The following is a 56,849-nucleotide window of genomic DNA, read 5'->3' as shown; positions in this document are numbered from 1 at the left end:
CGAGAGGAACTCGCCGAGGCGAAGGCCACCAGCAACGACGCGGTGCTCGCCCGCCTCACCGGGGCGAACGGTGTCCCGCTCACCGACGTCACTCGGTGAGCCACGATCGACGTCGATGGCGACCGTTCATCATGAGGAACCGCCGGAGTCCCCGAGCGGCCCTCCGAGAAGTGGATCCGGCCTGCCCCAGCGCAAGACGGTGACCTCGGTGCTCGGGTCGCCGGCCCGCGACAGGCCCTCGGCCGCCTGGCCGCGGACGTCGCCCGTGGCCGGCGCGCAGCGTAACGCGATCTCGTGCGTGGTGTGCCATTCGTCGTAGAGGCCGCGGGTCTCGAACAGGTGCATGGCGGTGGAGGCCAGCTCCCGGCACAGCGGGCCGACGCCCAGGGCGGCGCTCTGTCGTACGGCGGCGACGATGCCGGCGCGCTCGGCGTCCACCCAGTCGAGCGGGTCGCGGTGGACATGGCGGTCGACGGCCTTCGCCTCCGGTGACCCGAGCGGGCCGCGGCCGTGCGGCAGCCGATGGTCGCCGCCACACAGCCGGAGGTGCGCTTGCCGGGTCAGGGCGAGCCAGGCACTCAGCGCGCGGCGCAGGGCGGCGTCGCGCTCGTTTTCGCGCTCGTCGGCTTCGGCGCACTCGCGGGCGTAGACGCGAGTCAGGTCGTGGAAGCGGAACCGGGTCCGGCCGGAGAGGTCGCGCCGGGCGTCGAGCAGGCGTACGTCCACGAGCTCCTCGAGGAGGTCCTCGGCCTCGGCGTCGGGCAGGTCGAGCAGGGCGGCGGCCACCCAGGCCGCGAAGTCCGGCGCCTCCAGCGTGCCGAGCAGGCGGAACAGCCGCCGCGCCGGGGCGGTCAGCCTGTGGTAGCCGGCCGCCAGGCTGGCGCGTACCGTCTGGGAGCCGTGCGAGAGCTGGCTCAGCCGGTCGCGGGTGTCGCTCAGCCGCGTGACGAGCTGGGCCAGGGCCCAGTGCGGGCGGGCGGCGAGCCTGATGCCGGCGATGCGCACCGCCAGGGGCAGCCCGCCACACCATTGGACGAGCAGGTCGGCGTCCGCGGGCGCCCCGGCTGCGCGCTCGGCGCCGATCAGGCCGCGCAGCAGTTCGAGCGAGTCGCCGGGCGGCATCACCGGCAGGTCGATCAGCCGTGCCGCGGGCAGGGCGGTCAGCCGGCGCCGGGCGGTGACCAGCACCGCGCATTCTGGCGTACCCGGCAGCAGCGGCTGGATCTGGCTCTCGTCGGCGGCGTCGTCGAGCACGACCAGGTAGCGGCCTTTGGCGAGGATGCTGCGGTACAGCTCGGCCCGCTGGTCCAGGCCCGCGGGGATGGCGGTGCCGTCCACTCCGAGCGCGCGCAGGAACCGGCCCAGCGCCTCCTCCGGATCGACGGGACGGGCGTCGCCGCCGCGCAGGTTGACGTAGAGCTGCCCGTCGGGGAACTCCGGGCGGACCTGATGCGCGGCATGCACGGCGAGGGTGGACTTGCCGATGCCGCCCTGACCCGAAACCACGCACAGCGGCAGGCCCGTTTGATCGCCGCCGGGGCACAGTGCGTCGACCGCCGCCGCCAGCTCGCCCTGCCGGCCGACGAAATCGGCGATGTCCGCCGGCAATTGGCAGACACCTCCTTCGAGCGGCGCGCGGTCAGGCTCGCCGCCCACGACCGCGACCCGCAGCCGCCGCGGATCCCGGCCCGGCTCGACGCCCGGCTCCTCCACCAGCACGCCCCGCGCCTGCTGCTCTTCCTGCGCCAGGGCGAGCATCAGCAGGTCCCCGGCCCGCTCCTCCCACGGCTGGTCGCCGATGACCTCTCGGGCATGACCGAGACCAGGCTTCGTCTCGGCGCGGTCGAGCCGGTCCTGTGTGCCGCGGCCCGGTGTCCCCTCCAAGGGCGCGGCGGCGGACTCCGGCCCGCCCTTCTCGGCCGTGAACCGGGCGAGCCGCGTTTCCTGGTCGATCGTGAGCGGATCGACTTCTTCGGCGTCGCCCGAAGAGTTGAGCTCCGGGGGAGCCTGGCCCATCGGCGATGCGCGCCTGGCCGTAGGTTCGGTGCCTGCCAGGACCGCGACGTGGAGCTGCTGGAGTTCTTCACCCGGCTCCACACCGAGCTCGTCGACGAGCACCGATCGGGCGCGCCGAAAGGATTCAAGGGCTTTGTCGCGTTGCCCCGCTCGTGCGTACCCCAGCATGAGCAGCCACCAGGCGTGCTCGTTCATCGGCTGCTCGGCGACGAATGGACGCAGGTCCTCGATCACTTCCTTGGGCCGGCCGAGGGCGAGTTTCGTCTCGGCCCAGTCGAGTCTCGCGATGGCAAGTCGCTCCTCCAGTCCGGTGATCTGAGCGGCCAGGAAACCGGCGAGCCAGGTATCTTCCGCGGGCCTCCCACGCCACAATGCGAGAGCTCTGTGAAACTGCCGGTCCGCGGCGTGCAACTCTTCCTGCGCGGCATGGCTGCGGGCCGCGCCTATCGCCTCCTCGAACTGCAGGAAATCCACTTCCGCGACGTCCGCCTCGAGAAGATATCCATGCTCCTTGGTGAGCAGTCTCGAGCCGAATGGCGCCACTCTTCGTAACTGAGCGATGTAGGTGTGCAAGTTATGGACGGCCGAGGCGGGAGGGGTGTCCCACAACGCCTTCACCAGCCGTTCCTTGGACACCCGGGTGTTGGCGTTGATGACCAGAGCGGCGAGCACCGCCCGCTGCTTGCCGTTGAGATGGACCAGCCGCCCGTCGGCCCCGCACACCTGTACGGGCCCCAGAACCTTGATCGTCATGTCCACCTAGGTGATTCCTCTCCAGCGGCAGGTTTTCGCGAAGAGCGGGTGGATGAATTTCTGTTCGGTGTCAAGAAAGCGTGTTTTGCGCAGGCAACTCGGCGCTCCCGGACGACTTGTCGGCGGGTGGGCCGGGAAACCCCGGCCCACCCCAGATGGGAATGGCGGCTTGGTCAGATTCCGTCGATCAGCCGGATGGCGATGTCCGGGCTGAACGTTCCGGCGGGCACGTTCGGCGCGATGCCGCAGTTGCCGTCCGAGTCGCCGGGAACCTTGACCCAGAGCAGCATCTCGGCGCCGCCGCCGACCTGTGCGGTGGTGCCGAGCTTGCGGCCCGAGGGGTTGCACCATTCGCCGTTGGAGCCGTTGCCGTTGCGGCTGGTGTCGATCACGAATTTGGCGGTGCCGCCGAGCGCGGAGTTGATCGCGTTGGCGTAGGTGGTCGACTGGCTGGTGGTGTAGTAGTTGGAGACGTTGACCGAGAAGCCGCGGACGTTGGCGACGCCCACGCTCTGCAGCCGGGAGGCCATGGTCGCCGGTGCCGTCCAGCCGGCGTTGCCGGCGTCGAGGTAGGCCCAGGTGTTGGCGGCCTTGTCGCGGAACTGCTCGGTGGCGTAGGTCAGCATGCGGATGCGTTCCTGCCGGGCCGTCTCGCTCATGCAGTCGAAGTCGCCCAGCGAGTCGGGCTCGATGACGACGACCGCGGGGCGGTTGCCGATGCCGGAGGCGAACGCGGAGATCCACGTCTTGTACGCGGCTTCGGTGCCGGCGCCGCCGCCGGAGTGGCCGCCGCACGCGTCGCGGCCGGGGATGTTGTACGCGACCAGGACCGGCAGTTTGTCGGCGCTGTCGGCCGCGCCCACGAAGCCGGAGACGGCGGCGGCGATGTCACCGCTCCAGTTACCGAACCACCGGGCCATCGGCTTGGAGCCGATCGAGGACTGGATCCGGGCCGCCCGGGAGTCTCCGGAGTTGTTCCTCACCCAGACCGCGGGGTTGGAGTTGGGGTCGACGTAGAAGCCGCTCGTCATGCTGATCGGACCGGACCCCGACGTCGTCTCGGTGAGGGAGACGTTGTCGAGGTAGACGGTGTGGGCGGCGTTCTTGCCGAGTTGGAACGACACCTGTCCGGCCGCCGTGCTCAGGCTGGAGGTGAAGGGGAAGCTGAAGCGCTTGCTCGTCGTGGTGAGCGCGATCGGCTGCGTCAGGGTGTTGGTGTACGGGCTGTCGGCCAGTTGCACGGTGGTGACCGCGCCGACCGAGGCGGAGGCGGTGGCGTCGAAGGACAGCGTGTAGGACTTGCCGCTGGTCAGGGCGATGTTGTTCTGGGCCACCATGGCGTCCCACGGGTTGGCCGTGCCACCGGTCACGTTGACGCGCAGCCGCCCCGTGTCCACCGCCATGGAGGTGTTGGCGGAGTTCCACCACGGCGTGGTGCCGGAGCTGAAGGTGCCGTTGACCACCAGCTCGGTCGCGGCTGTGGCGGGCGTCGCGACGGCCACCGACAGGGCGGTCACCGTTGCGGCCGTGATGGCCGCCAACCGGGTTAATACTCGCATGTACTGCTTTCCTTTCTGGGATCCCCTGTCACAGGGAGTCGGCGAAGGCGGCGATCCAGGCGAGGGATGAGTTCCAGTTGATCGCCACCTCGTTGGTGGACCAGGAGCCGATGTCGTCGATGTAGCACTTGGCCGGTGCGCAGCCGGCGAGGTTGCGCTGGGCGACCGGGTCCTGGAGACCGGAATTGGGGCCTCCGGCCAGGGAGCCGGGGGCGGGGTTGGGCAGGCTCGGGTCGATCTGGTGGGCCCAGAATCGGTGGTGCTGGTTGTGGCTGGCCCGCTCGCCGTACCCGGTGACGTAGGACTGGTTGAGCGCGTTGCGCCCGAGCAGGTAGTCCATCGACTCCAGGACCGCTTGGCGGTAGCGGCGGTCGTGGGTGAGGTCGTAGGCCGTCGCCATGATCACTGCGCTGTTGGTCGTGGCGCTGGTCGAGCCCCAGACGTACTTACCGTCGGCCGGGAGGTAGGGGTTGGCGTACCCCTGGGCGTTCATGTCGCGCACGTAGCCGTCGGCCACGGACAGCACCCGCTTGCGCGCGGCGGCGAACATGGCGGAGGGGAAGCGGCCGGGCAGCCGGGCGACGGTCAGGTCGGCCAGCGCGCCGGTCGACTGCCAGAAGAAGCCGTCCGCGGTCAGTTTCGTGGTGACGAAGGGCAGGTAGGAGCGCTTGCCGGTGGTCGCGTACAGCTCGGCGGCGGCCCAGGAGAACTCGTCGGAGACCTCGGTGTCGTCGTAGGCGCCCCCGCCCTCGCCTCCCGGTGGCGCGTAGAGGTCGGGATGCTCGCGGGCCGCACGCCAGGCGGTCTCGGCGGCCTCAAGGCAACGCCGGGCGAACGCGCGGTCCCACGCCTTCCAGATCCGGGCGCACTGGGCGCCGGCGGCGGCGAGGTTGAGCGTCGCGGCGGTGGAGGGCGGGTGGAGGTAGCGCGGCTGTGCGTCCAGATGCGGGATCGTCGGGTGCCCGGTCCACGCGGCGTCGTGCACCTTGTGGTGGACCAGGCCGCTGCCGGGCACCTGCATGCGGAGCAGGAACTCCATCTCCCAGCGGGCCTCGTCGAGCACATCCGGGACGCCGTTGCCGGACTCGGGGATGCGCAGCAGGCCGTCGCGCACCCCCTCCCGGTCGCCCTGCCCGCGCGAGCGCTCGTAGAGATCCATGAGCTGCCAGGCGGCCAGAGCGCCGTTCACGACGTATTTGCCGTGGTCGCCCGCGTCGTACCAGCCTCCGCGCACGTCCAGCGCGTGGTCGCAGGCGCCGGGCAGGCACGGGACGCGGGTGTCCCCCTGGTTCGGCGCGACGCCGAGGTGCCCGGCCGGCCTGGCGTAGGCGTCGCCGACGTACTCGGCCTCGATCGGGATGCCGCTGCGGTTGTGGTAGAAGTACGCCAGCGCGTCCCTGCGCAGCCCGTCGTACACGTCGTCGCCGATCTCGAACGGCAGGCTGACCTGGTCACCGACCGCGAGCGTGTAGCCGGTGCCCGCCTTGCGGACCGACGAGAAGTCGGCCACGTGCACCTGGTCGCCGGACATCGCGTCGGCGCCGTGCACCCGGGTGCGGCCCTGGGCCACGGCGGCGCCGCTCGGGTCGAGCAGGCGCCAGTCCAGCGGCTCCGTCCCGGGGTTGACGATCGTGGCGCGCTTGGGGCCCGAGATCGCGTAGCCGTGCTGGTTGACCCGCACCGGCGAGCCCAGGTCCCGGACGCCACCGGGCGGGAGCACCCCGCCGACCAGGGAGATCTCGTCCAGGCAGAGCGTGTACGGCTCCGTCGCGCCGCCCATCTGGAAGGTCACCTGTCCGTGCGTGTCCGAGACGTTCGACGTCGCGGTGTACTCGAACGTCCGCGGCGTGGCCGTCAGCTCGGGCCGCCGGTCCAGAGGGGTGGTGTACGGCGGGCCGGCGAGCTGGACGGTGGTGCGGATGGTGACGTCCCGGCTGGCGGAGGCGGTGAAGCGGAGCGTGTACGGCTGGCCGTCCTCCAACGGGACGTCGTTCTGGCCGATCATCGAGTCCCACGGGTTCGTCGTGCCGGCGGGGACGTCGGCGCACAGCCGGCCCGATTCGATGCGTGACGGGGTGTTCTGGCCGCTCCACCAAGGGTCTTTGCCGGCGTCGAAGCCGCCGTTGAGTAACCGTTCGTAGGAGTCGGCGTGCGCGGGGGTCGCGAGGCCGGCGAGGAGGAGGACACAGGCTGCGGACAGCCTGAGTATGGCGGACATACCGGGACCTTTCAGGTCGCTGGACAGTTCGTCCCCGGCACACCGCGGCGTCAGTGCCGGATCTTCCGCCACGGCGTCACAAGCTGTCAACCGTTTCGCGGAGATTGATCCTTGTTCTCTCCGCCCTCTTCTCAGCCGTGCGACAATCCCCTAACATCGGCTGGGAGCGCTCCCAATAATGCACGGATTTCGCACAGGAACACCGGCACAATCCGCGGCGTCAACGCAGGTAGTCGAGTGTATCAAGCGGATCAGTCCCCACTGGAACCGCTCCCGGAAGCAGGGAGATATGACATGACGACAAGGCTGGCCCGGCCGCTGCTCGCCGCCACCCTCACCGGCCTGCTCGCGGCGTGCGGCACCGGCGCACAGACGCCGGACACCGCGACCCAGGGAAAGATCACCCTGGTGGTCAAGACCTTCAGCGAGTTCGGCTACGAGGAGCTCTACAAGCAGTACGAGGCCGCTCATCCCGGGATAACGATCAAGCAGGAGAACATCGCCCAGCTGGGCGACTACCTGCCCAAACTGCAGCAGTGGATGGCCTCGGGCAGCGGAGCCGGAGACGTGGTCGCGCTGGAGGAGGGCATCCTCATCCAGTTCATGGCCAAGCCCGAGCAGTTCGTGAACCTTCTCGACCACGGAGCCGGGTCACTGAAGGCCGACTTCCTGGAATGGAAGTGGAAGCAGGCGCTCACGAACGACGGCTCCAAACTCGTCGGGCTCGGCACCGACGTCGGCGCGCAGGGCATGTGCTACCGGACGGACCTGTTCACCAAGGCCGGGCTGCCCACCGACCGCGAGAAGGTCGGCGAGCTCTGGCCGACCTGGGACGCCTACCTCGCCACCGGGCAGAAATTCGCTCAGGCCAAGACGGGAGCGCACTTCTTCGACTCGGCCGGCGGCATCTATCAGAACATCCTGATGCAGCAGGGCGACCACACCTACTACGACACCTCCAACAACCTGGTGATCGACACCAATCCCGGGGTGAAGGCGGCCTGGGACCAGACGGTCAAGATGGTCCAGGGCGGGCTGTCGGCGAATCTCGCGCAGTGGAGCCCGCAGTGGAACGCCGGGTTCAAGAAGGGCACGTTCGCCACCATCCCGTGCCCGTCCTGGATGCTCGGCGTCATCAAGGAGCAGGCGGGGCCGGAGAACACCGGCAAGTGGGACGTGGCGCGCGTGCCCGGCGACGGAGCCGTTCGCGGCGGCTCGTTCCTGGCGGTGCCGACGCAGAGCAAGCACCAGAAGGAAGCGGCCGAGCTGGTGAAATTCCTCACCAGCCCGAAGGGCCAGATCGCGGCGTTCAAGGCCAAGAGCAACTTCCCCTCGTCCCCGCAGGCCATCGACGACCCGGCGGTGCAGGGCTTCGTCAACGACTACTTCAACAACGCCCCCGTCGGGAAGATCTTCGGAGCGAGCGCGAAGGCGCTCAAGCCCGTCTACCTGGGGCCGAACAACAACCCGGTCGGTGACCGCGTCGGCAACGCGCTGATGGCCGTCGAGCAGGGCAAGCTCCAGCCGGCCGAGGCGTGGACCAAGGCCGTCGAGGACGCCAAGCGTGCTGCGAAGTAGCAAGGTGCCATCCGCCGCGCACGCGAGGTCGCGGGCGGGGCTGCTGTCCCGCCTCGACCTGGTGGGCTCGCCCTACCTCTTCGTGGCGCCGTTCTTCGTGATCTTCGGGGTCTTCGGGCTCTTCCCGCTGCTGTACACCGCGTGGGTCTCGCTGCACGACTGGGACCTGGCGGGGGACGCGGGGTTCGTCGGGCTGGCGAACTACGCGGATCTGTTCGCCGACCCCGACTTCTGGAACGCGGTCGTCAACACGCTCGGCATGTTCGTGCTGGCCACGGTCCCGCAGCTGCTCCTGGCGCTGGTCGTGGCGAGCCTGCTCAACCAGCGGCTGCGCGCGCTGACGTTCTTCCGGATGGGGGTGCTCGCGCCGATCGTCACCTCGGTGGCGGCGGTGGGCATCGTCTTCAGCCAGATCTTCGACCGCGACGCCGGCATGGCCAACGGCCTGCTCGCCCTGCTGGGCGTGGACCCGGTGGACTGGCGGGCGGACAAGTGGTCGTCCTGGCTGGCGATCTCGGTCATGGTCGACTGGCGATGGACCGGCTACAACGCGCTGATCTTCCTGGCCGCGATGCAGTCGGTGCCGCGCGACGTGTACGAGGCGGCGGCCATCGACGGCGCCTCCAAAGTCAGGCAGTTCTGGGGCATCACGGTGCCGCTGATCCGGCCGGCGATCCTGTTCACCGTGATCATCTCGACCATCGGCGGCATGCAGCTGTTCACCGAGCCGCTCATCTTCGGCCAGGGCGGCTACGCCATCTCCGGGGGCAGCCTGCGGCAGTTCCAGACCGTGGCCATGTACATGTTCGAGAAGGCCTTCAAGGACTTCGACTACGGCTACGGCTCGGCGGTCGCCTGGATGATCTTCCTGCTCATCGTCGTCTTCGCCCTGGTCAACTTCCTGGTCACGCGGAGAGCGAGATAGCCGTGCGAAACTCCGGACCCCTGGTCTACCTGACCCTGCTGGCGGCGATCGCGCTGTCGGTCTTCCCGCTCTACTGGCTGTTCGTCGTGGCCACCAGGGCCAACGACGTCGTCGGCGACTGGCCGCCGCCGCTCACCCCGGGCGGCAACCTGGGCGAGAACGTCACGCGGCTCTTCGCGGCCGAGGACGCCAATTTCCTGCTGGGGATGGTCAACTCCGCGATCGCCTCCGGCACCGTGACCGTGTCGGTGGTGTTCTTCTGCTCGCTGGCCGGCTTCGCGTTCGCCAAGCTGCGCTTCCGCGGCAGGAACGCGCTGCTGCTCGTCATCCTGGCCACGATGATGATCCCGGTCCAGATGGGCATCATCCCGCTCTACATGATCATGGTGGAGCTCGGCTGGCAGAACCGGCTGCAGGCGGTCATCGTGCCGTTCCTGGTCTCGGCGTTCGGCGTCTTCCTGATGCGGCAGTACGCCGAGCGGGCCGTCCCCGACGAGTTGGTCGAGGCGGCGCGGGTGGACGGCTGCTCGACCTTCGGCATCTTCTGGAAGGTCGTGCTGCCGGCCCTGCGGCCGGGCGCCTCCGTGCTGGGGTTGTTCACCTTCATGGGCACCTGGAACGACTTCCTGTGGCCGCTGGCCGTTCTGGAGGCCGACAACCCGACCGTCCAGTTCTCGCTCAGTCAGCTGTCCAGCACCTATTACACCGACTACACGCTCATGTTCTCCGGAACGCTGATCGCCACGCTGCCGCTGCTGGCCGTGTTCCTCGTATTCGGCCGCCAGATCATCGGCGGCATCATGGAAGGAGCCGTCAAGGCGTGAACACGTTCGATCCTGGCTTTCTCTGGGGGGCCGCCACCGCGAGCTACCAGATCGAGGGGGCGGTCGCCGAGGACGGACGCGAGCCCTCGATCTGGGATGTCTTCTCCGCGCAGCCCGGCAACGTGCGCGAGGGCCACACCGGCGACGTCGCCTGCGACCACTACCACCGCTACCCCGACGACGTCGCCCTCATGGCCGAGCTCGGCCTGCGCGCCTACCGCTTCTCCGTGGCCTGGCCGCGGGTGCAGCCGCTCGGATCCGGGGCCGTCAACCAGCGCGGCCTGGACTTCTACCGGCGTCTCGTGGACGAGCTGCTGGGGCGCGGGATCGAGCCGTGGCCGACGCTGTACCACTGGGACCTGCCCCAGCCGCTGGAGGACGCCGGCGGCTGGCCCGCGCGGGAGACGGCCCTGCGCTTCGCCGACTACGCCGCCGCCGTACACGACGCGCTGGCCGACAGGGTGACGCACTGGACCACGCTCAACGAGCCCTGGTGCTCGGCCTACCTCGGGTACGCCACCGGAGAGCACGCGCCCGGCCGGCGCGAGCCTGCCGCCGCCATCCGTGCCGTGCACCACCTGCTGCTCGGTCACGGCCTGGCCGCGAGCGCCATGAGCGGCTCGCGGGTCGGCATCACGCTGAACCCCACCCAGGCCCGCCCCGAGACCGGTTCGGCCGAAGACCTGGAGGCCGCGCGCCGCATCGACGGCGTGGCCAACCGGATCTTCCTGGACCCGCTGTACCGGGCCGCGTACCCGGCGGACGTCATCGCCGACCTCGCCGCCGTGACCGACTTCGAGCACGTCCATGATGGCGACCTCAAGACGATCGCCGCGCCGCTGGACTTCCTCGGCGTCAACTACTACACCCCGGCCATCGTCTCGGGCATCGTCTCTGGCGACGGTCTCGCTCTCCCGCAGGACAAGCCGACCCCGTACGTCGGATCGGAGACGGTGCGGTTCGTGGACGGCGGCCGGCCGCGGACCGCCATCGGATGGGAGATCGACGAGAGGGGGCTGTCCGACCTGCTCCTGCGGCTCGCCCGCGACTACCCCGTGACCGCCCTCTACGTCACCGAGAACGGGGCGGCCTACGACGAGGAGGCGCACGACGCCGACCGGATCGCCTACCTCGACGGCCACCTGCGCGCCTGCCATCACGCCGTCACGCAGGGAGTGCCGCTGCGCGGCTATTTCGCCTGGACCCTGCTGGACAACTTCGAGTGGGCACACGGGTACTGCCAGCGCTTCGGCCTGGTCCACGTCGACTTCGCCACGCAGCGCCGTACCCCCAAGGACAGCGCGCGCTGGTACGCCGAGGTGATCAGGCGCGGTGGGCTGTGAGGCCCACGATCGAGCAGGTGGCCGCACACGCGGGGGTCGGCCGGAGCACGGTCTCCCGCGTGGTCAACGGCTCCTCCAAGGTGGGCCCGAAGACCAGGCTCGCCGTGCAGAAGGCCATCGAGGAGTTGCGCTACACCCCCAACCGGGCCGCGCGTTCGCTGGTCACCCGGCGCACCGACACGGTCGCGCTGGTCATCTCCGAGTCTCCCGAGCGGGTGTTCAGCGACCCGTTCTTCGCGGGAGCGGTACGCGGCATCGCGGCGCAGCTCACGACGTCCGGCAAGCAGTTGCTGATCACCATGGCCCGGTCGGGCAGCGAGCGGCCGGCCTTGGAGGCCTATCTCGGGGGCGGCCACGTGGACGGGGTCCTGCTGCTCTCGCTGCATCACGAGGATCCACTGCCAGCCCGCCTGGGGGAGCTCGGCGTCCCGGCGGTGGTGGGTGGCAGGCCGCTCGATCCCGCTCTCGCCGCCCATGTCGTGGACGTGGACAACCAGGCCGGAGCGTACCTGGCGGTACGGCACCTGATCGAGCGGGGGCGGCACCGGATCGCGACCATCACGGGGCCCATGGACATGCTCGTCAGCGTCCACCGGCTGGGAGGCTATCGCGACGGCCTGATCGCCTCCGGGCTCGAGGAGAATCCCGATCTCGTGGCGGGCGGGGACTTCAGCGAGCAGAGCGGCGCCGAAGCCACGCGGGAGCTGTTGGCCCGCAGGCCCGACCTTGACGCGGTGTTCGCCGCCTCCGACCTGATGGCCCTGGGCTCGCTGCGGGTGCTGCGCGAGGCAGGCCGCGCCGATGTGGCCGTCGTGGGCTTCGACGACTCGCCGTTCGCCGAGCAGGCCGGGCTCACCTCGGTCCATCAACCGGTCGAGGACATGGGGCGGGAGATGGTCCGCCTGCTGCTCATGCTCATCGACGGCGGGACGCCGAGCCGATCCGTCCTCGTCCTCACCCCACACCTCGCGATAAGGGAGACTTCATGAAATTTCGCCATCTGGGGCGCAGCGGGCTCATGGTCAGCGAGATCGCCTACGGCAACTGGCTGACCGAGGACACCGTCGAACCCTGCGTGCACGCCGCCCTCGACGCCGGGATCACCACGTTCGACACCGCCGACGCCTATGCCGAGACCCGCGCCGAGGAGGCGCTCGGCCAGGCGCTGCGGGGCGTCCGCCGCGATTCGGTGGAGATCCTCACCAAGATCTACTGGCCCACCGGCACCGGCCCCAACGACCGCGGCCTGTCCCGCAAGCACATCATGCGCTCGATCGACGGCTCCCTGCGCCGCCTCGGCACCGACTACGTGGATCTCTACCAGGCGCACCGCTACGACTACGCCACCCCTCTGGAAGAGACCCTGCGGGCCTTCGACGACCTGGTGCGAAGCGGCAAGGTCCTGTACGTCGGCGTCTCCGACTGGACGGCGGAGCAGATCGCCGACGCGCTGCGGATCGCCGACGACCTGGGCCTGGACCGGATCGTGTCCAACCAGCCGCAGTACAACCTGCTCCGCAGGGTCATCGAACCGGAGATCCTCCCGCTGTGCGCCAAGGAGGGTGTCGGCCAGCTCGTCTACCAGCCGATGGCCCAGGGTGTGCTGGCCGGGCGCTACTCCCCCGGCCAGGCGCCGCCCGCCGAGGCGCGCAGGGAGTTCGTGGGCCGCCTGCTCACCGACGACGTCCTGACGCGGGTGGAGCGGCTCCGCCCGATCGCGGCGGACCTCGGGCTGACCATGGCGCAACTGGCGATCGCCTGGGTGCTGCGCGGCCCCGGGGTCTCGGCCGCGATCGTCGGCGGCTCACGGCCCGAGCAGGTGCGCGACAGTGCGGCGGCATCCGGGGTGCCCCTCGCGGACGATGTGCTCGATACGATCGACCAGATCCTGGACGACGTGGTGGAACGTGTGGCCGACGGGCCGTTCAGCCCGCTCACCAGGCCCTGATCGAAATTGGGAGCGCTCACAGACTGGAAGCCTGGTACGCTCCCCATGACCAGCATGTACATACTTGGGAGCGCTCCTAAAAATGACGGATCGGCAGCCGACGCTGGACGAGGTGGCCAGGCGGGCGGGAGTGTCCAGGGGCACGGTGTCCCGGGTGATCAACAACGCCCCGCATGTCAGCCGGGCCGCTCGGCAGGCCGTGGAACGAGCCATCAAGGATCTGGGCTACGTGCCCAACGTCGCCGCCCGCTCGCTGGCCACCCAGCGCAGTGGCGCGGTCGTGCTGGCGGTCTCCAGCGACGACCAGGCCCTGTTCACCAACCCCTTCTTCGCCGAGGTCATCGTCGGGGTGAACGCCGTCATGGAGGAAACCGACCTTGAGCTGCTGCTGATCCTGGCCGCCTCCGAGCGCGGCCGCAACCGGCTGGCCCGTGTCCTGCAGTCACGCAGGGCCGACGGTGTCATGCTGCTGGCCCTGCGGGAGAACGACCCCCTGGCGAAGGTGGCCGCCGAGGGCGGCGTCCCCGTGGTCTACGGCGGACGCTCCCTCGGCGGGTCCAACGACTGGTACGTGGACGCCGACAACCGCGACGGCGCTCGCCAGGCGGCCGAATACCTGATCTCCACCGGCCGCACCCGGATCGCGACCATCACCGGGTCGCTCGACATGCACGTCGGCGTCTCCCGCTACCTGGGCTTCCGCGACGCGCTGGCGCTGGCCGGACTCGGAGACGAGCGGGTCGCGCACGGCGACTTCACCGAGGCGAGCGGAGCCGCTGCCATGGCTCACCTCCTGAAAGAGCACCCGGATCTCGACGCCGTGCTGATCGCCTCCGACGAGATGGCCGCGGGCGCGCTCGGCGTGCTGAAGGAGCACGGCCGGGCCGTGCCCGATGAGATCGCGGTCGTGGGGTTCGACGACGTGGTGACCGCCCGGCACACCCATCCCGCCCTGACCACGGTGCGCCAGCCCATCAAGGCCCTCGGCCGCGAGATGACCCGCATGCTGCTCGCCCTGATCCGCGGCGAGGAGCCCACCCCACTCATCCTCCCCACCGAACTGGTCATCCGCGAATCCGCCTGAGCTGCCTGCTCACCGTGAATGCGCCGGGGTGCGCCGTCGGTAGACGACGTAGGGGCGCCACAGGTAGGCGATGGGCGCCGACCAGACGTGGACGAGTCTGGTGAACGGCCAGATCGCGGCGAGCAGCCAGGCGCACAGCGCGTGAAGTCGGAAGATCAGTGGTACGTCGGCCATCAGACCGGGGTCGGGGTGGAGGGTCAGGATTCCGCGGAACCAGACGGCGATGGTGGCGCGGTAGTCGTAGCCGCCGCCGAGCAGGTTCTTGCCCACGGTGGCGCTCATGCCGAGCAGGATGACCACCGTGAGGACCGCGAACAGGACCTTGTCGGCCCGGGTGGTGGTACGGCGTACCCGCGGGCTGGTGAGCCGGCGGGCCAGCAGCAGCAACGGCGAGGAGCTCCGAGCTCGGTCGTTCACGGCAGAGAGACTGACTCGACAACCTCGGACAGCGGGCGGCGGACCGCGACTTTGGCGTCGAACGTGATGCTGAGGCGCATGATCATCTGCGGGTACTCTCCGAAGCAGAGCTCTTGGCGCAGCAACTCCCGCAGCTGCTGCATCTCCAGCGCCTGGGTGTGGAAGGCAGCGCTCACCCCGGATGCGCCGGCGTGCAGCAGGACCCCTTGGAGGGCCTGTCCCGCGGCGATCCATTCCCGGCGGCCGTCGCCGGGGGTGGTGAGCAGAGCCACGACTCCGGTAGAGGTCGACGCGGCTTGGCCGGCCGTCGTGCCCCAGTCATGCCGCCAGGCGTAGTCGCGTTGCGCGAAGGGCGGATGGGTGTTCGCGGGCTCGGCGGGGTAGGCGCCGGCGGGCACGCCGTCGGTGCGGGCGCTGCTCGATCTCGGCGTTCAGTGCCGCGGTGTGCTCGTCAGGAGTACTGCTCCCGCCCAGCCGCACCGTGGCCAGCAGCGCGAGCCGACCCGGGTCGGGCAGCACCCGCACCACGGGCTCGTACCCGTGGCAGCGCAGCGCCGTGGTGAGGTTGAACAGCGCAGCCCCACAACTGATCAGCTGCTGCCTGCCTTCGGGGTCGCTGAAGCGTAGTTTCCTGTTGGCGTCGGCGCGTACGCTGATCTCCTCGCCGGAGACGGCGAACGTCCACGGCTGGGTGTTGTGCACGGACGGGGCCCAGGCGGCGGCCTTCAGCGCCGCGTGGATGGCGAGGGCGAAGGTCCCACGTCCGGCGGACCAACGGACGCGTCGGACGGTCCGGTCAGGCGGCGGCGGAAGACCCAGTAGGTCCAGGCCTGGTAGGCCAGCACCACAGGGGTGAAGATGACAGCGACCCAGGTCATCACCGTCAGCGTGTACGGCGTGGAGGCGGCGTTGGTCACGGTGAGGCTGTTGGCCGGGTCCAGGGCCGGCAGCACGTTCGGCCACAGACCGGTGAACAGCGCGGCCACGACCGCGACCACGGCGAGCGCGCTGGCGGTGAAGGCCCACCCGTCGCGGCCGCGCAACGTCGCGGCCAGGGCGCCGATCAGGCCGAGCGCGACCAGCGTGACAGCGGTCCACCAGACCGGCCTGCCGCCACCGCCCGCGGCCAGCAGGAACGCCATCACCACCAGAATCGTCACCGGGCTCAGGCTCTTGGCCGTACGCGTCGCGCCTCGGCGCAGCTCGCCCGTGGTGCGCAGAGCCAGGAAGATCGCGCCGTGCAGGGTGAAGAGCAACAGTGTGGCCAGCCCTCCGAACAGCGCGAAAGGGTTGAGCAGGGTGAGCAGGGTGCCGGTGTACTCGTGGTCGGCGTCCAGGGGAACGCCGCGCACGATGTTGGCGAAGGCAACGCCCCACAGGAAGGCCGGGCCGAGCGAGCCCCAGAAGAAGGTCCGGTCCCAGCCGCGCGTGCTGTCGGATTTGCTGCGGTACTCCAGTGCCACCCCGCGCGCGATCAGGGCCAGCAGGATGAGGAACAGCGGCAGGTAGAAGCCGCTGAACAGGGTTGCGTACCACTCGGGGAACGCGGCGAACGTGGCCCCGCCCGCCACCAGCAGCCACACCTCGTTGCCGTCCCACACCGGGCCGATCGTCTTGACGATGATGCGCCGCTCCGCCTCGTCTCGGCCCAGGACCGGCAGCAGGATGCCGACCCCGAAGTCGAAGCCCTCCAGCACGAAGTAACCGGTCCACAGCACCGCGATCAGTACGAACCAGACAGTGGTCAGTTCCATGGCGCAATCCCTCAGTAGCTCAGGGCGGGCAGGGCGGCTTCGGACTCGGCCTGCTCGTGCGGCCCGATCCGGATGAACTTCAGCAGAAGCCGCACCTCGATGATGGCCAGCACGGCATAGACGAGGGTGAAGCCGGCCAGCGTGATGGCGACCGAGACGACGTCGGCACCCGGAGAGACCGCCGCGGCGGTCCGCATCAGACCGAAGACGGTCCACGGTTGGCGGCCCATCTCAGTGAAGATCCAGCCCATGGAGTTGGCCAGGAACGGCAGGCCGATCCCGGCGATGGCCAGGCGGTAGGCCCAGCGGCCCGCAGGCAGCCGGCCGCGCCGGGTCAGCCAGAGTCCGGCCAGCGCGAGCAGGGCCGCCAGCGCGCCGAAGCCGATCATCAGCCGGAACGACCAGTACGTCAGCCCGACGACCGGCCGGTAGTCGCCCGGGCCATAGACCGCCTGGTAGCGGGCCTGGATGTCGTTGATGCCCTCGACCTTGCCGTGCAGGGTGTTGGTGGACAGCAGGCTCAGTCCGTACGGGATCTGCAGGTTGATGTGGTTGCGACCGTGCCCGACATCACCTACGGCGAACAGCGAGAAGCCCGCCGAGCTCTCGTCCTCCCACAGGGCCTCGGCGGCGGCCATCTTCATCGGCTGCTGCTCGGTCATGATCTGCGCCTGCCAGTGACCGGAGAACGACACCCCGATTGCGGAGACGAGGCTGACCACCAGGGCCAGCCGGGCGGAGGTGCGGAAGAGATCGATGTCCCTCTTGCGGAGCAGAAACCAGGCGCTGATGCCGAGCACGAACGCGGCGGCCGTCAGGAACGCGCCGAAGATGACGTGGGGAAAGGTGACGAGCGTGGTGGAGTTGGTGAGCACGGCCCAGATGTCGGTCAGCTCGGCCCGGCCGTTGTTGATTCGGTAGCCGACCGGGTGCTGCATCCACGAGTTCGCCGCGAGGATGAAATAGGCTGAAATATTAGTCCCGATCGCCGCGAGCCAGATCGTGACCAGATGAAGCTTCGGCGATAGTCTGTCCCAGCCGAAGATCCACAGTCCGAGGAACGTGGACTCCAGGAAGAACGCCATCAGCCCTTCCATGGCCAGCGGCGCGCCGAACACGTCGCCGACGAAGCGTGAGTAGTCACTCCAGTTCATCCCGAACTGGAACTCCTGCACGATCCCCGTCACCACGCCCATGGCGAAGTTGATGAGGAACAGCCGCCCCCAGAACCGGGTCAGCCGCAGATACTCCGGCTTCTTCGTCCGATACCAGGCCGTCTGCAACCCGGCCACGATGATCGACAGCCCGATCGTGAGCGGCACGAACAGGAAGTGGTACACGGTCGTGATACCGAACTGCCAGCGGGAGAGATCGAGCACATCCATGCGGCCAGATTGGAGGACGGCCGTTCCGCCGCGTAGGGCCGAGCGGCTCTGCCCGGGAGGGACCTTGGTCCCACCGCACGTCCTGCACCGGTTCGCGGGCTCCCGTCCTGACGGTCCGGGCCGAAGGGGCTCCTCACGATCGGAGCCGGTCGTCCCGTTCCCAGACGAGGCTCTCGCGAACGCCGACGACACCGCCGAGCCCTTTGGCCATGTGCACGGCCGCCGCCGCCTCGGTGCGCGTCGAGGTACAGCCGGACAGCGTCACGATGCCGTCCTGCACCTGCACCACGATCCCGGTGTGGTCGTTCCACCGAGCCTGCTCGGGGATGGCCTCCTCGACCCAGCTCTTGAGCTCCGCGTCGTCCCGTACGTATGCCTTGAGCAGGTCTCGCCTGCTCACGACGCCCATCAGCCGCCCCTCCGCGTCCACCACGACCAAGCGCTTGACGTCGTGCTCTTCCATGAGCTGGGCGGCGGTCACGGTGGACACGTCCGGCGCGACCGTCATCGCCGGCGCCGACATCAGCTCGGCCGCCGTGGCGGCGTCGGCCTTCTCCTGACCGTGCTCACCGCGCCCGGCCAGCCTGCGGCGCAACCGGGCACGCAGCCGGGGCCGATAGTCCTCCCCGAAGTACTGCTCCCGGAACTCCTCCTTACGCAGCAGATCCGCCTCCGACACCACGCCGGCGACCCGCCCGTCGTCCTCCAGCACGGGTACGGCACTGACCCCACGCCGCACGAGCAGCTCGGCGACGTCCTTGAACGGCGTGTCGGGTTTCACCGAGGCCACATGCGTGGTCATCACGTCTCTCACGCTGATCCGCACCATCGGATGCTTCCCTTCCTCTGAACGTCCATGGCACCATCGCGCCGAAGGCGACCTGTAGGGCCGGAAGTCCCCCATGCCAACGCTTTGGTCAGGGCGCCTTTCCGCGGCAGGACCCCGCTGATCGGCCGTCTGTCCCAGGAGATTCGCCGCCCGGGACCACATCACGACCGAGCAGTCCCCTGCAGGGCTTCCGCGAGGGCCGAACAGCCTCGGAAGACAGGTCCAAAGTCCCTCCCGGGAGGTGACCTGCGGCCGTGACAGCAGGTCCGGCTTCGGATCTACTGTTCGGTCATGTCCGATGAGCGCCACCTGATCGGCCGCCTGCCTGGCAGGTGGTCGGTGGCGTCCATGACGGGCCTGCACCCTGACGGGCGGCGAGTCACACTTGTGAAAGCCCATCCCCAGACCCGCCGCCCGTTCGCCCCGCAGGCACAGGTCGCCGGCTTCGCGACTCCCATGACCGGCTTCCACGTCCGACGCGTCTTCGACGAGCGCCGTCCCGTGGACTGATCCGCTCATAACGGCCCTCAGCCGCACTTGCGCGGTTCGCCCCGCCAGCTCTTGGCGACCTGGGCACTGAATCGTGCGCATCGAGCCGTACGGCGCGGTGGCCCCGGCGACCAATGCCACCGCCACCCCACCCACCAGATGTCGCGCGAATGAGGTCAGCGGGCGTTGGCTTGCTGAGCCTTGCGATGACCAGCCACCGAGCGGATCACGGTCACCGTCAGAGCCAGGGTGAGCGCGGCGGTGACGGCCAGCAGACCCAGGCCGAGGCCGTAGGAACCGAACCGTCCGTAGATGAAGCCCATCACCAGCGGCGGTACGAAGCCGCCGAGGCCGCCGGCGGCGCCGACCAGGCCGGTCACGGTGCCGACCTTGTCCGAAGGTGCGACCTGGGCGACGAGAGCGAAGGTGGCGCCGCTGCCCGCGCCGAGCGCGGCGGCCATGGAGAGGAAGGCGACCGTGCCGAGCGGCACCAGTCCCGGTGTGAGCGCCTGCACCCCTGCCATGACGGCGATGAGGACGAATACCCCGGTCAGCACAGGAATGGGGCCGATGCGGTCCGACAGCCAGCCGCCGACTGGCCGGGCCAGGACGGCCAGCGCCACGAACCCGGCCATGCGGTTGGCGGCGTCGGCCTGTTCGAGCCCGTAGCCGGTCTGCAGGTAGGCGGGCAGGTAGACGGAGAAGGCGACATAGCCGCCGAAGGCGACCGCGTACAACACGCACGCCTGCCAAGTGATCGGCAACTTCACCGTGGCCGCCATGCGTGCCATCAGAGGCTGGGCCACAACGGCGCGGCCGGGGGCGTCCCGCAGCACCAGCCAGGCGACGACGGCATAGGCGGCGAGAACCGTGGCGGTGATCAGGAAAGGGGTGGCCGCGCCGCCGGTTCTCACCAGGGGGACGGTGGTCAGCGCGCTGATCGCGGTGCCTCCCATCCCGGCCCCGAAGATGCCCACCGCCAGGCCGCGCCGCCGCGGCGGGAACCAGGCGTTGACGAACGGCACGCCGACGGCGAAGACGGTCCCGCCGATGCCGAGGAAGAACCCGCCGATCAGCAGCGCCGGCAGGGAGGTCTGCCCAGCCACGCCGATGAACAGGACGGGCACAATGGCGGCGGCGGAGATGAGGGGGAACATCACCCGTCCGCCGAAGCGGTCGGTCAAAGCGCCGACCGGGATGCGGCCGAGCGAGCCGACGATCACGGGTACGGCGACCAGCAGCGCCTGCTGCCCGGCCGACAACCCGAGCAGCTCCTTGAAACGCGGGCCTAACGGGCTGAGCAGCGCCCACGCCCAGAAGTTCACCGCGAAGCCCACGGTCGCCAGGCCGAGCATCAAAGCGGGCCTGCGGCCGGTCGGTGCGTTCGCCATGTCGTCCTCACACGATCGTGAATTCATGGGTGGCCGAAAGTGTCCTGGTCCGATCCCAGCTGACAGGTCCTGTGCCGGCCTATGGACCAAGGTCCCGACCTTCGGGGACTTACGGAGTGCGGATGTGACGGACGCGGCTCGGCCAGCGGCCGATCGCTTACGTTGCCCGCGTCCATCGGCACGAAGCCGTGTCCGGCGTTCACATCGACGGGCGGACGGCGCACCCGCGAGTCCCTGATCGTTGCCCGCCGGCCTCCGGGCGCTCGGTCATACCCGCGCTCCCAGCAGGATGTGGGCGACCACATCGGCGGCCGAGTGGTCGTCCGGGAGGTCGTCGAGGAAGGCCGCGTCCTGGCCGAGCGTGAGCAGTGGGGGCTCGTCGTATCCGTCGGCGCGGTGCTGCCCAAGGCCGATGGAAGCGAGCAGGCCGTTGCACAGGCAGCGCCGGTCGGCCGCCTCCTCCGCAGGGCGCCCCTTACGCACGTAGGTATCCACTGGCTCGGCCGGGCAGCGGTAGCCGATCGAGCCGTCCGCCTTCTGGTACGGCGTGCGCAGGTAGCCCAGGTCGCACAGCCGCGGGCGCGCCTCGTACACCTCCTGCTCCGACAGCGTCCCCGCCACGGCGGCGACCTTGAACGGGAACCCGGTGGGCGAGGCACGCGGGTCGTTGCGTACCTGAAGGGCGCCGCTCGCTGCCTGCTCGCGCAGGCGCCTGCGCAGGCCGGGGTCGAGGCCGGACTCCCGGCACAACGCGAAGGCCGACCCCACCTGGACCCCCTCCGCGCCTGCCTTCCAGGCCCGCTCGAGCCCACCGGGCGTGCCGTATCCGCCCGCCAGCCAGAACGGCAGCCCGAGCGCGGCGACCTTGCCCAGGTCGACCTCGTCGCGCGGCCCGTACACCGGCTCCCCCGCCGGGTCGAGCGTCATCCGGCCACGCGGCGGCGCACTGTGCCCGCCCGCCGCCGGGGTCTCGATCACGAATCCCTCCGGCCTGGTCACCGGGGAGCGGGCCAGGTAGGCGGCCAGCACGTGCGACGACACGACCGCCAGCAATCTGGGCCGCGGCAGCGGCGTCAGGTGGTGGCCGAGCAGCCGTACCGGATCGATCCCGATCGTGTGTCCGTCGCCACCCGCCACAGCCACCGAGATCCGCGCGGGACGGTGCTCGGCCAGGCCGTCGAGCAGCCGCGGGATCTCCGCAGGGATGCCGGCGCCAACCAGCACGTAGTCGGCGCCGGCCAGCATCGCCCCGTAAACGGCGGCCGGGGTGGCGAGCTGGATCTTCTCCAGGTAGTTCACCCCGACGGGCCCGTCGTGGCCCTCCTTGGCGAGAAAGACCTCGGCGAAGTTGGCCACCACGGCCAATTCGTCCCGGGCGCGGTTCTCCCGCAGCCCAAGTCGGGGCACGGGCCGGTACGGCACCTTTCGGCCGGTGCCGCCGGGCACGAAATAGCGGCCGAGCACCCGCTCGGCGATCTCGGGCACAGGAAAGCAGGCCAGCGCGCGGCGCAGGTGGCCGCCCGGGTCGCCGCGCTGCAGTCTTCTGGCCAGAGTGACGTCCAGCGCCGTGCCCGACACCACACCCAATTGCCCGGTCGCGGCGACCGCCCGGGCCAGCCGCCAGCCGGACACGCCCACGCCCATCCCGCCCTGGATCAGGACGGGCCGCACCGGCTCAGCCACGCCGGGCCTCCCGCGTGCGCCTGACGGCCGGCAGCCGGTCGAGGTCGGCGTACAGGTCCATGGTCGCGTCGTCGACACGGCGGAGTCGCCACGGTTGGGTGTTGTGCACTGAGTGCGCCGCGGCGGCTCGCGTGGCGAAGGGCTTCTTCCCGTCCTCGGGCTGCGGGACGGCGTAGAGCGCAGCGCCGGTTCCGGTCATAGGGGCATTCCCAGCGCAGGGGTAAGAACGGACATGGACCCAAGATCCCGCGTTGCGCCGTGTTCACAGCAGGGACCAAAGTCCTTCAGAGCGCGTCCGATGGACCGTCGCCGGCTGCGTGGGGAATCCGGAACCATGCTGCCCGGCGAGGTCGGGACCAAGGTCCCTAGGCCGGTCCCGACAGATCCGAGATATTCGGACCCATGACACCCATGCAGAAGATCGATGCGTACTGGCGTGCCGCGAACTATTTATCCGTGGGCCAGATTTACCTCCTCGACAACCCGCTGCTGACCGAGCCGCTGCGGCCCGAGCACGTGAAGCCGCGCCTACTCGGCCATTGGGGCACCACGCCGGGGCTGAACTTCTGCTTCGCCCACCTCAACCGGATCATCGCCGAACGCGGCCAGGACATGATCTACATCGCCGGCCCCGGCCATGGCGGCCCGGCGGCGGTCGCCCACGCGTGGCTGGAAGGCACCTACAGCGAGAAATATCCAGACATCTCGCAGGACGCCGCCGGTATGCGGCGGCTGTTCCGCCAGTTCTCCTTCCCGGGCGGCATCCCCAGCCATGTCGCGCCCGAGACGCCCGGCTCCATCCACGAGGGCGGCGAGCTCGGCTATTCACTCGCGCACGCCTTCGGTGCGGCCTTCGACAACCCGCGCCTCGTGGTCGCCTGCGTCGTCGGCGACGGCGAGGCCGAGACGGGCCCGCTTGCCGCGAGCTGGCACTCCAACAAGCTGCTCGACCCCTACCGTGACGGGGTGGTGCTGCCCATCCTGCACCTGAACGGCTACAAGATCGCCAACCCCACCGTGCTCGCCCGCATCCCCGAGGAAGAGCTGGTCAAGCTCATGGAGGGGTACGGCTACCGCCCGCACCTCGTCGGCCCAGACCACGAGGAGATGGCGCGGACCCTGGATGAGGTGTTCGACCAGATCGCCGCCTACAAGGACGGCCGCGCGGACCACCTCCCCATGATCATCCTGCGGACGCCGAAGGGCTGGACCGGGCCGCGCGAGGTCGACGGGCTGCCGGTGGAGGGCACCTGGCGAGCCCACCAGGTGCCGCTGTCCGGCGTCCGCGACAACCCCGAACACCTGGCCATGCTGGAGGCGTGGATGCGCTCCTACCGGCCGGAAGAGCTGTTCGACGCCGACGGCAGGCCGCTGCCCGCGCTGCTGCAGACGGTGCCCGAAGGGCCGCTGCGGATGAGCGCCAGCCCGCACGCCAACGGCGGCGAGCTGCTGAAGCCGCTGCGACAGCCGGACTTCCGCGACTACGCCGTGGAGGTCAAATCACCCGCGCAGCAGACCAGCGAACCCACCCGAGTGCTCGGCCAATTCCTCCGCGACGTGATCGCCGCCAACCCGCACAACTTCCGGCTGATGGGCCCCGACGAGACCGCCTCCAACAGGCTGCAAGCCGTCTTCGACATCACCGACCGCGCGTGGAACGCCGCCATCGAGCCCACTGACGAGCATCTGGCCGCCGGCGGCCGGGTGATGGAGGTCTTGAGCGAGCACCTGTGCCAGGGCTGGCTGGAAGGCTACCTGCTGACCGGCAGGCACGGCCTGTTCAACTGCTACGAGGCATTCATCCACATCATCGACGCCATGTTCAACCAGCACGCCAAATGGCTGCAGGCCTCCAAGCGGATCCCGTGGCGGCGGCCCGTCGCCTCGCTCAACTACCTGCTGTCCTCACACGTGTGGCGGCAGGACCACAACGGCTTCAGCCACCAGGACCCCGGCTTCCTCGACCTCGTCGTCAACAAGAAGGCCGAAGTCGTCCGCGTCTACCTGCCGCCGGACGCCAACACCCTGCTCTCCGTCGGCGACCACTGCCTACGCTCCCGCGACTACATCAACGTGATCGTCGCCGGCAAGCAACCGGTGCTCGACCTGTTCACCATGGACGAGGCCATCGCGCACTGCACCCGCGGGCTGGGCATCCTGCCCTGGGCCTCCACCGACTCCGGCACCGAACCGGACGTCGTGCTGGCCTGCGCCGGCGACGTCCCCACCCTGGAGACCCTCGCCGCCGCTGCCATCCTGCGCGAGCACCTGCCGTCCCTGAAAGTACGGGTCGTCAACGTCGTGGACCTCATGCGGCTGCAGCCCCCGTCGGAGCACCCGCACGGCATGCCGGACGCCGAGTTCGACACCCTCTTCACCACCGACAAGCCGATCATCTTCAACTTCCACGGCTACCCGTGGCTGATCCACCGCCTCACCTATCGCCGTCACGGCCACCGCAACCTCCATGTGCGCGGCTACAAGGAAGAAGGCACCACCACCACGCCGTTCGACATGGCCATGCTCAACGACATCGACCGCTACCACCTCGTCATGGACGTCATCGACCGCGTCCCCGGCCTCGGCACCACCGCCGCGCACCTGCGCCAGCGGATGATCGACGCCCGTCTCCAAGCCCGCGCGTACACCCGCGAGCACGGCGAGGACCCCGTGGAAACAGGCTCGTGGACATGGCCGGCCACATTCTCGTCCTGAACACCGGATCCTCGTCGATCAAGTACGAACTGGTGGACGTCGAGACCCACGAACGTCCGGCCGGCGGCCTGGTCGAACGCATCGGCGAGGAGACCGGGCGGCTCATCCACCGGACCGGGGACAGGCCGCCGTACGTGCGGGAGCGGCCCTTCCCCAGGCATGGCGAGGGGCTGGACGCGATGATGGATGCGTTCGCCGCGGCGGGGCCCGAACTGGAGCCCGTCGCGGTCGGGCACCGCATCGTCCATGGCGGCACCCGCTTCACCGAGGCCGTGCTGATCGACGACGACGTGGTCGCGGCCATCGAGGAACTGGCCCCGCTCGCTCCCCTTCACAACCCGGTCAATCTCACCGGCATCCGGGTCGCGCGCAAGGCGTTCCCCGAGGTGCCGCAGGTGGCCGTGTTCGACACCGCCTTCCACCGCACCCTGGCGCCCGAGGCCTACACCTACGCCGTGCCTCGGGAGTGGGGCGTGCGGCGCTTCGGCTTCCACGGCACCTCTTGCGCGTACGTCTCCCGCCGCGCCGCCACCTTCCTCCGCCGCGACCTGGCCGACCTCAATCTGATCGTGCTGCACCTGGGCAACGGCGCCAGCGCCACCGCCGTCTCCGGCGGGCGCAGCATCGACACCTCCATGGGCATGACACCCCTGGAGGGGCTGGTCATGGGCACCCGCTCCGGCGATGTCGACCCGGCCCTCACCGGTTACCTCGCCCGCGTGAACGGGCTGGACGCCCAGCAGGTCGAGCACGCGCTCACCCACCACAGCGGCCTGCTCGCCCTGGCCGGCACCGGAGACATGCGCGAAGTACGCGCCCGCGACGACGACGCCGCCCGTTTGGCCCTGGACATCTACACCCGCCGCATCCGCAAATACGTCGGCGCTTACTACGCGCTGCTCGGACGGGTGGACGCGATCGTGTTCACCGGCGGCGTGGGCGAACACGACCCCGCCACCCGGGCCGAATCCCTGACCGGGCTCGAACGGCTCGGCATCGCCGTGGACCAGGCACTCAACCAGGCCGACACGGCCGGCGAGCGGCCCGTCTCCCCCGCGGGTGCCGAAGTGCCCGTGCTGGTCATCCCCACCAACGAGGAATGGGAGATCGCCCGCCAGGCCCACGCACTCGTTTCCCCGATTGCGATCCCGCCGACCGGCCATCCTCCAGTCCAAGGGGACGTGCCGGCGTAGCCGGGTGCCGCCCTCCTCAGGAGCGTCCCGTTCGGCGGTGCCGCCCAGTGGCATGAACCCCAACTGCCCGCCTCCGGCCGCTCGGCATCACGCCGCGCCTCGGCCCAGCTCCAGCGCGACCGCCGCCTGACCCGCGAATGACTCCACCATCTGCTGATCGGCCCCGCTGAACGACTGCCGGCCGCCCAGCCGCTGCCGGCCGATCGCCGGGTGGCCCTCGTGGGCAACTCGGGCGGACCGCAGGCGATGGCCGCCCCCACCGACACGGCCCGGCTGCTCGGCTGCTACGGCGTGACGCCGGTGGAGTTTGTCGACGTGGACAGCCCTGAGGTCGCCGCCGCGGCGGCCTCCCGCGTGGGCCGCCCGCCGTGCTCAAGGCCACAGGTCCCGTGCGCAAGAGCGAGGTCGGCGGGGTCCGGCTCAACCTTCAGACCCCCGATGAGGTACGGCAGGCATATCACGACATGTCAGCGCGCATAGGCACGGAGATGACCGGCGCGATCGTCCAGCGCTGCGGCGGAACGCGCTGACCAACGGCCGTCCCGTTCGGGACCTCCGCCCCTAAAGCTCCGGCCATTCGCGAGATGCGATGGAAGTGACACAACAAGGAGGAAGGCATGAACGCCATCGTGCACCGGGAGCGAGGACTCTTCCCGGAGATCCTCGACCTGCTCCAAGTCCCGCTCGCCGAGCGCAAGCCGGCCGGCACCCGCATCCTCGTGCAGAAGCCGGAAAAGAGCTGACCGGCGATGCGCATGACCGTCGAAGACGTGATGACGACCAAGGTCATCTCCGTCACCACCGCCACCCCGTTCAAGGACATCGCCCAGGCGCTCATCACCGGCGGCATCAGCGCCGTCCCGGTGCTGGACGACGACGAGCACGTGATCGGCATGGTCTCCGAGGCCGACCTGCTCCGTAAGGAGGAGTTCCGCGAGGAGTTCTACCGCGAGGGTTTCCGGCCGCCGCTGCGCGCGCGGCTGCGCCACACCGTCGGCAGCGAGGGCAGCGGCTTCTACAAGGCCCTCGGCGAGACCGCCGGCGAGCTGATGACCGCCCCCGCTCACACCACCACCCCCGACGCCTCCGTCGTGCTCGCCGCTCGGCAGATGGACAAGTACGGCGTCAAGCGCCTGCCCGTGGTCGACACCGGCGGCAGGCTCGTCGGCATCGTCAGCCGCCGCGACCTGATCAAGATCTTCCTCCGCGACGACGCCGACATCGCCACCCAAGTTCGGGAAACCCTCCACAGCGACACCCTCGGCGTGGAGGTCACCGTGGCCGACGCCGTGGTGACCCTGTCCGGAACTCTCGTCGAGCACAGCCAGGCCGTCAAAGCCGTCCGCCTGACCGAGAACAACGACGGCGTCGTAGCCGTGCACGACAAGCTCAGCTGGAAGAACGACGACATCGTCAACTACCCGGTGTGGGGCGGCGCCTGACATAGAACTGGCCGTCCTCTACTCGCTGAAGCTGCTGATCGGCGTCCTGCGCGAGCGCGGATCACGCCGTCGTGGGTCCGACCGTCCACGACGGCGTGATCCGCCAGAGTCACATCGTGATCCACCGCGCCGACCGGAAGGCCGGCGACGGCGCGTCGCCCGTCAAGTGCCTTGCACCGTACGCGCGGGTCGAGCGCCGCCGCAGGCGCCGGCGCATCTCGCCTGCCTCGTCGCGGTACCAGAGGACATTGGTCCCGCCCGCCGATGCGCCCTCGGCGGACCTGCTTGATGTAGTCGCGCAGCTGTTCACAGTTGGTGGCGTCGACGTTCCCGTCAATGACGATCACGGCGATACCGGGCAGATGCCGTGTGACAGCCATGGCGTCGTCATCGTGTCCCATCCCTTTCCCGGCACGGTCACTGCAATGCCTTCACAAACGGTAATGCTCTGCTACGCTAAGTATCCAAAGACGGAGTTGCGAAAATACGCAATTACTAAGAATATGAGGGGTGTATGCCGACGACAGTGTGGAGGTGGTCACGTGAGCGGGGCGTTTGCCGAAGCGGTCCGAGAGCGAGCCCGGCTGGCCCGGGTGGCGTTGCGCGCTGCCCATCGCGAGCAGGATCCGAACGAGACTCTTGTGGCAGAGGCGGAGTGGGAGCACATCGCGCGCGTTGCCCGCACTCACGGGGTCGGCCTGGCGGAGGATCTCGCGACAGGCATGGGGCCCGTCGCGGAGGAAAGCCTGCCGGGTGAGCGGGAGCAGGGGCCGCAGCGCTGATGTCGGTACCACTGTATGAGGCCAAGGCGGAGCTGTTCCGGCTGTTGGGCCACCCGGTGCGGATCCGGGTGCTGGAGCTGTTGCAGGACGGGCCGAAACCGGTGCGGGAGCTGCTGGCAGAGATCGAGGTGGAGCCGACCGGGCTGTCGCAGCATCTGGCCGTGTTGCGCCGGTCAGAGCTGGTGACCGCTCGCCGAGAGGGCTCGACCGTGGTGTACGCGCTGTCCGGCGGGGACGTGGCCGAGCTGCTACGCGCGGCCCGCCAGCTGCTGAGCGCCAAACTGTCGGGTCAGCACGCGTTGCTGAGCGAGCTGCTGCAGGCCGATACCGGGCGTGGCTGACAATCACCAGGGCCGAGGGGGCCCGCTCGGCCACGCGTCAGGTTCTCCCGCCCGCCGCGCGATCGCTGGACGAGGTGAGCTCCTCGCCGAACTGCGCGACGCCGACGCCGGACGACCCCGGCCTGGATGATCCCTGCGGCATGTACCCAACGTTGGAGCACCAGGCAGGGAGTCCAGGGAGTCATCGTGGCGAGGTTGTGGCGGAAGATCAAGAAAACGGGCCGGGTGGCCGAGCCGGCGCCGCCGAAGTCGAGCTCGGCCGTCAAGGTCGGCGAGCTGGTCGGGTCGGTGCAGCTCCGGCACGTGGACGCGGGCTCGTGCAACGGCTGTGAGGTGGAGATCGCCTCGGCGTTCGGCCCGGTCTATGACGCCGAACGGTACGGGGCACGGTTGGTGGCCTCGCCCCGACACGCCGACGCGCTGGTGGTCACCGGTCCGGTGACGCGCAACATGGAGGTGGCACTGCGCCGGACGTTCGAGGCTGTGCCCGAGCCGCGGCTGGTGGTCGCGTTGGGCGACTGCGCGCGCAACTGCGGGGTGTTCGCGGGCGCGTACGGCGTGGCGGGGGCCGTCGGCGACGTGGTCCCGGTCGACGTGGAGGTGCCGGGCTGCCCGCCGCGTCCGGAGGAGATCGTCGCGGCGCTGCGCGATCTGACCGGTAGATGACGGGTACCTTGCTGGCCGGGGCGGTGGGCCTGTGCGTGGTGACGGCGGTGGCTGCCCTGCTCGTGCCGGATCGGGCCCGCGCGCTGGTCACGGGGCTGGGGACGGCGGGTGCCGGCGGATTCGGCGTGGCTGCCGGTGTGGCGGCCGCCCTGGGCGGGCGGTGGAGCGTCTGGCTGCCGGAGCTGCTGCCGCTGGCCGGGGTTCGGTTGTCGCTGGACGGGCTGGGCGGGCTGTTCGTCGCGGTGACGGGCGGCGTGGCGGTGTGCGCGTCCCTGTACGCCATCGGATATGCCCGCGAGCACGGCCGCATCGTGCACGGCGTGCTGCCGTTGTTCGTCGGTTCGATGCTGCTGGTCCCGGCGGCGGCGAGCGTGAGCACGCTGCTGCTGGCCTGGGAACTGATGGCGCTGACCTCGCTGCTGCTGGTGCTCGCCGAGCACGCCCACCGGCCGCAGGTGGGGCGGGCCGGCATGTGGTATGCGGTGATGACCCACCTGGGGTTCGCCGCGATCCTGGCCGGCCTGGCCTTGTTCGCCGCTCACGCCGGCGGCGAAACCTTCGAGCAGTTGCGGGCTGCGGAGCTGCCTGCGGCGGCACGGAACACGGTGTTCCTGGCGACGCTGATCGGGTTCGCCTCCAAGGCGGGCATCGTACCCGTGCACGTGTGGCTGCCCCGGGCGCATCCGGAGGCGCCGAGTCATGTCTCGGCGCTGATGAGCGCGGCCATGGTGAACATGGGGGTGTACGGCATCGTCCGGGTCGCCCTGGACCTGCTGGGCGGCGGAGCGACGTGGTGGTGGCTGGTGACGCTGGGCGCGGGCGCGTTGTCGGCCCTGTATGGCATCTTGCAGGCCGCCGTCTCCTCCGACCTGAAACGGCTGCTGGGCTACTCCACGACCGAGAACATGGGCTTGGTCCTGGTCGGGGTGGGCGCCGCCGGGTTCTTCGCCCGCTCGGGAATACCGGTCCTGGCGGGGTTGGCGTTGACGGCGGCGCTGTTGCACGTGGTCAATCATGCGGGCTTCAAGACGTTGCTGTTCCTGGCGGCGGGTTCAGTGCTGCGGGCTACCGGCGTGCGGGATCTGGACGCGCTCGGCGGGTTGCGGGCCCGCATGCCCGCCACCTCCGTGCTGTTCGCGATCGGCGCGCTGTGCGCCTCGGCGCTGCCTCCCGGTAACGCCTTCGTCAGCGAGTGGCTGCTGCTGCAGAGCCTCATCCACGCGCTGCCTGCCTCCGGGGTGGCCGGGGCGGTGACGATGCCGCTGGCCGTGGCGGTGATCGCGTTGTCGGCGGGGCTGGCGGTGGCCACGTTCGTCAAGGCCTTCGGCATCGGCTTCCTGGCCCGGCCCCGCAGCCCGGGGGCCGAGCGTTCGGCGGAGAGCCCGGCCACGATGCTGGCCGGCATGGGCGTCACCGCCGCCTGCTGCGCCGTGCTGGCGCTCGCCCCGGCCGTGGTGCTGCCCGCCCTGTCGGCGGCCGTGACCGTCGTCCTGCCGGGGCAGCCCGCGGTGTCCGGCCAGGTGGCCCTGCATCTGAACGGGGTGGTGGGGACGATCTCCCCGGCGCTGATCACGATCGCGCTGGTGGCCGCCGTCGCCCTGGTGCCGACGGCGCTGCGGCTGGTGGCCGGCCGGCGGGCGCGGCGCATGGCCAGGTTGTGGGACTGCGGTGCCGGCCCGATGACGGCCCGGATGGAATACACCGCCACCTCGTTCGCCGAGCCGCTGCAGCGGGTCTTCGACAACGTGCTCGCCCCGGAAAGGGATGTGCATGTCACCCCGGCGAAGGAGTCGGCCTATCTGGTGGCGCGGGTGCGGTTCCAGGCGCGGATCCCCGACCGCGTCGAACACCGCCTCTACCAACCGGTCCTGGCGGCGATGGAGGCGCTGGGCGGTTCGGCGCGCAAACTGGCCAACGGCAGCGTGCACCGGTATCTGGCCTACGGCTTCTACGCGCTGATCGGCGCCCTGATCGTGCTGGCGGTGATCCGGTGACCGCGCTGATTCAGGTGATCCTCGTCGTGGCGGGCGCGCCGCTGCTGGCCGGCATGATGCGGCAGATCCGCGCCCGGCTGGAGGGCCGGGCTGGTGCCGGGGTGTTGCAGCCGTGGCGGGATCTGCGCAAGCTGGCCCGCAAGCAGCCCATCACCGGCGATGGCACCGGCTGGGCGTTCCGTCTGGCGCCGCTGCTGCTGGCCGCGACCGCGCTGGTGACGGCCGCGGCGGTGCCGCTGGTGGCCACGGACTCGCCGCTGGACGGCGTCTCCGACCTGTTCGCCGTGGTCGCGCTGCTCGCGCTCGGGTCGGTGGCGCTCATCCTGGGCGGCCTGGACACGGGGACGGCGTTCGGCGGCATGGGCGCCAGCCGCGAAGTGACCATCCTGGCCCTGGTCGAGCCGACCATCTTGGTGTCGGTCTTCGCGCTGTCGGTACGGGCGGGCTCGACGAACCTGGCCGCGATCGTCACCTCGGTCGCCGAGAACCCGTGGGCGGTGCTGTCGCCGGTGAGCCTGCTGGCCGCCGCGGCTCTGGCGATCGTCACCATCGCCGAGACAGGCCGCATCCCCGTGGACAACCCCGCCACCCACCTGGAACTGACCATGATCCATGAGGCGATGGTGCTGGAGTACGCCGGCCCCGACCTCGCGCTGATCGAGTGGGCGTCGGCGGCCCGCCTGTCGGTGCTGCTCGGGCTGCTGGCCAGCCTGTTCGCACCCTGGGGGATCGCCACAGCCGACGCGGGGCCGATCGGGCTGATCGCCCTGCTGGTGGCGTGCCTGGCCTTGGCCGTCAAGGTCGCGGTGCTGGGCGCGTTGCTGGCGGCCGGCGAGGTGTTCATGGCCAAGCTGCGCCTGTTCCGGGTGCCGGAGCTGCTGGCCGGATCGTTCCTGATGGCGCTGCTGGCCGTGGCCGCGTCCTTCTTCCTGGCATGAGAGGGCCGGTATGAGTGATGCGGTGTACGTGCTGCTGCTGGACCTGGCGTGCGGCGCGTTCCTACTGACCGGGGTGCTGGTGCTGTGGCGCAGCGCCCTGTCGGCCATCGTGGGGCTGTTCGCCCTGCAAGGACTCGCCCTGGCGGCCCTGATCGTCGTGCTCGGCCTGCACCAGGGCGAGATCGAACTGGTCGCGGTGGGCGTGGGGGTCGGAGCGTTGCGCGCCGGGCTGCTGCCCCACCTCATGCGGCGCGCCCTGTCCGGCGGCGGCGACGCGCGCGAGAGCCGGCCGCTGGTCAACGTGACCACCTCACTCCTGGTCGCCTCCGTGCTGGCGATGCTCGCCTACGCGGTCTCCCAGCCACTCATACGGCTGGCGCCCAGCCCCGCCACCCAGGCCGTGCCCGTCGCGCTGACCGTGCTGCTGGTCGGCTTCTTCGTCCTGGTCACCCGACGGCGGGCGTTGTCGCAGGTGGTGGGCTTCCTGCTGATCGACAACGCGGTCACCGCCACCGCCTTCCTGACCACCAGCGGCGTCCCCCTGGTGGTCGAACTGGGCGTCTCGCTGGACGTGCTGCTGGTCGTCCTGGTGCTGCAGGTCCTCACCACCCGGATGCGGGCCGCGTTCGGCGGCACCGACCTCGACGAACTCAGGGAGCTGCACGACTGATGACATTCGCAGTGCTGGCGCCGGTCCTCGCGCCCCTGCTGGCGGCGTGCGGCTACGCCGTCCTCGGCTGGAACAAGGCCACCGCCTGGCTCGGCGCCCTGGCCGCCGGCGCCCTGCTCGCCTCCGCCATCCTTCTGTCGGGGACGGCGCAGGCCGTGACGGTGTGGGGGCTGCTGCGCGTGGACGCGCTCAGTTCCTTCATGCTGGTCGTCATCGGCGCCGTGGCGCTGCTGGCGATGCTGGCGATGCTGGCCAGCCCTGCCTACCTGGCCGCCGAACCGGCCACGGGACACACGCAAGCCCGGGCCGCCCGCCGGTTCGGCGTACTCACCCAATCCTTCATCGCCGCGATGGCGCTCGCGGTCCTGGCCTCCAACCTCGGGGTCATGTGGGTGGCCATCGAGGCGACCACCATCCTGACCGCCTTCCTGGTCGGCTTCCACCCCAGCAAGCAGGCCACCGAAGCCGCCTGGAAGTACGTCGTCATCTGCTCCGCGGGCATCGTACTGGCCTTCCTGGGCCTGGTCATCGTGCACTACGCCGCCCTGCACGCCGGCCTTGCCCCGTCCGACGCGCTGGACGGCGCGGCCCTGGCCCACCACGCCGCCGGCCTCGACCCGGGCGTGATGCGTATCGCCGCCGTGCTGCTCGTGCTGGGCTTCGGCGCCAAGGCCGGGCTGGCGCCGATGCACGCCTGGCTGCCCGACGCGCACAGCCAGGCCCCGGCGCCGGTGTCGGCGCTGATGTCCGGCGTGCTGCTGTCCGTGGCCTTCTACGCCATCCTGCGCGTCAAGGTCATCGCCGACGTGGCGCTCGGCCCTGCGACCATGCGCGTCCTGCTGGTCGCCGCCGCCCTCGCCTCGCTGGCTGTCGCCGCGCTGCTGCTGCTCGCCCAGCGAGATTACAAGCGGCTGCTGGCCTACTCCAGCATCGAGCACATGGGACTGCTCGCCCTCGGGGCCGCGATCGGCACCCGGCTGGCGCTGGCCGCCGTCCTGCTGCACATCCTCGGCCACGGGCTCGGCAAGTCGGCGCTGTTCCTGTCCTCCGGCCACCTCCACCAAACCCTCGGAAGCAGCCGCATCGACGCCGCCCGCGGCCTCGCCCAACGATCGCCGCTGCTCGCCGGCGCCTTCGGGCTCGGTTTGCTGGCTCTGCTGGGCATGCCACCGTTCAGCCTGTTCGCCAGCGAACTCGGCATCGTCCGGGCCGGGTTCGCCGCAGGGCTCGGCTGGGCGATCGCCCTGGCACTGCTGCTCATGCTGGTGATCGTCGCCGCCATCGGCCGACACGGGCGCCGCATGCTCCTCGGCACGCCCGACCCCGCCCTACCGCCCGTCACACCGCCCGCCACCATGCAGCCCACCGCACCAGCCATAGCCCTGCACAGGACCGCCACCGTCACGGTGATCGCGGCGCTGGTCGCCTGCGCGCTCCTGGGCATCACCACAGGCCCGCTGGGCGACCTGCTCCACGGCGCCGCCACCATCGCCGGAGCGACCCCATGACCGGCCCGACGCCGCACCGCACCATCGCCGACATCACCGCCGCCGAACTGGCCCCGGCCGCCGCCAAGCTGCTCGCCGACGATCATCGGCTCGCCCTGGTGTCGGCCCAGCAGCAGGCGCACGGCTTCGGCGTCGTCTACCTGTTCGTCGCGCCGAACCCCGACCGGCGCACCGAACTGCGCCTGCACCTGCCCCTGAACGACCCCGCGGTCCCCAGCCTCGCTGCCCTGTCCTTCCCCGCCGGCCGCTTCGAACGCGAGATGCACGATCTGTACGGCATCACGCCCGTCGATCATCCGCTTCCGCGTCGGCTGGTGCGCCACCACCACTGGCCGCGCGGCTGGTACCCGATGCGCGCCGACGCCGGGCCCCCGCCCGCCTTCGGCGACCCCGAAGGCCCCTACCCCTTCGTCACCGTCGAGGGACCCGGCGTGTATGAGATCCCGGTCGGCCCCGTGCACGCCGGGCTCATCGAACCGGGGCATTTCCGCTTCTCCGTGGTCGGCGAGACCATCCTCAAGCTCAAGGCCCGACTGTGGTTCGTGCACAAAGGCCTCGAGAAACTCTTCGAACACCGTAGCCCCGCCGATGCCCTGGCCCTGGCCGAACGCGTCAGCGGCGACACCACGGTGGGCCACACCCTGGCCTACTGCCTGGCCGTCGAGGAGGCCACCGGCACCCACGTGCCGCCGCAGGCCCAGCACGGCCGGGCCGTGCTGCTGGAGCTGGAACGCCTCTACAACCACGTCACCGATCTGGGCGCCCTGTGCAACGACGTCGCCCACGCCATCCTGCACGCCCACGCCGGACGCATCCGCGAACAACTGCTGCGCATCAACGACGAGGTCACCGGGCACCGCTTGCTACGCGGCGGCATCACCCTCGGCGGCGCCCGGCTGCGCGCCCTGCCCGACCCCGGCCAGCTCGCGGCCATCGGCGCCGACGTCGCCGAGATCGTCGAGCTCGCCCTCGGACACAGCGTCGTGGCTGACCGTTTCACCGGCACCGCCGTCCTGTCCGAACAGGCTGCCCGCGACCTCGGCACCCTCGGTTACGTCGCCCGGGCCAGCGGCGTCGACCTCGACGCCCGCCGCGATCACCCCTTCACCGACCTCTGCGCCGTCCCCACCGCAACCCGTGCCGGCGGGGACGTGCTGGCCCGCTTCCAGATCCGCGCCGACGAGATCGCCGCCGCCATCGACCTGATCACCCGCCTGGCCGAAGGGACGTTCCCCTGCGAGACGAGCGGCCCGCTCGCCGACGGAGTCTCCTACGGCGTCGGCATCGTCGAAGGTTGGCGCGGAACCATCGCCCACCGCGTCCAATTGGCCGCCGACGGCACCCTGGCCCGCGTGAAGATCGTCGATCCGTCCTTCTTCAACTGGCCTGCCCTGCCCGTCGCCCTGTCCGGCGCGATCGTGCCGGACTTTCCCCTCGTCAACAAGAGCTTCAACCTCTCCTACGCCGGCAACGACCTCTGATCGCCGCCCGCAGGACCGGCATCAACCCGTGATTCCCTATCGGGAGATCCAGCGCTCTTCCTCGGTTGCCGCAAACAGCGGCCTTGGCGGGGGTGGCCGGCCACGGCTGGCCGGTGCCGGGCCACTGGACGGTGCGGGGCATCGTCGCCGACCTCGGCCCTGCGCTGGTCACCCTCGGCGCTTCCGGCACGCGATCTGGCGCACAACCAAAGACGACGCCGAAAAACCGCGACTCGCACGCCAGGGCGGCGGCCGAACACGGACATAGATGCTCGGTTCAAGCTCCGCACCAAAGTGGGGCACGCCCTTTGGATTCGCGAGCGAGGTTCGCCAGAACTGTGCGGCAGTGCCCCGCGACGCACTGTAGGTGCTCGAAGAGATACGAGATGTATTAGGCGTTGCATCAGATATCACATCTATTGACTTATCCCTCAAACATCCATGATCGTTCTCTCATGAATCCCCCTCCAGAAGGGGCGTCTCGCGCGAGTCAGACGTCCCGAAAGTTTCGTGCTCTCCGGCGCCGCGGCCTGATCTTCGTGGCACCTACTGCCCTGATAGGGGGATTGCTGGTCGCTGCTCCTGCGGCGGCGCAGCCCGAGCCCGAGTCCGAGGTGATCGTCCTCACCGCCGATGAGCAGACGCAGATCGCGCGTCCCACACTGGACGCGATCAAGGCCGACGCGACGCAGCGCGGTGTGCCCCTGGAGGCTGCCTTAGACGAATATCTCTCTGGTGCCCGCATGAGCCTTACCAGCGAACTCGAACCCGACGGGCCCGCGGATACGCCGGAGGTGAATGTCGACGACTTGACGGCGGGTGAGCTGGAAGACCTGCGGCTCATCGCCACGCAGGACGGGATCAGCTTCGAGGAGGCCGTCGCAGCCCACGGCTGGCAGGGTGCGTTCAACGACGTCGCGGACGAGATCGAGGCGAGCTACGGGACCGAGTTCTCTGGTGCGGCCCGCAGCCAGGATGGCAAGAGCGCATGGTTCGCGTTCAAAGGCGAAGTCCCCGAGGGGGCCGTCGCGCTGGCCAGAAAACTGCCGGTGGAAGTGAAACTGCAGGGCGGACGCGGATTCACGGAGGCCGACCTGGAACAGGCGAGCCTGACGGCGCGCGATCAGGTAGCGGCCAAGCCCGAGGTTGCCGGCGTGGCCACCTGGTACGACATCGAAACCGCGACCATCGGCGTCGGGGTGCAGCTGCAGCCATCGATCGCGAGAGACGCTTCCGCCATCGAGCAGGTCACCCCTCCGCGGCCACAGATCCCGGGTGTCGGCCTGGCGGTATCGCTCATGGACGAGGTGACCGCCCCTGAGGACAAATACATTCGCGGTGGCGGGTTGTATTCGGGGTGCACCGCCGGTTTCAACCTGAAGTACAAATCCAGTAACACCAAGCGCCAAGGCACCGCCGGCCACTGCGCACGCGGGAGCGGTGGCGCGAACCAGGTGTACAGCAATCACAGCCAAGCAGGCGGCAGCACCACCATCAAACGAGTTTGGAAACACGAAGGCCGATACGGAGACCTGGCCTACTACACGACCGGTGGCAAGACCCCGACTCGCACGTTCTACCACAACTGGAACAAGACCCGGTATGCAACCGAACGAGGTGGCCGCCCACGACGGGGCACACGGATCTGTCATTTCGGAAAGACGAGCGGCGGGAGCTGCGCCAGCGTCGCCAACAGCGTCGTCAACGTCGGCGACGTAGAGGGAATGGTGCAGATGGACCGGAACGTCAGCGAGCCAGGCGACTCCGGAGGGCCGTGGTTCTATGGCGGCACTGCCTACGGCGTGCATTACGGCAAGGTCGGCGGCAAGTCGACATTCACTCCGACGCTGCGCTTCGACTCGGCTCGCGACTACCAGGTGTGGATCAAATAGCCGATCCTCCGCCGCCTTCCAGGAGTTGCCCGCGCGCATCTCGATGATCAGTTCGGTCGATTGATCATGTGATTTGTTTCCTATGAGTCATCTGTGCAGGGGAACGGTGGTGGTGCGCGGCGCCCGAAGCGCGCCACCACCGCTTACACCTGCTGCGGCTACATTCCATCTTCCGCAAGGTATCCGTGGCCGCGACCGCTCCGGCGGGACGACCCAGAGCCTCAATGGCAGCGGCCTCGGCAACTCGGCCACCCTCAACTCCGCACTGTAGGCGGGCACGCCCATCGGCGGCATCAGACCGCTCTCCTCCTGGCACACCGACATCAGAGGCGCGATGGGCGACGTCGCGACATGCTGCCCGTCGAGCAGGTGCCTGTCATCGACGTGGCGGCGCAGGCGCTCGGCAATGTCCTCGACCGTGGGATTGATATCAGGGAAATCCCGGACGGGTGTTCTGCCCGCCCGGCAGACGACACGAAAGGTCACCTGTGCCGCTCCAGGGATTCGAACCCTGAACCTCCGCCTCCTGAAGACGGCGCCTCTGCCAGTTGGGCCAGAGCGGCTGGGCCCCGGGCTTGGCTGGCGTGGGCCGGCCCGGGGCGGGGGCCGGGTCCGGCCGGGGGGCGCCAATCCCGCCGGTCAGGCCGTGGCCCGCGACCCTCTTCTTTCAGGGCCGCTGTCCGAGTGGCAGGATTCGAACCTGCGGTGCTCCTGCTCCCAAGGCAGGCGGGCTGACCAAACTGCCCCACACTCGGTCGTCAACAAATAAGCCGCCCCGGTGCACTCCGAGACGGCTTTCCGATAATCGGCTCGGTTATCCGGAAAGCCCTTGCCACAGTCGGGGGTAGCTCACTTCGCTGCCTTTCTTTCGTGCGGCTGGACAATGTCCACGGTAAAGGAATGATCGGCGGCGGTGCCACACATTTATTTCTGCGCGCGCGATTCCGGGGTGTCCACGCGGAAGTGGGGCAGGGACTCGGGGTAGTTGTCCCTGACGTGGTTGACCAGGAACTCGCGTACGTCGCACTTGAGGTCCCACGAGGACGGCGAGTCCGCGGCGCTCATCAGGGCGCGCAGTTCCACCAGGCCGTTCGGCAGCACGTCGGTGACCTGGAGCGTCCAGTCCTTCTGGTCCCACAGCGGGTTGCCCTGCAGGAACTCGTACAGCGCCTCCCGGAGTTTGGGGACCGGCACCGACCAGTCCACGCGCAGGAACACGACGGCGAGGACGCGGCTGCCGTGCCGGGTCCAGTTCTCGAACGGGTTCTGGGTGAAGTACGACACCGGCAGGACCAGGCGGCGCTCGTCCCACAGGCGCACGACGACGTAGGTGAGCGTCAGCTCCTCGATCCTGCCCCATTCGTTCTCCACGACGACCACGTCGTCGAGCCGGAGCGCGTCGCTGAAGGCCAGCTGGAGGCCGGCGAGGGCGTTGCCGATGGTGGGCTGGGCGGCGATGCCGACGATGGCGCCGGCGATGCCCGCCGAGGCCAGGATGCCCGCGCCAAGCGCGCGGACCTGCGGGAACGAGAAGAGCATCGCGCCGATCGCGATCACGATGATGACCGCGGCGGCGATGCGGCGGACCAGCCCGATCTGCGTCATGATCCGCCGCGCCCGGCGGTTGCGCTCCCCTTCGACCAGCACCAGCCGGTCGAGCACCACGTCCGTCAGCGCGTACGTGGCCTGCACGATCAGCCAGGTGACGGCGGCGATGGTGGCCAGGCCGAGCACCCGGTTGACGGTCGCCGCGACGGCCTTCGCGTCCGCGCTCGTTCCGAACATGTCCGGCGCGAATGCCAGGTTGAAGGCCGCCACGACCGCCACGGTGAAGGCGGACCACGTGCAGTGCTCCACCAGGTGCCGGGGGAACGCCCATTTGCGTCCGGCCCTGTTCAGCACCCTCCGGACCAGCTCAACCAGGAGGATCGAGCCGATCACCGAGATTACGAGAATCGGCCAGCCTGCTGGAGACTGCACGCCTATGCCCCCAATGTCTAGAAAGTCTCGTCAAAGGTCACATTGCCCTCAACTGCCACTTGATACGCAGAGACACGCCGTTCGAAGAAGTTGGCCAGCTCCTGCACGTCCTGCAGCTCCATGAACGCGAAGGGGTTGGCCGAGCCGTACCTCGTGGGCAGGCCCAGTCTGGCCAGCCGCTGGTCGGCGACGTATTCCAGGTATTGGCGCATCTGTGCGACCCCCATGCCGGGCATGCCGTCCCCGCAGAGGTCCTCGGCGAAGGCCAGCTCGGCGGCCACGGCCTCCTCCACCATGAGGGTAACCTGTTTCCCCAGGTCATCGTCGAAAAGGTCGGGCTCCTCGGCCCGCACGGTCTCCACCACGCTGAAGGCGAACTCCATGTGCATGGACTCGTCGCGGAAGACCCAGTTCGTCCCGGTGGCCAGGCCGCCGAGCAGGCCCCGGGAGCGGAACCAGTAGACGTACGCGAAGGCCCCGTAGAAGAACAGGCCCTCGATGCAGGCGGCGAAGCAGATGAGGTTGAGCAGGAAGCGCCGGCGGTCGTCCCGCGTCTCCAGGCGCTGCAGCTCGTTGATCGAGTCGATCCACTTGAAGCAGAATTCCGCCTTGTCGCGGATCGAGGGGATGTGGTCGATCGCGGCGAAGGCCTTCACCCTTTCGGCGGGATCCGGCAGGTACGTGTCCAGCAGCGTCAGATAGAACTGGACGTGCACGGCCTCCTCGAACAGCTGCCTGCTGAGATAAAGGCGCGCCTCAGGGGCGTTGACGTGCTGGTAGAGGTTGAGCACGAGGTTGTTGGCCACGATGGAGTCGCCGGTGGCGAAGAACGCGACCAGCCGGTTGATCAGGTGCCGCTCCTGCGGCGTCATCCTGGCCAGGTCGGCGAGGTCGGTGTGAAGGTCCACCTCCTCGACGGTCCACGTGTTGCGGATGGCCGCGCGGTAGCGCTCGTAGAAGTCCGGGTAGCGCATGGGCCGCAGCGTGAGGTCCATGCCTGGGTCGAGCAGCACAACAGTCTCCTTACTGGCAGGCTTCGCAGGTCTCGGGGTTCTCCAGGGAGCAGGCGATCGCCTCTGCGGCGGCCTCTGCGGGGGCCGCCTGGACGGTGGTCTGGGCGATGCGGGTGGCGGGCCGGGAGCGCAGGTAGTACGTGGTCTTCAGGCCCCGCTTCCAGGCGTAGGCGTACATCGACGAGAGCTTGCCGATGGTCGGGCTGGCCATGAAGAGGTTCAGGGACTGGGACTGGTCGATGTACGGCTGGCGCGCGGCGGCCAGGTCGATCAGCGCCTTCTGCGGCAGCTCCCAGGCGGTGCGGTAGAGCACCTTGAGGTCGTCGGGGATGCCGGGGACCGTCTGGACCGAGCCGTCGGCCCGCTTGATGTCGTCCCGCAGCTGCTGCGTCCACAGCCCGCGCGCCTGCAGATCGGCCACCAGATACCGGTTGACCTGCAGGAACTCGCCCGACAGCGTCTCGCGCTTGAACACGTTGGACACCTGCGGCTCGATGCACTCGTAGCAGCCGGCGATGGAGGCGATCGTGGCGGTGGGCGCGATGGCGATCATGAGCGAGTTGCGCAGGCCGGTGCGGGCGACCTTCTCCCGCACGGCGTCCCAGCGCCGCGTGCTCGTGACGTAGTGGTCAGGGTGGAGCACTCCCCCGGCCGCCCGCGTCTCCGCGTACGACGGGTGGCGGCCGCGCTCGGCCGCCAGGTCGGCCGAGGTGTCGTACGCGGCCAGCGCGATCTCCTCGGCGATCCTGGTGGACAGCTCCAGCGCCTCGGGCGAGTCGAACGGCAGCCGCAGCGTGAAGAACACGTCGGCCAGGCCCATGACGCCGAGCCCGATGGGCCGCCAGCGCTTGTTCGCCGCCTCGGCCTCGGGCGTCGGGTAGAAGCCCAGGTCGATGGTCCGGTCCAGGAAGCGCACGGCCGTTCGCACGGTGCCGCGCAGCCGGTCCCAGTCCAGGTCACCGGCCAGGTCACCGGTCAGGAGGTGGGCGGCCAGGTTGATCGAGCCGAGGTTGCAGACCGCGGTCTCGGCGTCGCTGGTGACCTCCAGGATCTCGGTGCACAGGTTCGACAGGTGGATGACGTTCCCGGGGCGGCCGGTCTGGTTGGAGGTGCGGTTGGCGGCGTCCTTGAAGGTCATCCAGCCGTTCCCGGTCTGGGCGAGCGTGCGCATCATCCGGCCGTACAGGGTCCTGGCCGGGATCTGCCGGACATGTCGCCCGGCGGCCTCGTACGCGCGGTACGCCCGCGTGAACGCGTCACCGTACAGGTCGGTGAGGTCGGGCACCTCCTTCGGGTCGAACAGCGACCAGACCTCGTCCGCCTCCACCCGGCGCATGAACTCGTCGGGCACCCAGTTCGCCAGGTTCAGGTTGTGGGTGCGGCGGGCGTCCTCGCCGGTGTTGTCGCGCAGCTCCAGGAACTCCTCGATGTCGGCGTGCCAGGTCTCCAGGTAGACGCAGGCCGCGCCCTTGCGCCGCCCGCCCTGGTTGACGGCCGCGACGGACGAGTCGAGCGTGCGCAGCCACGGGACGATGCCGTTGGAGTGGCCGTTGGTGCCCCGGATCAGGGAGCCGCGCGAGCGCACCCGGGTCCAGGCGATGCCGATGCCTCCGGCGTACTTCGACAGCCGCGCCACCTGCCCGTACCGGTCGTAGATCGCCTCCAGCTCGTCGCGCGGCGAGTCGAGCAGGAAGCACGACGACAGCTGCGGGCGGCGCGCGCCCGAGTTGAACAGCGTGGGCGAGCTGGGCAGGTACGACAGCGTGGACATGAGCGCGTAGAGCTCGGCGGCCTCCGCCACCGACTCCGACAGCCCGCAGGCCACGCGGAGGAAGAAGTGCTGCGGGCGCTCCAGCACCGCCCGCGTCTCGGGGTGGCGCAGCAGGTAACGGTCATAGACGGTGCGCAACCCGAAATACTCGAACCGGTCGTCCGCCTCCACGGAGACCAGCGCGTCCAGCTCGGCGGCGTGCGCGGCGACGAACTCCGCCAGCCCGTCCTGGATCAGCCCGGCCGCGTGGGTGGCGGCGATGGACTCGGAGAACGTCCGCACCCCGTGCGCGGCGGCCTCGTCGGCGATCTCCTCGGCCAGGAGCCGGGCGGCGACCCGGGAGTTGGCCGGGTCGGTGATGACCCGGGCGGCGGCCTCCTCGATGGCCAGGCGGCGATCGACCTCGATGATCTGCGTCACGTGCTCTCTCCTCGCGAGCTCGTCCCCCGTGAGGGCGCGCGAGAGCACGGCGGCACGGATCATCCCCCGGCCGTTTCGCTCCCCGGCCCTCCCGCGAGGCCATGGTCACTTCGTGCCGGGCGGGCGGCCCGGGCACGCCGCTGGCAGGTCTTCGGGCTCGCGGGCGCGCGCATCGCTCCTACTGGCCGTCGCTTCCCAGATCACTCCAGTGCACCTGACGGCGGTCGTTCCCGCTCACCGCTGCGGGGCAGCCCCGGAATCACACCGGGTTCCCTTTTGCTCCGCCTCCGGAGAGGCGAACCAGCGACGAGCAGGATCCTACATCTAGTGGCCGTTCCCGCAACTACCCCAGCATGTTGTGGCCTTGGTGGTGCCGAGCAGACCGAGATCCCGCAGGACGGCGCGGGTGCGCTCGACCTCGGAGCCCAGCCACTGCTTGAAGTCGGCGCCGCTGAGCGGGATCGAGATCCAGCCCGCGGACCGGCAGGCCGCCTCCCAGTCGGCCGTGCCGGTCACGTCCTCGCACATGCGGATGGCCGATTCGCGGCTCTCGTCCGTCATGCGCTCGGGCCCGAAGGCCGCCGCCCAGTCCACGAAGTCGACCCGTACGCCGGACTCCAGCAGCGTCGGCGCGTCGAGGCCGGGCACCTGCCTGGCCGAGGACACCGCGAGCGCCTTGACCTGGCCGGCCTTGATGCTCGCGCGCCAGTCGGCCAGCGGGCCCGCGGCCGCCGCGGCCTTGCCGGACAGCAGCGCGGTGACGGCCTCCTGGCTGCTGGGGTAGCCGGTGTAGTCGAGCTGGCGGGTGTCGGCGCCGAGCCCTCTGGCGATCAGGCCGAACAGCAGGTGGTCGGGCTCCCCCTGGGGCCCGCCCGCCAGCTGCGTCTGGCCCGGAGTGGCGAGCAGGTGGGCGCCGAACGCCTCGAAGTCCCCGAACGGCGACTGGACGGGCACGACCACGACCTCGACCTCGCCGGTGAGCCTGGACAGGGGGGTCGCGGTGTCGAGGAGGGTCTGGCCGTTGTTCAGCTCGGCGGCGGCCAGCGCGGGCAGCCCGCTCACCATGATCCTGATGCCCGCGCCGGCCTCGTATCCGGCCGCCCGGGCCGCGCCGGCGAACGCCTGCCCGACGCGCTCCCAGCGGCGCCCCTGAGGGCTGATCGAGTATCGGGCGCGCAAGCCCGCCGCGCTCCCGGCGAAGCGCTCCGTCCCGCAGCCGGCCGCGCACGCGGCCAGGCCCAGCCCCCATGCGAAGAACCGCCGACGGCGCATGTGCCTCTCCCCCGAGCATCGCGAGTCATCGCTCACTCTAAGTTATCGACACAATACGCAGAGATACACATATCTCTCATAGTGGCTTTTTGCCGACCCCGGCCATCAGGGACGACGGCAGCGACCAGTCCCCCACCAGCTTGGGCCGGTCGGGACGCCAGTCGACGGCCTGCACGAGGCCCGGCGGCTCCAGCGGGAAGTCGCCGAAGAAGGCGCGGATCTCGGCGGGCGTGCGGTCGGTGCCGCCGCTCGGATCGTCCGAGGAGGCGCCCCGGTAGCGCTGCCCGTCCTCCAGGCGGCCCATCGAGGTGGCGTGGGTGATCACCAGGTAGCTGCCCGGCGCCAGCCGCTCGCGCAGGGCCGCCAGGGCCTGCTGCGGCCGCGCCGAATCCGGCAGGAAGTGCAGGATCGACACGAGCAGCACCCCGACCGGCCGGCGCAGGTCCAGGAACCCGCCCGCCCCCGCCAGCACCGCGTCGGGATCCAGGAGGTCCGCCTCGACGAGCGCGGCCCTGCCCGAGTGTCCGAGCAGGGCCGTGGCGTGTGCTGCGACGACCGGATCGCGATCGACGTAGACGACCCGGGCCTCGGGTGCCACCTCGTGCGCGCTGCCCTGGGTCGGCAGCCCGCTGCCGAGGTCGAGGAACTGCCGCACCCCGGCGGCGGCCACGTAGCGCACGGCACGCTGCAGGAAGGCCCGGTTTGCGCGGGCCAGCGGGACCGCCTCCGGGATCAGCTCGGCGAGCTGCTCGATGGCCTGGCGGTCGACCGCGAAGTTGTCCTTCCCGCCGAGCATGTAATCGTACATGCGTGCGAGATTGGGCCTCTCAGCGTCGAACTGCCGCACGTATCGAATTTATGTCGTCCGCAGCAAGATAACGAGGTTTGAGGCCAAATTAGCCTGTTTATTCAACCGTGACGCTCTTGGCGAGATTGCGAGGCTTGTCCACATCCCGGCCGAGCGCCACCGCGGCATAGTACGCGAGCAGCTGAAGCGGGATCGTGAGCAGGATCGGGTCCAGCTCGATCTCGTTCTTGGGGATCACGATCACGTCGTCGGCCAGCTTGACGTCGGGCTCGCGGTGACCGACCATGAGCACCTGCCCGCCGCGCGCGCGGATCTCGCCCAGCGTGGTGAGGTTCTTGTCGAGCAGCTCGTCGTCGGGGACGATGGCGACCGTCGGCATGTCGGGGCCGATCAGCGCGAGCGGCCCGTGCTTGAGCTCGCTGGCCGGGTACGCCTCGGCGTGCACGTACGAGATCTCCTTGAGCTTCTGCGCGCCTTCCCTGGCCACCGGGTAGCCGCGCACGCGGCCCACGAACATCATGCTCGGGTGCTTGGCGTACTTCTGCGCCAGCTCGGCGATCTTGTCGCTCTGGGTGAGGATCTCCTCGATCTGCCCCGGCAGCCTGCGCAGGCCGTCGACGATGCGCCGCCCGTCGGCGGGCGACAGGTCGCGCACCCGGCCCAGGTGCAGCGCGAGCAGCGCGAACGCCAGCGACGTCGAGGTGAACGCCTTGGTCGAGGCCACCGAGACCTCGGGACCCGCGTGCAGGTAGATGCCGCCGTCCACCTCGCGGGCGATGGCGCTGCCGACCGCGTTGACGATGCCGATGACGCGGCCGCCCTTGCGCTTGAGCTCCTGCACGGCGGCGAGCGTGTCGTACGTCTCGCCCGACTGGCTGATGGCGACGTAGAGCGTGTCGGGGTCGACGACCGGGTTGCGGTAGCGGAACTCGCTGGCGGGCTCGGCGTCGGACGGGATGCGGGCCAGCTCCTCGATGAGCTGCGCCCCGATCTGCCCCGAGTAGTACGCGGACCCGCAGCCGATGATCTTCACCCGGCGGAAGCCCCGCGTCTCGCGGGCGTCCATGTTGAGCCCGCCCAGGTGGGCCACGTGGAAGCGCTCGTCGAGCCGGCCGCTCATCGTACGGGTGATCGTCTCGGGCTGCTCGGAGATCTCCTTGAGCAGGTAGTGCTCGTAGCCGCCGGTGTCGTAGTGGCCGGCGTCCCAGTCGACGGTCAGCGGCTCCTTGGCGGTCTCGCGGGCGTCGCTGGCGAAGGTGTGGAAGCCGTCGGCCTTGAGCACGGCCAGCTCGCCGTCCTCCAGGTGCACGACCTGGCGCGTGTAGCGGACGAGCGCGGCCACGTCGGACGCGGCGAACATCTCCTTCTCGCCGATGCCCAGCACGATCGGGCTGCCGTTGCGCGCCACGACCACCTCGCCGGGGCGTTCGCGGTCGATGACCGCGATGCCGTACGTGCCGACGATGCTCTTGAGCGTCTTCCTGACCGCCTCCTCCAGGGAGTCGTTCTCGTCGGCGGCGCGCGCGATCAGGTGCGCGAGCACCTCGGTGTCCGTCTCGGAGGCGAACACCACGCCGTCGGCCTCCAGCTTCGCGCGCAGCTCGCCGGCGTTCTCGATGATGCCGTTGTGCACGACCGCGATGCGCTCGTCGGAGGAAAGGTGGGGATGGGCGTTCTCGTCACTCGGCACGCCGTGCGTGGCCCAGCGGGTGTGCCCGATGCCCAGGGTGCCCTTGAACCTGGCCGGCACGACCTTGGCCAGGTCCGCCACGCGGCCCTTGACCTTGCGTAGCTTGAGCCCCCGGTTGGACACCACGACCCCGGCCGAGTCGTACCCCCGGTACTCCAGACGCTGCAGGCCCTCCAGCAGGATGGGCGCCGCGTCCCGTGGGCCGACATAGGCCACGATTCCGCACATCGAGGTCTCCTCTTCATCCGTAGACGATCCTGCGCAGCTGCCGCAGGGACAGCTCCGGTGCCGCGACCCGCCGACCGCGTAATTCGGCGGCGATCCTGGGGAAGATCTCGTCGTTGGTGTGGCCGACCGTTTTCAGCTCGGCGTGCCGGCGGCGGACGTACTCCTCGACGGACTCGGAGAAGTACGACAGCACGTCGGCGATCACCTTCGCCGCCTCACCCGGGCCCAGCGGGCTCGTCTCGGTGAGGTGGACGATGAGGTCTTCGTAGGGATGTCGTGCCGGGGACACAGACGAGGACACTACGCATCTGGAACGAGACACTTCAACATCCTGCCCGAAATCGGGCAGGAATTAACTCGAACGCCTGTCTAGAGCAGGCTGCCGCGACCCCACCCCTTGCCGAAGCGCCACCAGGCGAAGGCTCCGGCGACGAGACCGAGCCCGACGAGGACGGCCGCGGGACGGACCGTGCCCGCGACGTCACCCCTGACGGCGGCCTTGAGCATGGTGGTCGCCCAATATCCGGGCGAGATCGGCGCGATGGCCTGCGCCCAGGCGGGCATCATCGCGTACGGCACCAGCGCACCGCCCAGCGCGCTGACCGACAGCGCAGCGATGTTGCAGAGCGTGCTCAGCTCCCCCTGGCTGCGCACCACCCCGGCCAGGGCCGTGCCGACGCCGAGCAGCGCGAAGCACCACGCCGCCACGGCCAGGCCCAGGGCCGGCGGCCACGCCGTCCCGGCCGGCCGCAGCCCTACCGCGATCATCCCGTACGCGAGCAGCACGACCTGCTGGAGGACCAGCACGGCGAACACCGGCAGGGCCTTGCCGATCATGATCTCCGGGACGCGGGCCCTGGTGGCCTTGAGGCGGTCCCAGGTGTGCCAGGTGCGTTCGGCGAGGCTGGCCGTGGCCACGTCGGCCATCGACAGCACCGAGAACATGACCAGCAGTCCCGTCACGACCTGGGCGGGCTCGCGCAGCATCGACTTGAAGACGAGCATCAGGACCATGGGCATGACCAGGTAGCTGACCAGGTGAGCCGGGTCGCGCCGGCGCAGGAGCACGTTGTGCGCGGTCAGGACGGCGATGCGGTGCAACGTCTCACGCGGCATCCGCGGGCTCCTTGCGAAGATCCTTGTAGAGGTCGTCGAGCGACGGCTGGCGGATGTCGATGCCGCGCACCGGGCGGTCGAGGTCGCGCAGCAGGTCGGCCAGGGTGGCGGTGGGGTCGGTGGTCGCGACCGTGATCTCGTCGTCGTCCAGGGTGACGCGGACCTCGCCCGGCAGCCCTTTGAGCAGCTCGGCGCCCGTGCCCCTGGCGATCACCCGCCCGCTCCGCGCGACGGCGATCGTGGCCTTCAGCTCGGTGAGCTCGGGGAGGTAGTGCGTGCAGTAGACGACCGCCGCGCCGCCGTCCGCCCTGCGGCGCACCGCCGCCAGGAGGGCGCCGCGGGTCTCGGGGTCGGCGCCCGCCGTGGGCTCGTCGAGCAGGAGCACGTCCGGGTCCGGCAGGAGGGCGGTGGCCGCCTGCGCGCGGCGCTGCTGGCCGCCGGAGAGCACGCTCACCCGCCGGTCGAGCACCCCGGTCAGCGCCAGCTCCTCCGCCACGGCTTCGACGGCCCCGGCCAGGGCGCGCCGCCGCAGCCCGGCCAGCCCGCCGAACAGCCGCAACGTCTCCCGTACGGTGACGCCGGGGTAGAGGGCGAGCTGCTGGGGCGCCATCCCCACCTCGCCCCGCACCGCGACACGCCCGGCGTCCGGGCGTGCCAATCCCGCGGCGATCTCGAAGAACGTCGTCTTGCCCGCGCCGTTGTGGCCGACCAGCCCGACGATCTCGCCCGGCTCCACCCGCAGGTCGAAGCCGTCCAGCGCGGCGACGTCGCCGTACCGCTTGACCAGCCCGGCCGCCTCCACCAGCCCGCTCGTGCGCGCCATCAGCCCATGCCCCTTCCTAGTCTACGATGTAGACTGCTCTACACTGTAGACTGACGCGGTGCGGAAGCTCAAGACCTCCCGGCAGCCGGAAATCCTCGACGCGGCCCTCGCCATCGCCGACGAGCGCGGCCTCGAAGCCCTGTCCATGCGGGCCGTCGCCGAGCGGGTCGGGGTAACACCCATGGCCTTGTACGGATATTTCCGGAACAAGGATGAGCTGCTCGACGGCCTCGTCGGCCGCCTGCTCGACCGGCTCGCGCCCGGCGATCCCGGGCAGACCTGGCAGGAGCGCCTGGGCGCGGTCGCCTGGGCCACCCGGCGACTGGCCCGCGAGCACCCGTCGGTCTTCCCGCTCCTGCTGCTGCGCACCTCGGCGACGCCCGACGGGGTCCAGGTGGTCGACCAGCTCTACCAGGCGCTGCTCGACGCGGGCGTGCCGGAGGCCGACGTCCCCCGGATCGAGCGGCTGGTGAGCACGTTCGTGATGGGGTTCGCGCTCTCCGAGGTGAGCGGGCGCTTCTCCGATGCCTCCCGGGAGATCAGGCTCAGCCGCGGTGCCGACGCGCCCGCCCACCGCCGATTGGCCGGGCATCTGACGCCCGATGACTGGGATGCCGAGTTCGCAGCCGATCTGGCGGATCTCATGCGTATCATCCGACCCGTCTGACCCATCCCTTTCTGGGAAAGGTTACGGTGAGTAGTCGTATCGTGACCTTCCTGGGGGAGATGTCATGCGCCTCTGGCTCGCCGCCGCCCTGACCGCCGGCACGTTCACCGCGCCCGCGGACATGCCCGCATCCGGCTCCTCTGCCCCAGGTCACCCGCCCGGCCTCTTCTCTTGGGGCACGCCCGGACGCCGGACCGGCGCCCTCCCTCCCGCGAACCCTTCCGGGCGGCAGGCCGAGTTCGCCGCGGCCGCCCGGGAGTTCGGGGTGCCCGAGAGCGTGCTGCTCGGCGTCTCGTACCTGGAGTCCCGCTGGGACGCGAACGGCGGGTCGCCGAGCACGGCGGGCGGCTACGGGCCGATGCACCTGGTGGACGCGTTCCCCGCCGACACGCTCAGCCCCTTGAGCGCCGCCGCCCCATCGACCGGGGGTGGGCACGCGTGGCCGATCGGTGACGCGCTGGGCGACGCCCGGGGGGATGACGCCCGCCCGCTGCCCCGTACGTTCGCCGAAGCCCCTCCCGCCTCGGCGCCGAGCGCGGCGCTGCCGCCCGCCACTCTGCCCGAGGCCGGGCGCCTCATCGGCGCGGACCTCGCCCGGCTGCGCACCGATCCGGCCGCCAACATCAGGGGCGGCGCCGCTCTCCTGGCCTCGTACCAGGACCGCCCGAGCGGCAACCCGGCCGACTGGTACGCGGCCGTCGCCCGCTACTCGGGCGCGGAGGACGCGGCCGCGGCACGTGAGTTCGCCGACGAGGTGTTCTCGGTGATGCGGGAGGGGGCGCGGCGGCGTACCGACGACGGCCACCTGGTACGCCTCGTACCCGTGCCCAACCTCCCCCACCCCGTCGCCGCCACCGCCAAGGACCCCGCAACCGCCAAGGACTCAGCCGCCGCGCCGCCCGTGGTCAACGAGCAGACCGGCAACGACCCACCGCCCCCGTACGACGACCAGTACGACACCTTCTTCGGGGAGGAAGCCGGGACGGACGATCAGACCGACCCGGACGGGAACTGGACAGAGCCCGGAAATGTGGAGAAGACCGGAAGCGGCGGGCAGGTGGAGTGCCCCAGCTCGCTCTCCTGCGAATGGATACCCGCCGCCTACGAGCGCTTCGGCAGGAAGAAGAACCGGGACTACGGCAACCACGACCGCCTGAGCCGGTCCCGTTCCGTCGACTACATCGTCATTCACGACACGGAGGGCTCCTACCAGGGCATCCCGTCCTTGATCCGCAACCCGAGGTACGTGAGCTGGCACTACACGATCCGCTCCCGTGACGGACATGTCGCCCAGCACGTGGCGACCAACGACATCGCCTGGCACGCGGGCAACTGGGACGTCAACACCCGTTCGATAGGGATCGAGCACGAGGGCTACCTGGCCAAGGGCACCTGGTACACGGAGGCGATGTACCGTTCGTCGGCCAAACTGGTCAGATACCTGGCCGGCAAGTACCGCATCCCGCTCAACCGGGCCCACATCCTCGGCCACGACAACGTCCCAGGCACCACCCCGAAGATGGTCGCGGGCATGCACGAGGATCCCGGACCGTACTGGGACTGGTCCCACTACTTCGACCTGCTGGGCAAGCCGCTCAAGGGGGTGCAGAGCGGTAACTCCATCATGATCCGGCCCTCGTACGACACCAATCGGCCCCGCTTCACCGGCTGCGTCGCCGTCAAGCCGGACAAGGCGTGCCCGGAGCACGGCGCCGCCACGGTCTGGCTGCACCAGGAGCCGCGCGAGTCGTCCCCCCTGGTCAACGACCAGGGCAAACATCCGGGCAAGCCCAGCACGTACAGCGTGTACGACCACAGCGCCCGTGCCTCCACCGGCCAGCGCTTCGCGGTGGCGGACCGGCAGGACGACTGGACGGCCATCTGGTACCTCGGCCAGAAGGCCTGGTTCCACAACCCGCCCTCCGACCCCACCGCCGTCCCCGCCAGGGGCCCGCTGGTGACTCCTCTCAGGCCGAGGACCAGGGTGTACGGCCGCGCGTTCCCCGAGCAGTCCGCCTACAAGCTGGCGTCGTACCAGCCGCTGGCCCCGCTCCAGTACAAGATCGGCCCCGGCCAGACGTACACGGTGGGCGACACGATCACCGGCTCCTACTACGCCGCGGGCGCCTTCAGCCCGGCCAAACACGTCACCACGACCGGACAGACCCGCTACTACCAGATCCAGCTCGGTCACCGGGTGATGTTCGTCATGGCCAAGGACGTGCGCCTGATCCGCTGAATTTCGCCCCGCGGGCCACTCAGTGCGCACGGGCACTCCAGGAAGACGATATGGTTTTCCCGTAGCCCGGCGCACGTCGCCCGGGGTTAACGCGGAAGTGGCTCAGTGGTAGAGCATCACCTTGCCAAGGTGAGGGTCGCGGGTTCGAATCCCGTCTTCCGCTCGGAGCAAGACTCCAGGGTGGAGTGGCCGAGAGGCGAGGCAGCGGCCTGCAAAGCCGTCTACACGGGTTCAAATCCCGTCTCCACCTCGGCGACCGGCGGACCCCTCGGGATCCGCTAAAGTAAAGGCAGCACCACGCGGAAGTGGCTCAGTGGTAGAGCATCACCTTGCCAAGGTGAGGGTCGCGGGTTCGAATCCCGTCTTCCGCTCTGAGTTTCTAACTCAATATGGACGATTAGCTCAGCGGGAGAGCGCTTCCCTGACACGGAAGAGGTCACTGGTTCAATCCCAGTATCGTCCACCACAATGAGAAAACCCCCGGGTCGCGACCAGCGCCGGGGGTTTTCTCCTGCTCGGGCTTGAGCATGGTGCCGCGCTGACTTCGATCCTGCGAGTTGATCAAATCGCGCTGTTGGAGGCCGTCTGCCCGGGGCGGTTGGTGGTCGGTCATTGGGCCGAGCCTGGGCCACGTCCGCGCCGGCCCGGCTCAGCCGTCTGCTGCCCCTCACCCTGAAGATGCGCTCCCGTCATAGACTCCCGCGGACCACGTTCCGGGCTTGGCGCCCAGGTCGGCGGCCAATTCCAGGGCGACGTCGTACCTGACCAGTTCCTGAGCCACGTACCTGCCGTCGCAGGTTCCCTTCCGCTTGTCGACCACGGCGCAGCCGTCCAGTGACGCCTGTCCGATGAGTTCGGTGGGAGGGAAGACCCACACGCGGATGGACTGGCGCCCGGCCGACCATGTGGACGGGAGCGAACCCCCGTCGTAGGCGTGCCGAGCCATGCCGCCCCGGCACCGGCTGACCTGCCCCGCGCGGCTGCCCTCGACGGCCGTGACCACCCACGACTGCGGGTCCGCGCAGGTGACGACCACGGTGGTGGCATTTCTGGTCGGCTTGACCTTGATGTCCATTCCGGTCGCGGACATCGAGGTGAGCACAGCCCCGATCCTGGTCAGGCCATCGATACTGGCCGGCAGATCGGGCACGCGCGACGATGCCGCGGAATCCACGCTCGACGAGGTGACCGGAGCGGCAGGGGTCGTCGCCGTCCCGGGCAGCGTCCAGATCACCACGGTCGCGGCGGCCCCCGCCAGTGCCGCGCCCGCGCCCCGTCGGGCAAGCCTGCCGCGCCTGCCCCTCCGTACGATCTCGGCCACGTCCACGTCCCCTCCGGGTCCGTACGCCGTGCGCTCGGCGAACAGCTCGCGCAGGTCGTCTTCGGTATGGTTCATTGCTCCACCTCCATCAGCTCGATCGCCGGTTGCACCCGCAGCCGCGCCAGCGCCCGCCCCAGCTGCGTCTTGACCGTGCCCAGCGAGCAGCCGAGCACGTCGGCGCACTGCGGCAGGGTCAGGTCCTCGAAGTAGTGCAGGACGATGACCGCGCGCTGACGGTCCGACAACCCCCTGATCGCCGTCCAGAGCGCGTCCTTCTCGCCGAGCTCGCCGGCGAAGTCGCCGCGGGCGGTCGTGTCGGGAAGCGACTCCGTGGGCACTTCGCCGCGCCATCGTCTGCGCCACCAGGAGGCGTGCGTGTTGGTCAAGATGCGATAGACGTACGGGTCGGGATCGCCCTCGATGCGCCGCCACACCTGCCAGGCCCTGGCCAGCGTCGTCTGCACCAGGTCCTCGGCCGTGCCCCAGTCACCCGTGAGCGCATAGGCGGTACGGCGCAGCCGCCCCGACCGGGCTGCCACATACTCAGCGAATCCTTCCATCACCGATCACTACTCGCCGGGGAGCCCGAACCGGATGACAGCCGCCCCAGGGATTTCTCACCGTGCCTGCGCCATCGCCGTACGGTGGCGACATGCCAGGGGCCGTGACGGTGATTGCCACGTGGCGATGGCGAGGCATACCGGCGAAACTCACCGCCGCTCCCCGGGCACCGAGCTTGTCAGCCCGACGTGCTCGGCGCCAGGTTCGGCTGAGGGCGCCCTCGCCGCGATGAGTTCTGGCCTCGTCGCGGGTCTGTTCCGGTGACCGTCGTTGGGCGTCTTACGACGCTGCCCGGCACGAGACACCACGGAGGACCCCATGACGACCACGCCGAGTGACCCGACCAGCGCGCTGCCCGGCCGCCCACCCATCGTCGACCTGGCCACCTGGCAGGCCGCCCGGGACGAGCTTCTGGTCCGCGAGAAGGCCCACACCCGCGAGGGCGACGCCATCGCGGCGGCTCGCCGCCGGCTGCCGATGGTGGAGTTCGACGGGACGGTCGAGGTCGTCGGACCTGACGGCCCGGTCCCGTTCCTGGACCTGTTCCAGGGCCGCGACGAGCTCGTGGTCTACAAGCACATGTGGTATGACGGCGCGCCGCACCAGGGGCAGTGCGAGGGCTGCACCACCACGGCCTGGCACCTGAAGGACGCCGTCTACCTCAACGCCCGCGGCGTCTCGTTCGCCATCCTGACCACGGGCCGATGGGACGAGGTGGCCTCATACGTCGAGTTCATGGGCTACACCCAGCCCTGGTACTCGGTGCGCGGTGTGGAGGAGCCGGTCGGCGGCAGCATGGGGTACCTCACCTGCTTCCTGCGCGACGGCGACCGCGTGTTCCTCACCTACTCCACGACGGGCCGTGGCAACGAGCGGGTCAGCGGGTCCTTGGGCCTGCTCGACATGACGCCCTACGGCCGCGGCGAGGCGTGGGAGGACAACCCCGAGGGCCGGCCCGAGGGGCGCAGCCCGTCCTGGAGCTGGCGCTCGGACGCGGACGGGAACGCCGTCTGGGGCCCGACCAGCCGCCCCGTGCCACAGTGGACCCGCCCCGGCGCGACCCCCGTACAGACCCTCGGCCGGCACGACCACCACCACTGACAGGCCTTCGTCGCCGGCGTCGGCGTCAGGTGCCGGGCGGAACCTCCGGACGATGCGAGGCCCAGCCCGCGCGCTCGGTCGGTGGGGGTCGCCCGGAAGGTGAAGGACTCCTGCGGCGGCGCAGGAGTTTCACCTGTTCGCGGTAAGTCATACGTGGGAGCAGCCGTTGCCCGCCGGGGCCAGCGTGGCCAGATAACCTCGGAAAACCACGGTCATCTCCCCGCTCCGGAACACCTCCACAAGCGTGCGGTGACACCAGTCGCGCGCCTGCTCGGCGCTGTCGTCCCCGCGTGCGATGGCACTGTCGACGTTGACCTCTCCCAACACATAACGGAGGTAGTCGTCGAGTGACATCTGTATCGGGATCTCAATGTCGGCGTAATCGAGCAGGCGCAACCCCGTCCCCGCCAGACGCAACTCCTGTACGACCAGCGGCCGCCATCCGGATACTGATGGAAACCGCTGCTGGAACGACTTGAACCACGTCGCCAATGCGTCGCCTGTCCGCGAATACCGGCCTTGCGAGAAGTCGTACAGAAGAAAGGTTCCTTCTGGAGTCAGTACGCGGGCCACCTCGGCAAGGGCCGACGAAAGGTCGGTGTAGTTCAGCGAACCAGCGGCGGCGACCAGGTCGAACGACGCTGGGGCGAACGGCAGTCCCTCCGCTGCGCCGATGACGAATCGAGCGGACGGCGCGACGGATCGTCGGTGCACAAGCATCGCCGGGACCGGCTCCAAGCCGATCACATACTCGGCCAATGGTGCGAGCGCGGCAGTGGACACGCCGGCGCCGCATCCGATGTCCAGTGCTCGCCCGACCGGGCGCTTCAGGCGAGCCGACTTGAGAATCTGCTGATGCACCGGAGGCCGGTCGAAGGCATAGCTTGCCGCCAGCCGTTCGCTGTCATAGGCGCTACGGCCGCGGTCACCCGTGCCCCCGGACGTCGTCACCTCACGAGGACGCCGGGCGGTACTGCCAGACGAATTCCAGCCACGGCGGGGCCACCCCCGTGAAGTGCGCCCAGCTGCCCGGTTCCGCTTCGGGGTAGTTACCGCTGACCTCAGAAAGGAACGTCAGCGTGAAGCCTTCCCGGATCAGGCTGTTGACTATCCGGCTCAGCGTCTGCCTGTACTCCCTGGGTTCGCGGATGTGCCGACCGGCCTGCTCGCGGTCGTAGACCCAGGCCTGGTCGGGATAACTGGTCGCGGCCTCGTCCGTGTAGGAGTGCTTCAGCGTGTAGCCCTCCCCGTTCCACGAGTGGTGAGTGAGCCCGGAGAAGAATGGGTTCGCGCACATCAGGTAGTAACAGCCGCCTTCGGCGACGACTCTCGCGACCTCGCGGAAAACGATCCGGGAGTCCGGGACGAAGGTCAGCGAGTACGGATGCCAGACCAGATCGAACGAGGATTCGTCGAGGGCCGACAGGTCTCGCATGTCCCCCTGGATCGTACGGATGCCGACGCCGTAATGCTCGGCGGCCAAGCGGTCCCGCTCCAACTGCCCGGACGAGATGTCGAGAACCGTCACGTCGGCTCCGAGCAGAGCGAAAGCCGCAGACTGCTGCCCGCCTCCTCCCGCCAGGCAGAGCACCTTCCGGCCCGCCAGGTCGCCGTCGACGCCCAGCCTCTCCAGGCCCAGATAGACCTGGGCCTTCTCCGCGTCCAGGTCGAGCATAGGACGGGTGAACAACGCGTCCGCCTCCACAAGGGCTTCCCAGCGATCCACGTTGTAGTGGTAGACCTCGTCCTGCACGGCAGGCAGCCTATCTGTCGTCCAACGGCCGGGACGAACCATTTTCGGCCGGGCCTTGCTTGTCCGCCGTCCTGCTCCTTCAGTCCACCTTTCTGGTAGGTCTTCGGGCCGTCACCGGGCGGACGGGTTGACCTTCACGTATGGGTCAACCCCTACCGTCGTCGGCATGGACACACCTTCGAAAAGCACGACATTCTCCCGCACCGGACTGGAGATCCGGCTTGCCGCACGCCCGGAGGGCCTGCCCGATCCCGGCGACTTCGAGATC

51 protein-coding genes, 6 tRNA genes and 1 riboswitch (1 of these 58 running past the window's edge) are annotated in these 56,849 nt (G+C 69.8%); of the genes, 30 read left to right on the top strand and 27 right to left on the bottom strand.

Going from position 1 to position 56,849, the window contains the following annotated elements; all coding sequences use genetic code 11:
* Positions 1–99: the final stretch of a suppressor of fused domain protein gene (locus ACIHFD_RS58420; RefSeq protein WP_397374294.1), read on the top strand. Its footprint begins 1,029 nt before the window's first position; only the last 99 of its 1,128 coding nucleotides appear in the window; its start codon lies beyond the left edge, outside the window; its stop codon occupies positions 97–99.
* 30 nt (positions 100–129) lie between these two features.
* Here the strand turns inward: ACIHFD_RS58420 and ACIHFD_RS58415 are convergent, their stop codons facing one another.
* The 3 genes from ACIHFD_RS58415 to ACIHFD_RS58405 form a co-directional block, all read right to left on the bottom strand.
* Positions 130–2,769 carry an AfsR/SARP family transcriptional regulator gene (locus tag ACIHFD_RS58415; RefSeq protein WP_397374293.1) on the bottom strand — a complete coding sequence of 880 codons (2,640 nt, stop codon included), beginning with the start codon at positions 2,767–2,769 and terminating at the stop codon, positions 130–132.
* 173 nt (positions 2,770–2,942) lie between these two features.
* A complete protein-coding gene (locus ACIHFD_RS58410) occupies positions 2,943–4,328 on the bottom strand; it encodes a glycoside hydrolase family 6 protein (RefSeq protein WP_397374292.1) in 1,386 nt (461 codons plus the stop codon).
* Positions 4,329–4,356: 28 nt separating this feature from the next.
* Complete coding sequence (locus tag ACIHFD_RS58405) at positions 4,357–6,546, bottom strand: glycoside hydrolase family 9 protein (protein WP_397374291.1); 2,190 nt, start codon at positions 6,544–6,546, stop codon at positions 4,357–4,359.
* Between the two features lie 294 nt (positions 6,547–6,840).
* Here ACIHFD_RS58405 and ACIHFD_RS58400 point away from each other — a divergent pair, with 294 nt between their 5' ends.
* The 7 genes from ACIHFD_RS58400 to ACIHFD_RS58370 all read left to right on the top strand — a co-directional run bounded on the left by ACIHFD_RS58400 (position 6,841) and on the right by ACIHFD_RS58370 (position 14,248).
* Positions 6,841–8,124, top strand: coding sequence for an ABC transporter substrate-binding protein (locus ACIHFD_RS58400; protein ID WP_397374290.1), 1,284 nt, complete (start codon positions 6,841–6,843; stop codon positions 8,122–8,124).
* Positions 8,111–9,049: a carbohydrate ABC transporter permease gene (locus tag ACIHFD_RS58395; protein ID WP_397374289.1), complete on the top strand. Its 939-nt coding sequence runs from the start codon at positions 8,111–8,113 to the stop codon at positions 9,047–9,049. Before ACIHFD_RS58400 ends, ACIHFD_RS58395 begins: the two co-directional genes overlap by 14 nt.
* Positions 9,050–9,051: 2 nt before the next feature.
* Positions 9,052–9,873 (top strand): carbohydrate ABC transporter permease, encoded by an 822-nt coding sequence (locus tag ACIHFD_RS58390; protein WP_363965129.1) that lies wholly within the window; start codon positions 9,052–9,054, stop codon positions 9,871–9,873.
* A complete protein-coding gene (locus tag ACIHFD_RS58385) occupies positions 9,870–11,216 on the top strand; it encodes a GH1 family beta-glucosidase (protein ID WP_397374288.1) in 1,347 nt (448 codons plus the stop codon). Before ACIHFD_RS58390 ends, ACIHFD_RS58385 begins: the two co-directional genes overlap by 4 nt.
* Positions 11,213–12,205: a LacI family DNA-binding transcriptional regulator gene (locus ACIHFD_RS58380; protein WP_397374287.1), complete on the top strand. Its 993-nt coding sequence runs from the start codon at positions 11,213–11,215 to the stop codon at positions 12,203–12,205. Before ACIHFD_RS58385 ends, ACIHFD_RS58380 begins: the two co-directional genes overlap by 4 nt.
* Complete coding sequence (locus ACIHFD_RS58375) at positions 12,202–13,164, top strand: aldo/keto reductase family protein (RefSeq protein WP_397374286.1); 963 nt, start codon at positions 12,202–12,204, stop codon at positions 13,162–13,164. Before ACIHFD_RS58380 ends, ACIHFD_RS58375 begins: the two co-directional genes overlap by 4 nt.
* An 82-nt stretch (positions 13,165–13,246) precedes the next feature.
* On the top strand, positions 13,247–14,248 hold the full coding sequence (locus ACIHFD_RS58370) for a LacI family DNA-binding transcriptional regulator (protein ID WP_363965137.1): 1,002 nt from the start codon (positions 13,247–13,249) through the stop codon (positions 14,246–14,248).
* 9 nt (positions 14,249–14,257) lie between these two features.
* Here ACIHFD_RS58370 and narI read toward each other — a convergent pair whose 3' ends face one another.
* The 6 genes from narI to ACIHFD_RS58340 form a co-directional block, all read right to left on the bottom strand.
* Positions 14,258–14,665, bottom strand: a complete 408-nt coding sequence (gene narI / locus ACIHFD_RS58365) for a respiratory nitrate reductase subunit gamma (protein WP_397374285.1) — start codon at positions 14,663–14,665, stop codon at positions 14,258–14,260.
* On the bottom strand, positions 14,662–14,937 hold the full coding sequence (locus ACIHFD_RS58360) for a hypothetical protein (RefSeq protein ID WP_397374284.1): 276 nt from the start codon (positions 14,935–14,937) through the stop codon (positions 14,662–14,664). The genes narI and ACIHFD_RS58360 overlap by 4 nt, the downstream gene beginning before the upstream one ends.
* A 46-nt stretch (positions 14,938–14,983) precedes the next feature.
* A complete protein-coding gene (locus ACIHFD_RS58355) occupies positions 14,984–15,367 on the bottom strand; it encodes a hypothetical protein (protein WP_397374283.1) in 384 nt (127 codons plus the stop codon).
* Positions 15,368–15,390: 23 nt separating this feature from the next.
* Complete coding sequence (cydB, locus tag ACIHFD_RS58350) at positions 15,391–16,419, bottom strand: cytochrome d ubiquinol oxidase subunit II (protein WP_397374282.1); 1,029 nt, start codon at positions 16,417–16,419, stop codon at positions 15,391–15,393.
* 11 nt (positions 16,420–16,430) lie between these two features.
* Positions 16,431–17,804, bottom strand: a complete 1,374-nt coding sequence (locus ACIHFD_RS58345; RefSeq protein WP_397374281.1) for a cytochrome ubiquinol oxidase subunit I — start codon at positions 17,802–17,804, stop codon at positions 16,431–16,433.
* 133 nt (positions 17,805–17,937) lie between these two features.
* The gene (locus tag ACIHFD_RS58340; RefSeq protein WP_397374314.1) at positions 17,938–18,606 is read right to left on the bottom strand and encodes a CBS domain-containing protein; all 669 of its coding nucleotides are present in this window, start codon (positions 18,604–18,606) and stop codon (positions 17,938–17,940) included.
* A 318-nt stretch (positions 18,607–18,924) separates the two neighbouring features.
* Here ACIHFD_RS58340 and ACIHFD_RS58335 point away from each other — a divergent pair, with 318 nt between their 5' ends.
* Complete coding sequence (locus ACIHFD_RS58335; RefSeq protein WP_397374280.1) at positions 18,925–19,143, top strand: hypothetical protein; 219 nt, start codon at positions 18,925–18,927, stop codon at positions 19,141–19,143.
* Between the two features lie 155 nt (positions 19,144–19,298).
* Here ACIHFD_RS58335 and ACIHFD_RS58330 read toward each other — a convergent pair whose 3' ends face one another.
* The 3 genes from ACIHFD_RS58330 to ACIHFD_RS58320 form a co-directional block, all read right to left on the bottom strand.
* Positions 19,299–20,513, bottom strand: coding sequence for an MFS transporter (locus ACIHFD_RS58330; protein ID WP_397374279.1), 1,215 nt, complete (start codon positions 20,511–20,513; stop codon positions 19,299–19,301).
* A gap of 267 nt (positions 20,514–20,780) precedes the next feature.
* Positions 20,781–22,196: a nitronate monooxygenase gene (locus tag ACIHFD_RS58325; RefSeq protein ID WP_397374278.1), complete on the bottom strand. Its 1,416-nt coding sequence runs from the start codon at positions 22,194–22,196 to the stop codon at positions 20,781–20,783.
* The gene (locus ACIHFD_RS58320) at positions 22,189–22,395 is read right to left on the bottom strand and encodes a hypothetical protein (RefSeq protein WP_397374277.1); all 207 of its coding nucleotides are present in this window, start codon (positions 22,393–22,395) and stop codon (positions 22,189–22,191) included. The genes ACIHFD_RS58325 and ACIHFD_RS58320 overlap by 8 nt, the downstream gene beginning before the upstream one ends.
* 203 nt (positions 22,396–22,598) lie before the next feature.
* Here ACIHFD_RS58320 and ACIHFD_RS58315 point away from each other — a divergent pair, with 203 nt between their 5' ends.
* From ACIHFD_RS58315 to ACIHFD_RS58250, 14 genes are all read left to right on the top strand, one after another.
* Positions 22,599–24,911 carry a phosphoketolase gene (locus tag ACIHFD_RS58315; RefSeq protein ID WP_397374276.1) on the top strand — a complete coding sequence of 771 codons (2,313 nt, stop codon included), beginning with the start codon at positions 22,599–22,601 and terminating at the stop codon, positions 24,909–24,911.
* Positions 24,887–26,104 carry an acetate/propionate family kinase gene (locus tag ACIHFD_RS58310; RefSeq protein WP_397374275.1) on the top strand — a complete coding sequence of 406 codons (1,218 nt, stop codon included), beginning with the start codon at positions 24,887–24,889 and terminating at the stop codon, positions 26,102–26,104. The genes ACIHFD_RS58315 and ACIHFD_RS58310 overlap by 25 nt, the downstream gene beginning before the upstream one ends.
* A 368-nt stretch (positions 26,105–26,472) precedes the next feature.
* A complete protein-coding gene (locus tag ACIHFD_RS58305) occupies positions 26,473–26,634 on the top strand; it encodes an acetate--CoA ligase family protein (protein ID WP_397374274.1) in 162 nt (53 codons plus the stop codon).
* Positions 26,635–26,721: 87 nt separating this feature from the next.
* The gene (locus ACIHFD_RS58300; RefSeq protein ID WP_397374273.1) at positions 26,722–26,847 is read left to right on the top strand and encodes a hypothetical protein; all 126 of its coding nucleotides are present in this window, start codon (positions 26,722–26,724) and stop codon (positions 26,845–26,847) included.
* A 6-nt stretch (positions 26,848–26,853) separates the two neighbouring features.
* Positions 26,854–27,546: a CBS domain-containing protein gene (locus ACIHFD_RS58295; protein ID WP_397374272.1), complete on the top strand. Its 693-nt coding sequence runs from the start codon at positions 26,854–26,856 to the stop codon at positions 27,544–27,546.
* A gap of 71 nt (positions 27,547–27,617) precedes the next feature.
* Positions 27,618–28,328 (top strand): hypothetical protein, encoded by a 711-nt coding sequence (locus ACIHFD_RS58290; RefSeq protein WP_397374271.1) that lies wholly within the window; start codon positions 27,618–27,620, stop codon positions 28,326–28,328.
* Entirely contained in the window at positions 28,328–28,669 is a 342-nt protein-coding gene (locus ACIHFD_RS58285) for a metalloregulator ArsR/SmtB family transcription factor (RefSeq protein WP_363965171.1), read from the top strand. Before ACIHFD_RS58290 ends, ACIHFD_RS58285 begins: the two co-directional genes overlap by 1 nt.
* 186 nt (positions 28,670–28,855) lie before the next feature.
* Positions 28,856–29,335 (top strand): NADH-quinone oxidoreductase subunit B family protein, encoded by a 480-nt coding sequence (locus ACIHFD_RS58280; protein ID WP_397374270.1) that lies wholly within the window; start codon positions 28,856–28,858, stop codon positions 29,333–29,335.
* Positions 29,332–31,329, top strand: a complete 1,998-nt coding sequence (locus tag ACIHFD_RS58275; protein WP_397374269.1) for a proton-conducting transporter membrane subunit — start codon at positions 29,332–29,334, stop codon at positions 31,327–31,329. Before ACIHFD_RS58280 ends, ACIHFD_RS58275 begins: the two co-directional genes overlap by 4 nt.
* On the top strand, positions 31,326–32,267 hold the full coding sequence (locus ACIHFD_RS58270) for a respiratory chain complex I subunit 1 family protein (protein ID WP_397374268.1): 942 nt from the start codon (positions 31,326–31,328) through the stop codon (positions 32,265–32,267). The genes ACIHFD_RS58275 and ACIHFD_RS58270 overlap by 4 nt, the downstream gene beginning before the upstream one ends.
* A gap of 10 nt (positions 32,268–32,277) precedes the next feature.
* Complete coding sequence (locus tag ACIHFD_RS58265) at positions 32,278–32,937, top strand: hypothetical protein (protein ID WP_397374267.1); 660 nt, start codon at positions 32,278–32,280, stop codon at positions 32,935–32,937.
* Positions 32,937–34,445, top strand: a complete 1,509-nt coding sequence (locus ACIHFD_RS58260) for a proton-conducting transporter membrane subunit (RefSeq protein ID WP_397374266.1) — start codon at positions 32,937–32,939, stop codon at positions 34,443–34,445. The genes ACIHFD_RS58265 and ACIHFD_RS58260 overlap by 1 nt, the downstream gene beginning before the upstream one ends.
* A complete protein-coding gene (locus ACIHFD_RS58255) occupies positions 34,442–35,926 on the top strand; it encodes an NADH-quinone oxidoreductase subunit C (protein ID WP_397374265.1) in 1,485 nt (494 codons plus the stop codon). The genes ACIHFD_RS58260 and ACIHFD_RS58255 overlap by 4 nt, the downstream gene beginning before the upstream one ends.
* A 566-nt stretch (positions 35,927–36,492) precedes the next feature.
* Positions 36,493–37,818, top strand: coding sequence for a hypothetical protein (locus ACIHFD_RS58250; protein WP_397374264.1), 1,326 nt, complete (start codon positions 36,493–36,495; stop codon positions 37,816–37,818).
* Between the two features lie 489 nt (positions 37,819–38,307).
* Here the strand turns inward: ACIHFD_RS58250 and ACIHFD_RS58245 are convergent.
* The 11 genes from ACIHFD_RS58245 to ACIHFD_RS58195 all read right to left on the bottom strand — a co-directional run bounded on the left by ACIHFD_RS58245 (position 38,308) and on the right by ACIHFD_RS58195 (position 48,939).
* Positions 38,308–38,381 (bottom strand) — tRNA-Leu (locus ACIHFD_RS58245).
* 116 nt (positions 38,382–38,497) lie between these two features.
* Positions 38,498–38,573 (bottom strand) — tRNA-Pro (locus ACIHFD_RS58240).
* Between the two features lie 169 nt (positions 38,574–38,742).
* Positions 38,743–39,759 carry a mechanosensitive ion channel family protein gene (locus ACIHFD_RS58235; RefSeq protein WP_397374263.1) on the bottom strand — a complete coding sequence of 339 codons (1,017 nt, stop codon included), beginning with the start codon at positions 39,757–39,759 and terminating at the stop codon, positions 38,743–38,745.
* Between the two features lie 56 nt (positions 39,760–39,815).
* The gene (locus ACIHFD_RS58230; protein WP_355195115.1) at positions 39,816–40,811 is read right to left on the bottom strand and encodes a ribonucleotide-diphosphate reductase subunit beta; all 996 of its coding nucleotides are present in this window, start codon (positions 40,809–40,811) and stop codon (positions 39,816–39,818) included.
* Positions 40,812–40,821: 10 nt separating this feature from the next.
* Positions 40,822–43,002 (bottom strand): ribonucleoside-diphosphate reductase subunit alpha, encoded by a 2,181-nt coding sequence (locus tag ACIHFD_RS58225; protein ID WP_397374262.1) that lies wholly within the window; start codon positions 43,000–43,002, stop codon positions 40,822–40,824.
* Between the two features lie 124 nt (positions 43,003–43,126).
* A riboswitch (cobalamin riboswitch) is annotated at positions 43,127–43,322 on the bottom strand.
* Positions 43,323–43,326: 4 nt separating this feature from the next.
* Complete coding sequence (locus ACIHFD_RS58220; RefSeq protein ID WP_397374261.1) at positions 43,327–44,274, bottom strand: tripartite tricarboxylate transporter substrate-binding protein; 948 nt, start codon at positions 44,272–44,274, stop codon at positions 43,327–43,329.
* Between the two features lie 76 nt (positions 44,275–44,350).
* A complete protein-coding gene (locus tag ACIHFD_RS58215) occupies positions 44,351–45,121 on the bottom strand; it encodes an SAM-dependent methyltransferase (RefSeq protein WP_397374260.1) in 771 nt (256 codons plus the stop codon).
* A 58-nt stretch (positions 45,122–45,179) separates the two neighbouring features.
* A complete protein-coding gene (gene glmS, locus ACIHFD_RS58210) occupies positions 45,180–47,000 on the bottom strand; it encodes a glutamine--fructose-6-phosphate transaminase (isomerizing) (protein WP_350722052.1) in 1,821 nt (606 codons plus the stop codon).
* A 13-nt stretch (positions 47,001–47,013) separates the two neighbouring features.
* Positions 47,014–47,289, bottom strand: coding sequence for a hypothetical protein (locus ACIHFD_RS58205; RefSeq protein ID WP_394491059.1), 276 nt, complete (start codon positions 47,287–47,289; stop codon positions 47,014–47,016).
* Between the two features lie 80 nt (positions 47,290–47,369).
* A complete protein-coding gene (locus tag ACIHFD_RS58200; RefSeq protein ID WP_397374259.1) occupies positions 47,370–48,116 on the bottom strand; it encodes an ABC transporter permease in 747 nt (248 codons plus the stop codon).
* Positions 48,106–48,939 (bottom strand): ATP-binding cassette domain-containing protein, encoded by an 834-nt coding sequence (locus ACIHFD_RS58195; RefSeq protein ID WP_397374258.1) that lies wholly within the window; start codon positions 48,937–48,939, stop codon positions 48,106–48,108. The genes ACIHFD_RS58200 and ACIHFD_RS58195 overlap by 11 nt, the downstream gene beginning before the upstream one ends.
* Before the next feature lie 58 nt (positions 48,940–48,997).
* Between ACIHFD_RS58195 and ACIHFD_RS58190 the strand changes: the two genes are divergently transcribed.
* From ACIHFD_RS58190 to ACIHFD_RS58165, 6 genes are all read left to right on the top strand, one after another.
* Entirely contained in the window at positions 48,998–49,606 is a 609-nt protein-coding gene (locus tag ACIHFD_RS58190; protein ID WP_350722060.1) for a TetR/AcrR family transcriptional regulator, read from the top strand.
* A 64-nt stretch (positions 49,607–49,670) separates the two neighbouring features.
* A complete protein-coding gene (locus tag ACIHFD_RS58185) occupies positions 49,671–51,845 on the top strand; it encodes an N-acetylmuramoyl-L-alanine amidase (RefSeq protein ID WP_397374257.1) in 2,175 nt (724 codons plus the stop codon).
* Between the two features lie 91 nt (positions 51,846–51,936).
* Positions 51,937–52,008, top strand: a tRNA-Gly gene (locus ACIHFD_RS58180).
* Between the two features lie 16 nt (positions 52,009–52,024).
* Positions 52,025–52,095, top strand: a tRNA-Cys gene (locus ACIHFD_RS58175).
* Positions 52,096–52,144: 49 nt separating this feature from the next.
* A tRNA-Gly gene (locus ACIHFD_RS58170) sits at positions 52,145–52,216 on the top strand.
* A 20-nt stretch (positions 52,217–52,236) separates the two neighbouring features.
* Positions 52,237–52,311, top strand: a tRNA-Val gene (locus ACIHFD_RS58165).
* A 201-nt stretch (positions 52,312–52,512) separates the two neighbouring features.
* Here the strand turns inward: ACIHFD_RS58165 and ACIHFD_RS58160 are convergent.
* A complete protein-coding gene (locus tag ACIHFD_RS58160) occupies positions 52,513–53,241 on the bottom strand; it encodes a hypothetical protein (protein WP_397374256.1) in 729 nt (242 codons plus the stop codon).
* Entirely contained in the window at positions 53,238–53,726 is a 489-nt protein-coding gene (locus tag ACIHFD_RS58155; RefSeq protein WP_397374255.1) for a SigE family RNA polymerase sigma factor, read from the bottom strand. Before ACIHFD_RS58155 ends, ACIHFD_RS58160 begins: the two co-directional genes overlap by 4 nt.
* Before the next feature lie 319 nt (positions 53,727–54,045).
* Here ACIHFD_RS58155 and ACIHFD_RS58150 point away from each other — a divergent pair, with 319 nt between their 5' ends.
* Positions 54,046–54,828: a DUF899 domain-containing protein gene (locus ACIHFD_RS58150; protein ID WP_397374254.1), complete on the top strand. Its 783-nt coding sequence runs from the start codon at positions 54,046–54,048 to the stop codon at positions 54,826–54,828.
* 147 nt (positions 54,829–54,975) lie between these two features.
* Here the strand turns inward: ACIHFD_RS58150 and ACIHFD_RS58145 are convergent, their stop codons facing one another.
* Both ACIHFD_RS58145 and ACIHFD_RS58140 read right to left on the bottom strand, forming a co-directional pair.
* On the bottom strand, positions 54,976–55,779 hold the full coding sequence (locus ACIHFD_RS58145; protein ID WP_397374253.1) for a class I SAM-dependent methyltransferase: 804 nt from the start codon (positions 55,777–55,779) through the stop codon (positions 54,976–54,978).
* A gap of 1 nt (position 55,780) precedes the next feature.
* A complete protein-coding gene (locus ACIHFD_RS58140) occupies positions 55,781–56,581 on the bottom strand; it encodes a class I SAM-dependent methyltransferase (protein WP_397374252.1) in 801 nt (266 codons plus the stop codon).
* Between the last annotated feature and the right edge of the window lie 268 nt (positions 56,582–56,849).

It is taken from the genome of Nonomuraea sp. NPDC051941, from assembly GCF_044593615.1.
The sequence above is the reverse complement of the archived record's forward strand: the minus strand, read 5'-3'. Positions and strand labels throughout refer to the sequence as shown.

Excerpts from the sequence above, each read along its gene's own strand:
- ACIHFD_RS58315 (WP_397374276.1), top strand. The coding sequence starts at position 22,599 with ATGACACCCATGCAGAAGATCGATGCGTACTGGCGTGCCGCGAACTAT.
- ACIHFD_RS58285 (WP_363965171.1), top strand. The coding sequence starts at position 28,328 with ATGTCGGTACCACTGTATGAGGCCAAGGCGGAGCTGTTCCGGCTGTTG.
- ACIHFD_RS58150 (WP_397374254.1), top strand. The coding sequence starts at position 54,046 with ATGACGACCACGCCGAGTGACCCGACCAGCGCGCTGCCCGGCCGCCCA.
- ACIHFD_RS58330 (WP_397374279.1), bottom strand. The coding sequence starts at position 20,513 with ATGGCGAACGCACCGACCGGCCGCAGGCCCGCTTTGATGCTCGGCCTG.
- ACIHFD_RS58275 (WP_397374269.1), top strand. The coding sequence starts at position 29,332 with ATGACGGGTACCTTGCTGGCCGGGGCGGTGGGCCTGTGCGTGGTGACG.
- ACIHFD_RS58310 (WP_397374275.1), top strand. The coding sequence starts at position 24,887 with ATGGCCGGCCACATTCTCGTCCTGAACACCGGATCCTCGTCGATCAAG.
- ACIHFD_RS58345 (WP_397374281.1), bottom strand. The coding sequence starts at position 17,804 with ATGGATGTGCTCGATCTCTCCCGCTGGCAGTTCGGTATCACGACCGTG.
- ACIHFD_RS58260 (WP_397374266.1), top strand. The coding sequence starts at position 32,937 with ATGACATTCGCAGTGCTGGCGCCGGTCCTCGCGCCCCTGCTGGCGGCG.
- ACIHFD_RS58410 (WP_397374292.1), bottom strand. The coding sequence starts at position 4,328 with ATGCGAGTATTAACCCGGTTGGCGGCCATCACGGCCGCAACGGTGACC.
- ACIHFD_RS58295 (WP_397374272.1), top strand. The coding sequence starts at position 26,854 with ATGCGCATGACCGTCGAAGACGTGATGACGACCAAGGTCATCTCCGTC.
- ACIHFD_RS58415 (WP_397374293.1), bottom strand. The coding sequence starts at position 2,769 with ATGACGATCAAGGTTCTGGGGCCCGTACAGGTGTGCGGGGCCGACGGG.
- ACIHFD_RS58265 (WP_397374267.1), top strand. The coding sequence starts at position 32,278 with ATGAGTGATGCGGTGTACGTGCTGCTGCTGGACCTGGCGTGCGGCGCG.
- ACIHFD_RS58335 (WP_397374280.1), top strand. The coding sequence starts at position 18,925 with ATGTCCGATGAGCGCCACCTGATCGGCCGCCTGCCTGGCAGGTGGTCG.
- ACIHFD_RS58195 (WP_397374258.1), bottom strand. The coding sequence starts at position 48,939 with ATGGCGCGCACGAGCGGGCTGGTGGAGGCGGCCGGGCTGGTCAAGCGG.
- ACIHFD_RS58320 (WP_397374277.1), bottom strand. The coding sequence starts at position 22,395 with ATGACCGGAACCGGCGCTGCGCTCTACGCCGTCCCGCAGCCCGAGGAC.
- ACIHFD_RS58375 (WP_397374286.1), top strand. The coding sequence starts at position 12,202 with ATGAAATTTCGCCATCTGGGGCGCAGCGGGCTCATGGTCAGCGAGATC.
- ACIHFD_RS58370 (WP_363965137.1), top strand. The coding sequence starts at position 13,247 with ATGACGGATCGGCAGCCGACGCTGGACGAGGTGGCCAGGCGGGCGGGA.
- cydB (WP_397374282.1), bottom strand. The coding sequence starts at position 16,419 with ATGGAACTGACCACTGTCTGGTTCGTACTGATCGCGGTGCTGTGGACC.
- ACIHFD_RS58160 (WP_397374256.1), bottom strand. The coding sequence starts at position 53,241 with ATGAACCATACCGAAGACGACCTGCGCGAGCTGTTCGCCGAGCGCACG.
- ACIHFD_RS58400 (WP_397374290.1), top strand. The coding sequence starts at position 6,841 with ATGACGACAAGGCTGGCCCGGCCGCTGCTCGCCGCCACCCTCACCGGC.
- ACIHFD_RS58405 (WP_397374291.1), bottom strand. The coding sequence starts at position 6,546 with ATGTCCGCCATACTCAGGCTGTCCGCAGCCTGTGTCCTCCTCCTCGCC.
- ACIHFD_RS58300 (WP_397374273.1), top strand. The coding sequence starts at position 26,722 with ATGAACGCCATCGTGCACCGGGAGCGAGGACTCTTCCCGGAGATCCTC.
- glmS (WP_350722052.1), bottom strand. The coding sequence starts at position 47,000 with ATGTGCGGAATCGTGGCCTATGTCGGCCCACGGGACGCGGCGCCCATC.
- ACIHFD_RS58185 (WP_397374257.1), top strand. The coding sequence starts at position 49,671 with ATGCGCCTCTGGCTCGCCGCCGCCCTGACCGCCGGCACGTTCACCGCG.
- ACIHFD_RS58340 (WP_397374314.1), bottom strand. The coding sequence starts at position 18,606 with ATGACCACGCATGTGGCCTCGGTGAAACCCGACACGCCGTTCAAGGAC.
- ACIHFD_RS58155 (WP_397374255.1), bottom strand. The coding sequence starts at position 53,726 with ATGGAAGGATTCGCTGAGTATGTGGCAGCCCGGTCGGGGCGGCTGCGC.
- ACIHFD_RS58200 (WP_397374259.1), bottom strand. The coding sequence starts at position 48,116 with ATGCCGCGTGAGACGTTGCACCGCATCGCCGTCCTGACCGCGCACAAC.
- ACIHFD_RS58220 (WP_397374261.1), bottom strand. The coding sequence starts at position 44,274 with ATGCGCCGTCGGCGGTTCTTCGCATGGGGGCTGGGCCTGGCCGCGTGC.
- ACIHFD_RS58255 (WP_397374265.1), top strand. The coding sequence starts at position 34,442 with ATGACCGGCCCGACGCCGCACCGCACCATCGCCGACATCACCGCCGCC.